The organism is Streptacidiphilus fuscans (genome assembly GCF_015690355.1).
GTDB lineage: Bacteria > Actinomycetota > Actinomycetes > Streptomycetales > Streptomycetaceae > Streptacidiphilus > Streptacidiphilus fuscans.
Window position 1 is genome coordinate 1 of sequence record NZ_JADPRT010000002.1, and the last position, 56,866, is coordinate 56,866.

The 56,866-nt window shown below is 72.1% G+C and carries 50 protein-coding genes and 1 pseudogene (1 of these 51 cut by a window edge); 20 read left to right on the forward strand and 31 right to left on the reverse strand.

From position 1 onward, the window contains the following. The first annotated feature begins 227 nt into the window (after positions 1-227). Both I2501_RS03620 and I2501_RS03625 read left to right on the forward strand, forming a co-directional pair. Complete coding sequence (locus I2501_RS03620; protein WP_196192350.1) at positions 228-857, forward strand: DUF3887 domain-containing protein; 630 nt, start codon at positions 228-230, stop codon at positions 855-857. Between the two features lie 49 nt (positions 858-906). Beyond that, entirely contained in the window at positions 907-1,245 is a 339-nt protein-coding gene (locus I2501_RS03625) for a PH domain-containing protein (RefSeq protein ID WP_196192351.1), read from the forward strand. Positions 1,246-1,282: 37 nt separating this feature from the next. On the opposite strand, the gene I2501_RS40480 is transcribed toward I2501_RS03625, so the two are convergent. Further along, the gene (locus tag I2501_RS40480; RefSeq protein ID WP_196192352.1) at positions 1,283-2,182 is read right to left on the reverse strand and encodes an ArsR/SmtB family transcription factor; all 900 of its coding nucleotides are present in this window, start codon (positions 2,180-2,182) and stop codon (positions 1,283-1,285) included. A gap of 389 nt (positions 2,183-2,571) precedes the next feature. Here I2501_RS40480 and I2501_RS03635 point away from each other — a divergent pair, with 389 nt between their 5' ends. Together I2501_RS03635 and I2501_RS03640 are read left to right on the forward strand one after the other, a co-directional pair. Further along, positions 2,572-3,813: a serine hydrolase domain-containing protein gene (locus tag I2501_RS03635; RefSeq protein WP_196192353.1), complete on the forward strand. Its 1,242-nt coding sequence runs from the start codon at positions 2,572-2,574 to the stop codon at positions 3,811-3,813. A 164-nt stretch (positions 3,814-3,977) separates the two neighbouring features. Beyond that, a complete protein-coding gene (locus I2501_RS03640; RefSeq protein ID WP_328806181.1) occupies positions 3,978-4,694 on the forward strand; it encodes a class I SAM-dependent methyltransferase in 717 nt (238 codons plus the stop codon). On the opposite strand, the gene I2501_RS03645 is transcribed toward I2501_RS03640, so the two are convergent. Next, entirely contained in the window at positions 4,639-5,835 is a 1,197-nt protein-coding gene (locus I2501_RS03645; protein ID WP_196192354.1) for an oxidoreductase, read from the reverse strand. The genes I2501_RS03640 and I2501_RS03645 overlap by 56 nt on opposite strands. A 125-nt stretch (positions 5,836-5,960) precedes the next feature. Here I2501_RS03645 and I2501_RS03650 point away from each other — a divergent pair, with 125 nt between their 5' ends. The 4 genes from I2501_RS03650 (at position 5,961) to I2501_RS03665 (ending at position 11,438) form a co-directional block, all read left to right on the forward strand. After that, positions 5,961-6,338: a MerR family transcriptional regulator gene (locus I2501_RS03650; protein ID WP_196192355.1), complete on the forward strand. Its 378-nt coding sequence runs from the start codon at positions 5,961-5,963 to the stop codon at positions 6,336-6,338. Between the two features lie 136 nt (positions 6,339-6,474). After that, the gene (locus I2501_RS03655) at positions 6,475-7,062 is read left to right on the forward strand and encodes a hypothetical protein (protein WP_196192356.1); all 588 of its coding nucleotides are present in this window, start codon (positions 6,475-6,477) and stop codon (positions 7,060-7,062) included. A gap of 99 nt (positions 7,063-7,161) precedes the next feature. Then, on the forward strand, positions 7,162-8,793 hold the full coding sequence (locus I2501_RS03660) for an APC family permease (protein WP_196192357.1): 1,632 nt from the start codon (positions 7,162-7,164) through the stop codon (positions 8,791-8,793). 350 nt (positions 8,794-9,143) lie between these two features. Next, entirely contained in the window at positions 9,144-11,438 is a 2,295-nt protein-coding gene (locus I2501_RS03665; RefSeq protein WP_196192358.1) for a putative Ig domain-containing protein, read from the forward strand. Between the two features lie 58 nt (positions 11,439-11,496). Here I2501_RS03665 and I2501_RS03670 read toward each other — a convergent pair whose 3' ends face one another. From I2501_RS03670 to I2501_RS03685, 4 genes are all read right to left on the reverse strand, one after another. Beyond that, entirely contained in the window at positions 11,497-13,116 is a 1,620-nt protein-coding gene (locus I2501_RS03670; protein WP_408022701.1) for an MFS transporter, read from the reverse strand. A gap of 249 nt (positions 13,117-13,365) precedes the next feature. Continuing rightward, the gene (locus I2501_RS03675; RefSeq protein WP_196192360.1) at positions 13,366-13,932 is read right to left on the reverse strand and encodes a dihydrofolate reductase family protein; all 567 of its coding nucleotides are present in this window, start codon (positions 13,930-13,932) and stop codon (positions 13,366-13,368) included. 142 nt (positions 13,933-14,074) lie between these two features. Further along, positions 14,075-14,989 carry an RNA polymerase subunit sigma-70 gene (locus tag I2501_RS03680; protein ID WP_196192361.1) on the reverse strand — a complete coding sequence of 305 codons (915 nt, stop codon included), beginning with the start codon at positions 14,987-14,989 and terminating at the stop codon, positions 14,075-14,077. 32 nt (positions 14,990-15,021) lie between these two features. Then, positions 15,022-16,008, reverse strand: a complete 987-nt coding sequence (locus I2501_RS03685) for a serine hydrolase (protein ID WP_196192362.1) — start codon at positions 16,006-16,008, stop codon at positions 15,022-15,024. A gap of 378 nt (positions 16,009-16,386) precedes the next feature. Between I2501_RS03685 and I2501_RS03690 the strand changes: the two genes are divergently transcribed. Further along, positions 16,387-17,613, forward strand: coding sequence for a S53 family peptidase (locus I2501_RS03690; protein ID WP_196192363.1), 1,227 nt, complete (start codon positions 16,387-16,389; stop codon positions 17,611-17,613). Between the two features lie 303 nt (positions 17,614-17,916). Here I2501_RS03690 and I2501_RS03695 read toward each other — a convergent pair whose 3' ends face one another. From I2501_RS03695 to I2501_RS03705, 3 genes are all read right to left on the reverse strand, one after another. Next, entirely contained in the window at positions 17,917-18,564 is a 648-nt protein-coding gene (locus tag I2501_RS03695) for a carbonic anhydrase (protein WP_196192364.1), read from the reverse strand. A gap of 76 nt (positions 18,565-18,640) precedes the next feature. After that, positions 18,641-19,246, reverse strand: coding sequence for a response regulator transcription factor (locus I2501_RS03700; protein WP_196192365.1), 606 nt, complete (start codon positions 19,244-19,246; stop codon positions 18,641-18,643). A gap of 175 nt (positions 19,247-19,421) precedes the next feature. Then, the gene (locus tag I2501_RS03705; RefSeq protein WP_196192366.1) at positions 19,422-20,225 is read right to left on the reverse strand and encodes a hypothetical protein; all 804 of its coding nucleotides are present in this window, start codon (positions 20,223-20,225) and stop codon (positions 19,422-19,424) included. Between the two features lie 275 nt (positions 20,226-20,500). Here I2501_RS03705 and I2501_RS03710 point away from each other — a divergent pair, with 275 nt between their 5' ends. The 5 genes and pseudogenes from I2501_RS03710 to I2501_RS03730 all read left to right on the forward strand — a co-directional run bounded on the left by I2501_RS03710 (position 20,501) and on the right by I2501_RS03730 (position 23,439). Continuing rightward, on the forward strand, positions 20,501-20,860 hold the full coding sequence (locus I2501_RS03710; RefSeq protein WP_196192367.1) for a hypothetical protein: 360 nt from the start codon (positions 20,501-20,503) through the stop codon (positions 20,858-20,860). 288 nt (positions 20,861-21,148) lie between these two features. After that, positions 21,149-21,418 (forward strand): annotated as a pseudogene (locus I2501_RS03715) (aminoglycoside phosphotransferase family protein); the annotation flags it as partial. A gap of 53 nt (positions 21,419-21,471) precedes the next feature. Next, entirely contained in the window at positions 21,472-22,155 is a 684-nt protein-coding gene (locus tag I2501_RS03720) for a class I SAM-dependent methyltransferase (protein ID WP_196192368.1), read from the forward strand. A gap of 32 nt (positions 22,156-22,187) precedes the next feature. Then, positions 22,188-22,838 carry a Bax inhibitor-1/YccA family protein gene (locus tag I2501_RS03725; RefSeq protein WP_196192369.1) on the forward strand — a complete coding sequence of 217 codons (651 nt, stop codon included), beginning with the start codon at positions 22,188-22,190 and terminating at the stop codon, positions 22,836-22,838. Between the two features lie 43 nt (positions 22,839-22,881). Beyond that, positions 22,882-23,439, forward strand: a complete 558-nt coding sequence (locus tag I2501_RS03730; protein ID WP_215909262.1) for a TOPRIM nucleotidyl transferase/hydrolase domain-containing protein — start codon at positions 22,882-22,884, stop codon at positions 23,437-23,439. A gap of 25 nt (positions 23,440-23,464) precedes the next feature. On the opposite strand, the gene I2501_RS03735 is transcribed toward I2501_RS03730, so the two are convergent. Next, on the reverse strand, positions 23,465-24,013 hold the full coding sequence (locus I2501_RS03735) for a methyltransferase family protein (protein ID WP_196192371.1): 549 nt from the start codon (positions 24,011-24,013) through the stop codon (positions 23,465-23,467). A gap of 169 nt (positions 24,014-24,182) precedes the next feature. Continuing rightward, on the reverse strand, positions 24,183-25,145 hold the full coding sequence (locus tag I2501_RS03740; RefSeq protein ID WP_196192372.1) for an alpha/beta hydrolase: 963 nt from the start codon (positions 25,143-25,145) through the stop codon (positions 24,183-24,185). Positions 25,146-25,297: 152 nt separating this feature from the next. Here I2501_RS03740 and I2501_RS03745 point away from each other — a divergent pair, with 152 nt between their 5' ends. Further along, a complete protein-coding gene (locus I2501_RS03745; RefSeq protein ID WP_196192373.1) occupies positions 25,298-25,987 on the forward strand; it encodes a TetR/AcrR family transcriptional regulator in 690 nt (229 codons plus the stop codon). 63 nt (positions 25,988-26,050) lie between these two features. Here the strand turns inward: I2501_RS03745 and I2501_RS03750 are convergent, their stop codons facing one another. The 6 genes from I2501_RS03750 to I2501_RS03775 form a co-directional block, all read right to left on the reverse strand. After that, positions 26,051-28,705, reverse strand: a complete 2,655-nt coding sequence (locus I2501_RS03750) for an ABC transporter permease (RefSeq protein ID WP_196192374.1) — start codon at positions 28,703-28,705, stop codon at positions 26,051-26,053. Positions 28,706-28,780: 75 nt separating this feature from the next. Next, positions 28,781-29,566, reverse strand: a complete 786-nt coding sequence (locus I2501_RS03755) for an ABC transporter ATP-binding protein (protein WP_196192375.1) — start codon at positions 29,564-29,566, stop codon at positions 28,781-28,783. Between the two features lie 206 nt (positions 29,567-29,772). Then, a complete protein-coding gene (locus I2501_RS03760; RefSeq protein WP_196192376.1) occupies positions 29,773-31,020 on the reverse strand; it encodes a beta-ketoacyl-[acyl-carrier-protein] synthase family protein in 1,248 nt (415 codons plus the stop codon). After that, complete coding sequence (locus tag I2501_RS03765) at positions 31,017-31,256, reverse strand: acyl carrier protein (RefSeq protein ID WP_196192377.1); 240 nt, start codon at positions 31,254-31,256, stop codon at positions 31,017-31,019. Before I2501_RS03765 ends, I2501_RS03760 begins: the two co-directional genes overlap by 4 nt. Positions 31,257-31,293: 37 nt before the next feature. Next, positions 31,294-32,178 (reverse strand): alpha/beta fold hydrolase, encoded by an 885-nt coding sequence (locus I2501_RS03770; protein ID WP_196192378.1) that lies wholly within the window; start codon positions 32,176-32,178, stop codon positions 31,294-31,296. Between the two features lie 41 nt (positions 32,179-32,219). Continuing rightward, positions 32,220-33,500 carry a beta-ketoacyl-[acyl-carrier-protein] synthase family protein gene (locus I2501_RS03775; RefSeq protein WP_236045851.1) on the reverse strand — a complete coding sequence of 427 codons (1,281 nt, stop codon included), beginning with the start codon at positions 33,498-33,500 and terminating at the stop codon, positions 32,220-32,222. Between the two features lie 299 nt (positions 33,501-33,799). Between I2501_RS03775 and I2501_RS03780 the strand changes: the two genes are divergently transcribed. From I2501_RS03780 to I2501_RS03790, 3 genes are all read left to right on the forward strand, one after another. Continuing rightward, positions 33,800-34,480 (forward strand): response regulator, encoded by a 681-nt coding sequence (locus tag I2501_RS03780; protein WP_196192954.1) that lies wholly within the window; start codon positions 33,800-33,802, stop codon positions 34,478-34,480. Positions 34,481-34,592: 112 nt separating this feature from the next. Further along, complete coding sequence (locus tag I2501_RS03785) at positions 34,593-36,809, forward strand: sensor histidine kinase (RefSeq protein ID WP_196192379.1); 2,217 nt, start codon at positions 34,593-34,595, stop codon at positions 36,807-36,809. A 225-nt stretch (positions 36,810-37,034) separates the two neighbouring features. Next, positions 37,035-37,214 carry a hypothetical protein gene (locus I2501_RS03790; protein ID WP_196192380.1) on the forward strand — a complete coding sequence of 60 codons (180 nt, stop codon included), beginning with the start codon at positions 37,035-37,037 and terminating at the stop codon, positions 37,212-37,214. Between the two features lie 207 nt (positions 37,215-37,421). Here the strand turns inward: I2501_RS03790 and I2501_RS03795 are convergent, their stop codons facing one another. From I2501_RS03795 to I2501_RS03820, 6 genes are all read right to left on the reverse strand, one after another. Next, positions 37,422-39,248, reverse strand: a complete 1,827-nt coding sequence (locus I2501_RS03795; protein WP_196192381.1) for a multicopper oxidase family protein — start codon at positions 39,246-39,248, stop codon at positions 37,422-37,424. Continuing rightward, positions 39,245-40,552 (reverse strand): MFS transporter, encoded by a 1,308-nt coding sequence (locus I2501_RS03800; RefSeq protein WP_196192382.1) that lies wholly within the window; start codon positions 40,550-40,552, stop codon positions 39,245-39,247. Before I2501_RS03800 ends, I2501_RS03795 begins: the two co-directional genes overlap by 4 nt. Next, positions 40,549-41,991, reverse strand: a complete 1,443-nt coding sequence (locus I2501_RS03805) for a dihydroorotase (protein WP_196192383.1) — start codon at positions 41,989-41,991, stop codon at positions 40,549-40,551. Before I2501_RS03805 ends, I2501_RS03800 begins: the two co-directional genes overlap by 4 nt. Then, positions 41,984-43,015 carry a PrpF domain-containing protein gene (locus I2501_RS03810; protein ID WP_196192384.1) on the reverse strand — a complete coding sequence of 344 codons (1,032 nt, stop codon included), beginning with the start codon at positions 43,013-43,015 and terminating at the stop codon, positions 41,984-41,986. The genes I2501_RS03805 and I2501_RS03810 overlap by 8 nt, the downstream gene beginning before the upstream one ends. Next, positions 43,015-44,865, reverse strand: a complete 1,851-nt coding sequence (asnB, locus tag I2501_RS03815; protein ID WP_196192385.1) for an asparagine synthase (glutamine-hydrolyzing) — start codon at positions 44,863-44,865, stop codon at positions 43,015-43,017. Before asnB ends, I2501_RS03810 begins: the two co-directional genes overlap by 1 nt. 222 nt (positions 44,866-45,087) lie before the next feature. Then, entirely contained in the window at positions 45,088-45,786 is a 699-nt protein-coding gene (locus tag I2501_RS03820) for an SDR family oxidoreductase (protein WP_196192386.1), read from the reverse strand. Between the two features lie 318 nt (positions 45,787-46,104). Between I2501_RS03820 and I2501_RS03825 the strand changes: the two genes are divergently transcribed. Beyond that, positions 46,105-47,034, forward strand: a complete 930-nt coding sequence (locus tag I2501_RS03825; protein ID WP_196192387.1) for an SGNH/GDSL hydrolase family protein — start codon at positions 46,105-46,107, stop codon at positions 47,032-47,034. A gap of 28 nt (positions 47,035-47,062) precedes the next feature. On the opposite strand, the gene I2501_RS03830 is transcribed toward I2501_RS03825, so the two are convergent. After that, positions 47,063-47,686, reverse strand: a complete 624-nt coding sequence (locus I2501_RS03830; RefSeq protein ID WP_196192388.1) for an ankyrin repeat domain-containing protein — start codon at positions 47,684-47,686, stop codon at positions 47,063-47,065. Positions 47,687-47,889: 203 nt separating this feature from the next. Between I2501_RS03830 and I2501_RS03835 the strand changes: the two genes are divergently transcribed. Then, a complete protein-coding gene (locus I2501_RS03835) occupies positions 47,890-49,773 on the forward strand; it encodes a protein kinase domain-containing protein (RefSeq protein WP_196192389.1) in 1,884 nt (627 codons plus the stop codon). A 14-nt stretch (positions 49,774-49,787) separates the two neighbouring features. Here the strand turns inward: I2501_RS03835 and I2501_RS03840 are convergent, their stop codons facing one another. The 7 genes from I2501_RS03840 to I2501_RS03870 all read right to left on the reverse strand — a co-directional run. Continuing rightward, the gene (locus I2501_RS03840; protein WP_196192390.1) at positions 49,788-50,600 is read right to left on the reverse strand and encodes an SAM-dependent methyltransferase; all 813 of its coding nucleotides are present in this window, start codon (positions 50,598-50,600) and stop codon (positions 49,788-49,790) included. 43 nt (positions 50,601-50,643) lie between these two features. Next, on the reverse strand, positions 50,644-52,014 hold the full coding sequence (locus tag I2501_RS03845; protein ID WP_196192391.1) for a glucose-6-phosphate dehydrogenase: 1,371 nt from the start codon (positions 52,012-52,014) through the stop codon (positions 50,644-50,646). Beyond that, the gene (locus tag I2501_RS03850) at positions 52,011-53,948 is read right to left on the reverse strand and encodes a glycoside hydrolase family 15 protein (RefSeq protein WP_196192392.1); all 1,938 of its coding nucleotides are present in this window, start codon (positions 53,946-53,948) and stop codon (positions 52,011-52,013) included. Before I2501_RS03850 ends, I2501_RS03845 begins: the two co-directional genes overlap by 4 nt. Positions 53,949-54,014: 66 nt before the next feature. Then, complete coding sequence (locus tag I2501_RS03855) at positions 54,015-55,064, reverse strand: NAD(P)-dependent alcohol dehydrogenase (protein ID WP_196192393.1); 1,050 nt, start codon at positions 55,062-55,064, stop codon at positions 54,015-54,017. A gap of 82 nt (positions 55,065-55,146) precedes the next feature. Continuing rightward, on the reverse strand, positions 55,147-55,689 hold the full coding sequence (locus I2501_RS03860) for a gluconokinase (protein WP_196192394.1): 543 nt from the start codon (positions 55,687-55,689) through the stop codon (positions 55,147-55,149). 58 nt (positions 55,690-55,747) lie between these two features. Beyond that, a complete protein-coding gene (locus I2501_RS03865; protein ID WP_196192395.1) occupies positions 55,748-56,209 on the reverse strand; it encodes a universal stress protein in 462 nt (153 codons plus the stop codon). Between the two features lie 291 nt (positions 56,210-56,500). Next, positions 56,501-56,866: the final stretch of an FAD-dependent monooxygenase gene (locus I2501_RS03870; protein WP_196192396.1), read on the reverse strand. The gene runs 1,158 nt beyond the window's last position; 366 of the gene's 1,524 nt are visible here — the last part of the coding sequence; its start codon lies beyond the right edge, outside the window; it ends in the stop codon at positions 56,501-56,503.

The window sequence follows — 56,866 nt, forward strand, 5'->3', positions numbered from 1 at the left end:
ACGCATGCCGGACTGGACCGGCGCCGCCCTGGCCCGCTCGACCGGCTCGGGCGCGGAGGCGGCGTGGTCGGTGCGGCGGCCGTGGATCTCGCAGTACAGGACGCTGTGAGCGACGTTCAGCCAGGTCTCGACCAGCAGGTTGTCGGCCGCGCGCGGGGCGCGTCGGGCGAAGTAGTCTCTGTAAAGGAATCCTTGACAGCTCCTGGCTGTAAAGGCATCCTTTACGCATGGTCGAACCTCCGCGAACCCTTGCCGCCCTGAGCGCCCTGCTCGCCGAGCAGGCCTCGGCCCTGGCCCGGGCGGCCGGGAGCCCGTTGGCGTCGCCCGCCTACCTCGACCTGGTCCGATGCGCCCAGGGCGTCGACGGCCTCGCGGAGCAGGTGCTGAAGCTGTGCGTGCAGCAGAGCCGGGACGCCGGTCATACCTGGCAGGAGCTCGGAGACCTGCTCGGGGTCACCCGGCAGGCCGCGTTCCAGCGGTTCGGCAAACCGATCGACCCCCGGACGGGAGAACTCATGGACAAGACGGTGCACATGACGAACGCCGCAGAACGCGCCATCGCGATCGTCACGGCGGTCCTCGAAGGACGCATGGACGAGGCCCGGCAGTCGTTCAACACCCAGGTGCTGGAGGCGTTCACCGACGAGGTCCGCCTGAGCGGCCTGGCGACCGTCGCCGGCCTCGTCGGCGCGTTCGAGGGCTTCGGCGAGGGCGAGCCTTTCGTCCGCCGGATCGGCGACCACACGGTCGTCGACATTCCGCTGCGCTACGAGGCCGGGGACATGAAGGCCCGCGTCGCGTTCGACATGGACGAGAAGGTCGCCGGGATCGTCATCATCAATCCCGAGACCCCGTGAGAAACCCGCTCCACAGCCCCGAAACTGACTGAACACCAGGAGAAATGAGATGGGCGTGAACACGGCCGCCTACGACGACGGTCTGATCCTCTGCGACGACCAAGGCGTCACCATCCGTCGCTACTACCCGTGGGGATCCAAGCAGATCCCCTACGCCGCCATCAAAGGCGTCCAGACGCTCTCCCTGACCGGCCCGAACGCGATCCGCCGGTGGCGCATCTGGGGCTCGGGCGACTTCATCCACTGGTGGAACCTCGACCCGCGGCGTCCCAGCAAGGACACCGCACTCGTCCTCGACGCCGGAGGCCGGGTGCGACCGACCATCACGCCGGACGACCCTGCGGCTGTGGCCCGCATCCTCGCCGAAAGGATCAAGGGCAGGAGTTGACCACTCCCACGCCGGTGAACAGAGGCGGCTGCGCTGCTCACAACCGCTGGTAGAGAACGTGGCGGGAGCGGCGTGTTCGGGTGACGACCCCGGCGCGGTGGAGGATCTGCAGATGGTACGAGACGGTCGCCGGGCTCAGGTGGACGCGCTCCGCGATCTCCGTGGTCGAGCGGGGCTGGCTCAGTTCGGCCAGGATGGTCGCCCGCGCCGCGCCGATGAGTTCCCCTGACGGCACCTGACGGTCGTCAGGCCCCAGCGGATAGGCGAGGTGCGGGATCTGCCGGTCCGGTGCGTCCGGGAGGTCGGCCGTCTGCACCAGAGCCCGGGGAGTGAAGGCACTCGGCGTCAGGATCAGACCGTCCGCCTCGACGGTCTTGTCGAACTGCACGCCCGCGGGCAGGTGCACGATCAGCGTTCCGTCGCGCAATTCGAGGTTGTGGGCCAGGCGGCTCAGCATGTCCGCGAGTCCGTCGCGGGCGATCGCCATGGCCCGCGCCGCGACGTCGGCCTCCATCCGAGCGCGGAGTGCCGGCCAGTCAGGAGCCATGGCCGCGTGCCAGAAGCGTTCCATCTCCTCCGCGAGCCGATGGGCGAGATGGTCCTCGCCGCGCTCCAGGGTCTGCAGGAAGACACGCGGCGGCCGACGGGAGGACCTCTCGTCCCAGACCGAGGCGCCGAACGCCGCCGACAGGTCGTAGCGGACCCGGTCCGCCGGGGTGGTCGCGACCTGGTGCAACGCCGCCTCCAGACTCACCTGGGGGCCCTGCGACGCGGGCCGCAGGAAGTCCGTGCCGACCGCTCCGACCACGGCCAACAGGCCTAACCGGTGCTCGACCAGCGTCTCGGTGGCCTTGGCCCGCCAGCGTGCGGTCAGCCAGCCCGGGGCGTGGTCGCGCAGGAAGAGGAGCTGCCCCGCCGGATCCAGCACGGGAATCACGAACCTGACGGATCCCAGTCCGTGATGACCCAGAACGATGCGAATCACGAGCGGCCCCCTGGCGGTCTCGCAAGCTCATTAGAAACCCATCGAATCATTCGACCGGCCCAACTGCCGTGCCGTTCCATGGAATCCGTACGGGGGAGCCGACCGGGCCGCCGACCGAGGCGGCCCGGTCCTGCCGCTTCGCGCTCGACCGGTCCAAGCGGCATCCCGACGTCGGGGAACGGCTGATGCCGGGGACGTCCGACCGGTCCTGCCGCGCGAGGGAGGCGGAGAGGGCCGGACGGGTGGACTCGTGGCGTGGTGCACGTAGGCGTGAGGGGTGGGCGCGGGGTTGACGGTGATGATGCCTGGCAAGGTCACCTCCCCGGAAGACTGGAACCCCTATGCCCGCCGTGCGCCGCGCCTCCGCCCGCCGACTCGTTGCCGCCCTGGTCGCCCTCACCGCCGTCGGCTCCGCCGTCGTGGCCGCGCCGTCGGTCCAGGCCGCGCCGCGGCAGGCCGCCCATGCCGCCGCCTTCCGCACCACCGGCCTCCCCTTCGGCACCGCCCGGTCCGCGGACGACTGCCCGCTGGATCCGGCGCTGGTGGCCCGCCTCGACAAGGCGATCGAAGCGGTCCAGAAGGAGACCGGCACCCCCGGCGTGACCGTCGGCCTGTGGATGCCCGGACGTGGTGACTACGTGCGGTCGTTCGGGGTCGCCGACAAGGCGACCGGTGCGCCGATGCGGCCCGACCTCTACATGCGGATCGGCAGCGAGACCAAGACCTTCACGGCCACCGCGGTGCTCGAACTGGTCGACCAGGGCCTGGTCAAGCTGGACGCCCCGATCGCCGCCTACATCGGTGGTGTCCCGAACGGCCGTCACATCACCGTCCGTCAGCTGCTGGAGATGCGCAGCGGTCTGTTCCCGTACAGCGCGGACGCGGGCTTCCAGAAGGCGTTCTTCACCAACCCCTACCAGCCGTTCACCCCGCAGCAGCTGCTGGCGTACGGCTACCGTCACCCCAACCTCTTCGCCCCCGGGGCGAAGTTCCTGTACGACAACAGCAACTACATCCTGCTCGGCCTGCTGGTGGAGAAGTTCGGCAGGATGCCGCTCGCCGACTTCATCCGCGAGCGGGTGCTCAAGCCGTCCCACCTGGACCACACCCTCTTCCCCTTCGCCGCGGAGTTCCCGAGGCCGCACGCCCACGGGTACACCAACCAGACGCTGACCGGCGCGGTCGCCGACTCCACGCACTGGAACCCGAGTTGGGGCTGGGCGGCCGGAGCGATGATCTCCGACCTGCGGGACCTGCACGCCTGGGCCAAGGACGTGGCCACCGGCACGCTGCTCTCGCCTGCCACCCAGGCGCAGCGGCTGAACTTCGTCCCGGTGGCGGGCTTCGCCGACGGTGGCTACGGCCTCGGTCTCTTCGAGACGCACGGCTGGCGCGGCCACAACGGCTCGCTGCCCGGCTACGAGAGCGTGACGGTGTACCTGCCGCAGCAGGACGCCACGCTGGTGATCCTGCTCAACACCGACATCCTCTACAAGGGCACCGAGCCCAGCACGCTGTTCGCGCAGGCGGTCACGTCGATCGCGACCCCGGACAACGTGTACACGCTCCCGAACGAGGGCTGAGCGAACGCCTCGGAACCGCAGAGCCGGCGGTCGGCGTCCTCGGGGTGAACCTGGCACCACCCTCGGAACGGGTGCTGGCACCGACGACAACGGCGGTGCCGGACAGGGAGGGTGGAGCGACGGCCGCCGGGGACCCGGTGGCCACCACGCCTCCGAGGAGACCAGTGACCGCCCTGACCGTGCCGGACCCGTCCACCGCTCTCGCCTCCGGCGCCGCCCTCGCCGCTCAGGCTTCGCGCGCCTCGCCGGCCTCCCACTCCTCGCGGAGGAATCTGTGGCGCGGTGTCGCCTGCGCCTCGGCCGCGGCGGCGATGGCCGCCTGGTGGATGACCGACACGGCGCCCTACCCGTACTCCCAGCGCTGGCTGCTCGACCTGCCGCTCCCTTTCCTGTCGCTGCGGCGGCTCGACCGGATGCTGATGCCGTCCCCCGGGATGCGCGTACTCGAGATCGGCCCGGGGACCGGACTGCAGTCCCTGCACGTCGCGCCGCAGCTCGGCGAGCGGGGACGGCTGGACGTGGTCGACGTCCAGCAGCCGATGCTCGACCATGTCAGCGCCCGCGCGGCCAAGTTGGGGGTCGGGAACATCGTCCCCACCTTGGCCGACGCGCACAGCCTGCCGTTCGAGGACGAGACCTTCGACGCGGCCTATCTGGTGACCGCGATCGGCGAGATCCCGGAACCGGCCGTCACGCTGGGCGAGCTGCGCCGCGTGCTGAAGCCCGCCGGGAGGCTGGTGGTCGGTGAGTTCTTCGACCGGCACCAGATCCGCCCCGCCCGGCTGATCGCGCACGCGGACAGCGCCCGGCTCCATGTCACGCAGATCATCGGACCGCCGTTCGCGTACTACGCCGCACTGCGTCCGTGCGGCGCGGCGTAGGCAGGCCGGTCGGGAGGTCGGTCGAGAGGTCGGCCAGCGTCGGGTAGTCGGTGTAGCCGGTCTCGCCGCCGACGTACATGAAGTACTGGTCGCGCAGGGGGTTGAGCGGCGCCCCGATGCGCAGGCGCTCGACCAGGTCCGGGTTGGCCAGGAACGGACGGCCCAGCGAGATCAGGTCGGCCCCGGCGGCCAGCAGCCGCTCGGCGGCGGCTCGGCCGCCGTCGGCGGGGAGCGGTCCGCCCCAGCCCAGGACCGGGTTGGCGACGAGCGTGCCGCGCCAGGACCGGCGGATCCGCTGGAAGAGCGGCTGGTCGGGGTCGGCGAAGACGACGTGCAGGTACGCGAGTTCGGCACCGGGGCCGAGGTCGGCCAGGGCGTCGAGCAGGGCGGGGTAGACGGCGTCGGTGTCGCCCTCCTCGATGCCGTTGACGGTCACTCCGGGCGAGATCCGCAGCCCCACCCGCTCCGCGCCGACGGCTTCGACGACGGCGCGGACGACCTCGACGACGAACCGCACGCGGCCTGCGACGTCACCGCCGTAGGCGTCGGTCCGGTGGTTGGTCCCCTGCGCGAGGAACTGGTGGAGCAGGTAGCCGTTGGCCGCGTGCACCTCGACGCCGTCGAACCCGGCCTCGATCGCCATCCGTGCGGCGGCCGCGAAGTCGGCGACGGTGGAGCGGATCTCCTCGACCGTCAGCTCGCGCGGCACGACCGCGGGCTGCGAGCCGTCGGCGGTGTGGACGGTGTCCGGCAGCGGGACGGGCGAGGGCGCGACGGGGACCAGCCCGCTGTTGGCGGGGTGGCCCACCCGGCCGCCGTGCTGCAGCTGCAGGAACATCCGCCCACCCGCCGCGCGCACGGCGTCCGTGACCCGTCGCCATCCGGCGACGTGGGACGGCTCGTGGATACCCGGGATGTTGGGGTAGGTCCGGCCCACGGCGCTCGGCGTGGCCGCCTCGGCGACGATCAACCCGGCCGAGGCGCGCTGGGCGTAGTACGTCGCCATGACGGGTTCCGGCGTTCCGTCGGCCGCGGCACGGTTGCGGGTCATCGGCGCCATCACCAGGCGGTTGGGCAGGCGCAGCCGCTCGCCGAGGGTGTAGGGGTCGAAGAGCGTGGAAGGCGTGGTTGAGTTCGTCATGCAGGGACGGTAAAAGGTGACATCAGTGTGAGGTTCAAGTCCCTCGCGCGGCAGCACACGGCAGCACACGGCAGAACGCAGCAGCACAGCAGAACACGGCACGACACGGAAACGGGGGTGGGCCCATGCGCATCGGCGAACTGGCCCGGCGCAGCGGGGTGAGCGAGCGGTCGCTGCGGTACTACGAGACCCAGGACCTGCTGAGGTCCGTCCGCACGCCAGGCGGCCAGCGCGACTTCGGCGAGTGGGCCGTCGACCGCGTCATCCGGATCCAGGCCCTCTACGCGGCCGGGCTGAACAGCAAGAAGATCGCCCAGCTCCTGCCCTGCATGCGCGACGCGGACGGCGCTCCCAACGAGATCGCGACCCACCAGCTCGTCGACGAACTCGTGGCGGAGCGCGACCGCATCGACCGCATGATCAAGGAGCTGCACCGCTCGCGCGACATCCTCACCGAGGTCATCGACACGGCGTCGGACTCCCTCCCGGTCGACGGCAGCTGACCCCGTCCCGGCTCGCCGTTCCCCTGCCGGGTGGAACCGGCAGGGGCCGGATGGGCGTCTTACCAGGCAGGAAGTCAGCTGTATCGGTGCAGGTCAGGCCGGGTGGCTGAGCCGGCTGCGGGTCCGGGGGAGACGGATGAGCGCACGGCTGGGGGAGCGGTCCGGGAGCCTGGCGGGGAGCATCCTGGGGATGGGGCTCGCCGTCGTGGTGGCGGTGGTGATGTGGCACATGCTGGTGGTGACGTGGGAGGGGTTCGGCGCGGCGGCGGGGATCGGTGGGACGCAGGGGCACTACACCGCCACGTCGTGCGAGAGCATCGACATGGGCAGCGGGGACAACTCCTCGACGGCGTGGCGGTGTGTGGGAACCTTCCGGTCCGACGACGGGCGGGTCGTCCGCACGGGGGTGACGCTGCCCGACAGCGGCGCGCAGGTGGGGGTTCCGACCCGCATGATCGACACCAACGGCGAGTTCATCCTGCCCGGCCACACCAGCGTCTTCTGGCAGTTCCTGGAGATGGCGTTCTGGTGGGTGCTGGGCTTCGGGGTCCTGGCCGTCCTCTTCGGGTTCGGCATGTCGGGCATCGAGAACGCCGGTGGCGGCGCGCTGGTCGGGACGTGGTACGCCCTGTGCAGCGGGGCGTGCCGGGGGACGGCTGTTCTGGCCGTCGCGGGCCTGCTGCTGGCTCTGCCGGTGGGGTTCGTGGTCTCGATCGTGTTGTAGCTCGCCCCGAATAGCCAAGATGGTTCGTCAACAATCCCTGTGGGTAGGCCAGTTCGACAGGTCCTCGACAACCTCGACAGCCCAGGGGAGGCGGCAGTCATGGTCACCGAGCCGGTTCTGGCCAAGCCCGCACGGCAGGACGATCTGCTGCGCAAACGGTTGGGGTTCTGGTCGCTGCTCGCGGCCGGGCTCGGGAGTGTGGTCGGGTCCGGCTGGCTGCTGGCGTCGATGTACGCGGCGCAGGCTGCCGGGCCTTCGGCGTTGCTGGCATGGGTGATCGGCGGCGTCTGCATGCTGCTCGTCGGCCTGGTCTTCGCCGAACTCGGCATGGTGAAGCCGGAGTCGGGCGGGCTGGTGCGCTACCCGCTCTACAGCAACGGCAGGTTGGCGGCGGCGGTGGTCGGCTGGTCGATGTGGGTGGGCTACATCGGCAACCCGCCGACCGAGGCCGCCGGTGTGCTCCAGTACGCCAGCGCGTACCTCCCGGGGATGTACCACGGAAAGTCGCTGACCGGCCTCGGGATCCTGGCCGCCGGTGGGTTGATGCTGGTCTTCGTCCTGATCAACTACTTCGGCGTCGCGCTCTTCGCGCGCACCAACAACGTCGTGACCGCGATCAAGATCCTGGTTCCCACCACCACCGCGATCGTGCTCATCGCCACCGGCTTCCAGTCCGGCAACTTCGGTCACCAGCACGGCGGTCTGGCCCCCTACGGCTGGTCCACCGCCCTGTCGACGATCGCCACCGCCGGGATCGTGTTCGCGTACACGGGGTTCCGCAACGTCGTCGAACTCTCCGGTGAGGCCCGCAATCCGCGGCGCAACGTACCGGCCGCGCTGATCACCACGATCGTGGTGTGCATCGTGCTGTACCTGGCGCTGCAGACCGCGTTCCTCGGGGCGGTGCCGGGACACCTGCTGGGCAGCGGCTGGCACGGGGTCAACCTCAACTCGCCGTTCGCCAACCTGGCGATGCTGCTCAACCTGTCCTGGCTGTACTGGATCCTGATCGCCGACTCGATGGTCTCGCCGTCCGGTTCGGCGATCGTCTACACCGCCGCCAACGCCCGCAACAGCTTCGGCCTGGCCAAGAACGGGTTCTTCCCGGAGTGGGTGATGAAGGTCGACCCGCGCTGGCGCGTCCCGGTCCGGGCGCTGGCCATCAACTTCGTCGTGGGGTTGGCATTCCTGCTGCCGCTGCCGAGTTGGCACGCGATCATCGGGGTGACCGGCACGCTCGCCGTCTTCACGTTCGCGATCGGCTCGGTGTCGGTGATCGCCTTCCGTCGTTGCGAGGTCGGTGACGCGGGCACCCGGATCGGCGCGATGCAGTTCGTCGCGCCGGCCGCGTTCGTGGTCTCGTCGCTGGTGATCTTCTGGGCCTCGTGGCCGACGCTGCTGAAGACGATTCCGATCGTGGCGGTGGGCCTGGTGCTCTACGGGCTCAACTACTTCCGGAACCGCAGCAGCGTCGGCGACTTTCGCGCCGGGATCTGGCTGCCGGTGTACCTGGGCGCGATGTACGTGCTGTCCGTGCTGGGCAGCTTCGGCGGCCACCACGTGCTCCCGGCTCCGTGGGACAGCGTGACGGTGGGCGTCGTCGCGCTGGGGATCTACGTGTGGGCGGTGCGGAGCGCGGTCACGCACATGTCCGCGGACCCGGACCGTACCGCCGCGTTGCGCGCGGAGGCCGCGGCGGACCGCGCGCGGCAGGAGTCGGCGGCGGGGTAGCGCGGGAGGCGAAGCAGGAGGCAAAGCAGGAGGCAAAGCAGGAGGTAAAGCGGGACAATCCAGCACACTCGTCCGCCCCAGGGGTCGCGCGCCTGGGGCGGATTGGCGTGTGTGGGTGACAAGAGTTCATCAACTGGTTCTCTTCCGGGTGGACGCCGGTCTGGCGGAATCCGCCCGTGCACGCGACTCTTTCCGGCATTGGGCTAGCCCAATGGTCGAGGCCGACGGCTCGCATCGCGCGGCTCAAATCGCACAGCGCACAGCACAGCACGGCACCGCAAAGCGCACAGCGCACAGCAATGCACAGCACCGCTGACACCCCGTCACCCGCACGCCCCTCAGCTCCCCTCATGCCTGGAGGCACCCTGATGTTCGGCAGGCTCAGAACCCCACGACCCTGGCTCGGCCGGGTCGTCGTAGCGGCAGCGCTCGGCGCGGCCGTGACCGTCCCGGTCACGCTGGCCGGGCCGGCGGTCGCCGCGACCACCAGCGCGAACCTGATCCTCAACGGCGACGCCGAGACCGGCCAGTGCTCGCCGGGCGGGTGGGAGGAGACGACCGTCCCCGGTTGGCAGATCACCTCCGGCGACCCGGTCATCGACTGCTACAACTCGACGAACGTCGCCAACACCACCACGCCCGGCGCGCAGGGCACGTCGTACTTCCAGGGCGGCTCGCGCGGCTCCTCGGAGATGGTGCAGACGGTGGACGTGTCGTCCGCCGCCTCGGCGATCGACGCCGGGGGCGTGTCCTCGACGCTGTCCGGCTACCTCGGCGGCGTGGGCAGCTACGGCGACGCGGCGCAGGTGACCGCGACCTATCTGGACGCCAACGGCGCCTCCCTCGGCACCAGCGTGATCGGCCCGGTCACCCCGGCGATGCGCGGCAACACCACCGAGCTGCTGAACGAGACCGCGAACGGCGCGGTGCCCACGGGCACCCGTTCGATCAAGGTCGCCGTCGACTTCACCATGACGGGCACGCAGAACGACGGCCTGGCCGACAACCTCTCGCTCACGCTCGACACGGCGGTGACGGCTCCGACGCTGACCGTCCCGACCTCGACCGTGCCCGGGTACGACCACGTCTTCGTCGTGATGATGGAGAACAACAACTACTCGGCCAGCTCCAACACCGCCGACGGCGGCGCGGGGATCATCGGCAACTCCAGCGCGCCCTACATCAACAACACGCTGCTGCCGATGGGTTCGCTGCTGACGAACTACCACGGCAACACCCACAGCTCGGACCCGAACTACGAGGCCATCGCCTTCGGCAACTCCTACGGGCGCAGCAACCACAGCACGCCGGGCGCCGACTGCATCACCAACCCGGCCTGCGCGGCGACCAACCCGGGGCTGAACGACAACCTCGACGCGGCGGGCAAGAGCTGGAAGCAGTACGTCCAGAGCCAGACCAGCAACTGCGAGACCAGCAACAGCGGCAACTACGAGTCGGACGACGTCCCGTTCTACTACGACCCGAAGATGCAGAGCGAGAACGCCTACTGCCAGGCGCACTGGCAGCCGCTGCCGCAGCTGCTGAACACGGACCTGAAGTCGGCGTCGACCACCCCGGCGTTCGTCTGGGCGGACGCGGACTCCTGCAACGACATGGAAGGCTGCGGGATCGCGGCCGGTGACACCTGGCTGAGCCAGACCCTGCCGGACCTCTTCAACTCCCCGGCGTGGACCACGCAGAAGTCGCTGCTGGTGCTGACCTGGGACGAGGACGGGGCCAACTCGCCCGGCGGCTTCGGTCCGGGCCAGTCGAACCAGGTCGCCACCATCGTCATCGGCTCGCAGGGCACGGTGAAGGCGGGCTACCAGGACTCGAACCGGTACGACCACTACAGCACCGCGCGGGTGATCGAGGGCGCGCTCGGTCTGCCGTCGATGACCAACAACGACAAGTGGGCCACCCCGTACAACGAGGTCTTCACCGGCGGCGGTTCGAGCACCGGCGACACCGTGACGGTCACCGACCCGGGTGCGCAGACCGCGACTCCGGGCACGGCGATCAGCCCGCTGCAGATCCAGGCGTCCGACTCCGCGAGCGGGCAGACGCTCAGCTACGCCGCCACCGGCCTGCCCGCGGGCCTGTCGATCGACTCCGGCACCGGGCAGATCACCGGCACGCCGACCACCGCCGGCAGCAGCTCCGTCACCGTCACGGCGACGGACGGCACCGGCGCGTCGGGCAGCACCAGCTTCACCTGGACCGTCGGTTCCGGCACCACCAACCTGATCACCGGCGGTGACTTCGAGTCCGGCAACCTGCCCGGCTGGGCCGTGCACGACGCGAGCGTCGTCACCGACGCCAACGCGCACAGCCCCACGCACGACCTGCAGCTGAACGCGCCGAGCGGCGGCTACGCCACCATGGAGTACACGGTGAGCGGTCTCTCGCCGAACACCACCTACGTGTACTCGGGCTGGGTCCGCACCGGCGGTGCCAGCACCAGCCTCGGCGTGAAGAACTACGGCGGCTCCCAGGTCTCGGCGCACAGCACGGCCACGTCCTGGACCCAGCTGTCCGACACCTTCACCACCGGCGCGAGCAACACCAGCGCCACCGTCTTCTGCTATCTGCCGAAGGGCCAGGCCACGTCGAGCTGCGACGACCTGTCGCTCGTCGCGAGCTGACCATGTGAAAGCCGAGAGCGGCGCGGCCCTGCGAGGGGCCGCGCCGCTCACGCGTGTGTCACCCCTTGGCGACCAGGTGCGGCGCCGAACCCGGCTGCCCCGGGCGGGCGGTGAGGGCCGAGGCGACCGCCGCGACCAGGCAGGCGGCGAGGGCGAACCAGAAGGCGACCGCCAGGCCGTCCTGGAACGGGCCGGTGACCAGGTGCGGGAAGAAGTTCCGGCCGGTCAGGTAGTTCGCCTTGGTGGCGGGCAGGTGCTGGAGCACCTGCGGGCCGAGCAGCTGCCGGATCGGGTTGTACCCGAGGAAGGCGGCGAAGAGCACGGCCAGCGGCGGGAGTTGGGCGACCTTGGCGGCGACGGCCGGGGGCACGTCCTGGGCGACCAGGCCGTGGTCGAGCGCGCCGGGCAGACTCCCGGCCAGACCGAGGACGATCAGGCTGAAGAAGAGGCCGATCGACAGCACCATCGCCGCGTTCTGGAACGTCGCGGTCATGCCCGCGCCGACGCCGCGCTGCCGGGCGGGCACCGAGTTCATGATCTCGGCCCGGTTGGGTGAGGCGAACAGGCCCGCGCCCAGGCCGTTCAGCGCCAGGATCGACGCGAAGGCCCAGTAGGGGAAGTCGACCGGCAGCAGCATCAGCAGGCCGAAGCTGGCCGCGTTCAGCAGCGCGCCCGCGATGGTGAAGAACCGGGAGCCGAAGCGGTCCGACAGCAGACCGGAGATCGGCGCGGCCACCAGCAGCCCGACGGTCAGCGGGATCATGTAGATCCCGGCCCACAGCGGCGTCTGCTCGAAGCTGTAGCCGTGCAGCGGCAGCCAGATGCCCTGGAGCCAGATCACCAGGATGAACTGCAGCCCGCCGCGCCCGAGCGCGGTGAGCAGGCTGGCGAGGTTGCCCGCGGCGAAGGTCCGCACGCGGAACAGCGAGAGGTCGAAGAGCGGCTCGGCGACCCGCGCCTCGATCACGCAGAAGACGATCAGCAGCAGGATCCCGACGCCCATGGCGGTGAGCACCCACGGGTTGCCCCAGCCGGTGGTCGCGCCGTGGTACGGCTGGATGCCGTAGGTGATGCCGACCAGCACGGTGATCAGACCGGCGGCGAAGGTGAGGTTGCCCCACCAGTCGATCGCGGCCGGCTGCCGGTGGCCGGTGTCCTTGAGCTTGAGGTACGCCCAGACCGAGCCGAAGACGCCGACCGGCACCGACACCAGGAACACCCAGCGCCAGCCGACCGGACCGAGGATGCCGCCCAGCATCAGGCCGATGAACGCGCCGGATATGCCCGCGATGACGTTGATGCCCAGCGCGGTCCCGCGCTGCCGCGCGGGGAACGCGTCGGTGATGATGGCGGTCGAGTTGGCGAAGATCAGCGCACCGCCGACCCCCTGGACCACGCGCCAGCCGATCAGCCACAGCGCCGCCTGCGTCCCGCTGCCCCAGGTGAGGGAGAGCAGAATGGAGCAGCCGGTGAAGACGGCGAAGCCGAGGTTGTACATCCTGACCCGGCCGAACATGTCCCCGAGCCGCCCGAAGGACACCACCAGAACGGCGGTGACCACCATGAAGCCCATCATCATCCACAGCAGGTAGCTGGTGTTGTGCGGGTCGAGCGGGTCCAGGTGGATGCCGTCGAAGATGTTCGGCATGGCGATCAGCACGATGGACTGATTGATCATCACCATCAGCATGCCGAGGGTGGTGTTCGACAGAGCGACCCACTTGTACCGGGGTCCGTGCGGGTGGTCGGCGGCTTGCGACGCCTCCGCCGCCTCCGATGCCGCCGGCGCCTCGGATGGAGTTCTGCCCGGCGGAGAGTCCGCGGGTGAGTTGTGCATGGATGGCCCCCTTCGATTGATGCCCTGTGCAACTATTTCAGCTCGAAGGGGGCACTGTCATCCGGCGCTCGAAGCGGCGGTGTGCGCCGGTCAGCGCGCGGCGGTCCTGCGATAGCGGGTGCGGACCAGCGGACCGGCCAACTCGGCCTGCACGGCATCCAGTTCCTGATGCGGGCCGTCGGCGGGGAAGAGCCTGCGCCCGCCGCCCACCAGGATCGGGAAGGTGAGCAGCCGGTACTCGTCGACGAGGTCCGCTGCGGCGAGCTGGTCGACGATCCCGTAGCTGCCCGCGACGACGACGTCGCGCCGCTCGCCCTTGACCGACTCGACCAGATCGCCGTCCAGCAGACGGGAGTTGGACCAGACGCCCAGGTCCGCGTCGGTGAGCGTGCGGGAGGCGACGAGCTTCGGCGCGGCGTTCATCCGCGCGGCGAAGTCGTCGTCCCGAGCCGGCCACAGGGTGGCGAAGCGCTGCCAGGTCGTGCGGCCGAGCAGGAGCACCCCGTCCTCAAGGACGGGGCCGATCCCGAACTTGTCCCCGGTGATGGCCTCCGGGCCGTACCGGTAGAGCCAGCCGCCCTGCGGGGTTCCGGCGGACCCGTCCGGGTCCGTCACGCCGCCGTCCAGGGTGGTGAAGCTGACAACGATGACGCTCATGGCGGTGATCTCCTCTGTCTCGGTGCTGCGCCCGATCGGAGCTGTGCTCGATCGGTGCTGTGCTCACCGGTACATACCGGCGGCACCACCGGAACTCATCGCCGTCTGGCGGCGACGCGCGGAAACCCCTCCGCAGATTCCGCTACGGCAGGCCGAAGGAGTCCAGCACCCGGGCGTCGGTGAAGACGACGTTGTGGCGCAGCAGGCCGTCGGTGACCGAGAAGACCTGAACCGAGTGCAGCCGCCGTCCGCCGGTGGCCGGGTCGGGGAGGTAGGCCGCCAGGGCGGGCTGGCCGTTGGCGGTGGTCGTCCGCATCGTCCAGTTTGTCCCGCGCATCGCGAAGGCCCGCTCCGTGAATTGCCCGTAGTGGGCCGGTCCGAGCAGCCACAGCGGGAGCGGCGGCATCTCCAGGACGACGTCCTCGGCCAGCAGCCGCACCAGCTCGGGCACGTCGGCCGCCTCGAACGCCCGCGCGTAGCGCTGCACCACCGCCTGGACCTCGGGATCGTCCGGCTCGCGCAGCCCCGTCACGTCGCCGCCGCCCGGCACCTCCCTGAGCGCGGCGCGGGCGCGTTGCAGCGCGCTGTTGACCGAGGGGACCGTCGTGTCGAGCTGCTCGGCGACCTCGGCCGCGCTGAACTGCAGCACCTCGCGCAGCACCAGCACCGCCCGCTGCCGCGCGGAGAGGAACTGCACCGCCGCGACCCAGGCGAGCCGCAGGTCGGCCCGCGCCTCCACGTCGAACCGCGCGTCGGGGAACGGTTCCAGCCACGGCACGTCGAGCGCGGGCGTCAGCGGCGCCCCGGGATCGTCACCGGGCGCGCCGATCCCGGATGGCAGCGGACGGCGCCCGCGCCCCTCCAGTGCGGTCAGGCAGACGTTGGTCGCGATCCGGTAGAGCCAGGTGCGGACCGAAGCGCGCGCGGGGTCGTAGCGGTCCTGCGCCTTCCAGGCGCGCAGCAGCGTCTCCTGGGTCAGGTCCTCGGCCTCGTGGAAGGAGCCCAGCATCCGGTAGCAGAAGGCCAGCAGCTCGGCTCGGTACGGCTCGGCGTCCACCCGGCCATCATGCCCCACCCGATGGCTCCCGGTCAGGAGGCGCCCAGCGTGGTCGCGGCGTCGCGGGCCACCGTCTCGGTGAGCGCGATGCCCGCGTCCTCGGTCGGGTCGTCGTCGGTGAGGACGACGATCAGCAGGCCCTGTCCCGTCGCGCGGGTGACGCTGCCGATGCTGTTGACGACCCAGCTGCCGTCGGGTCGGGGCAGCCAGCCGTTCTTCAGCGCGGACTGGGTGCCGGGGACGGCGCTGACGCCCCAGGCCTGGTCGGCCTCCACCTGTCCCATCAGCTGCTGCATCAGCGTGCGCGAGGACCGGTCCAGCGCCGAGTCGCTGGTGAACACCTGCCGGAGCAGCCGCAGTTGGTCGGCGGCGGTGGTGCGGGTCAGCCCCCAGCTGGGCGCGTCGACGGTGGTGTCGGTCAGGCCGAACCGGGTGTTCGCCGAGGTCAGGCCCCACGCGCCGCCTGCCTGCCGGAACAGCGCGTCGGCGGCGTCGTTGTCGCTGTTCTCGATCATCTGCGTGGCCAGGGCGAGTTGACCGGACGTCAGCCCGGTGTGGCCGTCGTCCTGGCGGGCGAGCAGCAAGGTCGCCAGGATGTCGACCTTGCAGATGCTGGCCGTGACGAACCGGTGCGAGGTGTAGCCGCGCAGGAGCGTGGCGCCGTTGCCGAGGTCCAGCGCGGCGACGGCAAGGTGGCCGGGCACGTGCCCGAGTGCCTGGGTGAGCGCGAGGCCGGCCGAGGCGGCGTCCGACGACGGGGACCGTCGTGGGGTGGTGACGGCGGCGTGCCGGGCGGTGTGGGCGACGGTGCGCGTCGGTGCGTGGGCCGGGCGGGCCGAGGGAACGGCTGGGGCCGGGTGGGCGGACTGCTGCCAGGCCTGCACGGCGTTCGCTGCGGCCACGGGGTCGGGGGTCTGCCGCAGGAGCAGGGCCGCGAGCACGACGGCGGTCAGCGCCACGACGCCGACAGCCGAGCAGAACCAGAGTCTGCCGCGGCCGGACTGCGGTTGCATGATCATGAGGCCCCGCTTCCGGGCGACGTGCTGGTCCTCCCAGGTGATACACCGTCAGGGTGCAGTGGCCGTCGTGACACGCAGGGCGTTGGCGCACCGTCACACCGACGGAGCATGGGGCGGGGCGCGGCCTTCCGTTGCAGGTCGTCATCGCGGGTCGCCGTCGCGGATCACCGTTCCCACCGGGGGAGTTGGTGGAACACGGTCACTCTGTTGCCACGCCCTGGGCGGGTTGCTACCTTCTCGAATCGAGTCACCCCGCCAGAGGGTGACACTCTTTCGCACCCCAGGCGTCATGCCGCCCACCGGGACGCCTTCGCACACGCGGCACGCACTCGCACGCACCTGCACGCCCCCGATTCCCCCGATTCAGGAGGCCGTACGTTGCGCACCCCACAGTTCGCCGCCCCGCTCGGCCGAGCCGCCGTCCCGCTGCTCGGCTCCGCCGCTCTGGCCGTCTCCGGCCTGCTCGCCGCGATGCCCGCGAGCGCCGCAGGTCACCCCGTCAGCTGGGCCCGGTCCTGCGCCGTGGACCTGACGCCCGGTCATGCGTTCTGCAACGCCCTGCGGGTGACCGACACCGTCGAGCACGCCGGGGCCGACGGCATCACGCCCGCGACCCCGTCCGGATTCGGCCCCGCCGACCTGCGCTCCGCCTACAACCTCCCCACCAACGGCGGAGCCGGGCAGACCGTGGCGATCGTCGACGCCTACAACGACCCCAAGGCCGCCGCCGACATGGCCGTCTACCGCAAGCAGTACGGCCTCCCCGCCTGCACCAAGACCACCGGCTGCTTCAAGCAGGTCAGCCAGACCGGCACCACCACCCTCCCGGCCAACAACGCGGGCTGGTCCGGCGAGATCTCGCTCGACCTCGACATGGTCTCCGCGATCGCGCCGAACGCCCACATCATCCTGGTCGAGGCGAAGAGCGCGTCCATGGCCAACCTCGGCATCTCCGTGAACGAGGCCGCCAAGCTCGGCGCGACCGAGATCTCCAACAGCTACGGCGGCTCCGAGTCGAGCGCGGACACCGGCTACGACACGACCTACTTCAACCACCCGGGCATCGCCATCACCGTCTCCTCCGGTGACAGCGGCTACGGCGTGGAGTACCCGGCCGCCTCCCGGTACGTCACCGCCGTGGGCGGCACCTCGCTCGCGAAGTCGTCCGGCACCCGCGGCTGGACCGAGAGCGTCTGGTCGACGTCGTCGACCGAGGGGGCGGGCTCCGGCTGCTCCGCATACGACGCCAAGCCCACCTGGCAGACCGACAGCGGCTGCAGCAAGCGCACCGTCGCCGACGTCTCCGCCGTCGCCGACCCGGCCACCGGCGTCGCCGTGTACGAGACCTACGGCGCCAGCGGCTGGAACGTCTACGGCGGTACCAGCGTCGCCTCCCCGCTGATCGCGGGCGTCTACGCGGACGCCGGCGCGCACACCGCCGCCGTCCCGGCCTCGATCGCCTACGCCCACCCGTCGTCGCTGAACGACGTCACCTCCGGCTCCACCGCCACCTGCTCGCCGTCCTACCTCTGCACGGCCGGCCCCGGCTACGACGGCCCGACCGGCCTCGGCACGCCGAACGGCCTGACCGCCTTCACCGGCTGACGTACCGTTCGCCCTTCGCACTTCGTCACCCCGCGAAGTCGTCACCCGTGGTGCCCGGCCTGGAACCCAGGTCGGGCATCGTGCGGTCTGGGGGCGCGTTGCGGGCGCGGAGTGCAGGTCCGTGCGGTAGAGGATGCCGAGGTGGCAGCGCTCGGTTCCCGAAGTCGCCGCCGCTCCGGCACGCCTGGCGGCGCTGCCGGGCGTCGGCAGAGTCCGACGGCAGGACGGGACGGGCCCGCGTCCCTCGGAGGGACGCGGGCCCGTTGGTTCAGGGGTTGAGCGGGGTTGGAACGAGGCGCGGCGTCAGGCCGCCGTGTCGGCGGTGTCCGCCACGTCGAGGCCACGGGAGGTGACCAGGTGGGCGGTGCCGTCCGTGAGGCGGTAGGCCAGACCGACGACCGCGGTGCGGCCCGCCGCAACGGCGTCGCTGAGGGCACGGGACCGCTCGAGCAGCAGGTCCACCGAGATGCGGACGTGGTCCGCTATGAAGTCGGAGTCCCCGGTGTGCCCGGCGGCGCGCGAGGCCAGGATGCTCGGGGTCACCCGCTCGACGACGTCGCGGACGTACCCGTCGAAGGACGCGCCCTCGGTCACGGCGGCGCGGGCGGCGCCGACGGCCCCGCACGAGTCGTGGCCCAGCACCACCACGAGCGGGCAGTCGAGCAGGCTGACTCCGTACTCGATGCTGCCGAGCACCTCGGGCCCCATCACATGCCCTGCCGTGCGGACCACGAAGAGGTCGCCCAGGCCGCGGTCGAAGATGATCTCGGCTGCGAGCCGGGAGTCGGAGCAGCCGAACAGCACCGCGAACGGGCTCTGCCCGGGGACCACGTCGGCGCGGCGCGCCGCGTCCTGGTTCGGATGCTCGGTGGCACCGGCGACAAAGCGCTGGTTGCCTGCCATCAGCATCTCGAAGGCTTCGCGAGGCGTCGGCGTCATGGTGGCTGTCATGCCCGCAGACTACGTCCCCCACTCCCGGGGCGCATGATCGGGATCCCACTCATCTGCGGCTTCCTTTTGTCGGGGTTCACAGCCAGCCGGCTTCCTGGGCGATGCGGACGGCGTCGACGCGGTTGCGGGCGTTGAGTTTGGTGACGATGTTGGTGAGGTAGTTGCGGACGGTTCCGGAGGCCAGGTAGAGGCGGCTGGCGATCTCTTTGACGTCCTCGCCGTCGGCGGTGAGGCGGAGCACTTCGAAGTCGCGTGGGGTGAGCGGGCTGCTGCCGGCTTCGAGGGCGGCGAGGGCGAGTCTGGGTTCGATGGCGTGTCCGCCCTTGGCGACGGAGCGGATGGCGGTGGTCAGGACCGTCGGGTCGGAGTCGGTGAGCATGTAGCCGACGGCGTGGGCGGCCAGCGCGCGGCGCAGTCGGCCGGGTCCGCCGACCTCGGTGAGGATCATCGTCCGGCAGGAGGGCAGTTGGTCGTGCAGCTGCCGACAGGCGGTGATGCCGTCCATACCGGGCAGCTCGGCGTCGAGTACGGCGACGTCGGGTCTGAGTCGGAGCGCCAGGGGGAGCACCTCGTCCCCTCTGGCGGTCTCGGCCACGACCTCCAGGTCGTCCTCCAGGGTCAGCAGCGACGCCAGTGCCTTCCGCAGCAGGAGCATGTCCTCGGCGATCAGGATGCTGATCAACGTCCACCACCGTCTTTCTTGTCCACGGCCCCAAGCGCAGTGTGCATACGCCCTGTTGATCCCATATCAGCACACCGTAAAATCCGGTTTCTGACGGTGGATCGAACATCTGCCGACATCTCCGAACCGTCTTCGCCGCGCGTAGATCCACCCCTTGGCGGAGGGGTGTCTGCGCCTACTCGTACGGAGTCGTCGCCGAGGGCAGGTGCACCGCCTCCCGGCGGCGGGGACGCGCGGGCCGGCCCGGCCGGATCACCGCCACGGCAAGGGCGCTGAGGCACGCCGCCCCGGCGAAACCGCCCGCCAGGACGAGCGGCGTGACGGTGGCGACGACGCCCAGCGTCCCGAGCACGGCCCAGCCGACCGCAGCCAGGATCCAGCTGAACGGCCACAGGCGGGCGCGCAGGAGGGCGCTGCGGCGGGTGAACTCCGTCTGCGGGTCCGTCCCCCGGCGGGACGGAGCGGCGTAGCAGCAGGCGACGAGGAAGTAGGCGATGGCGTAGAGGCTGAGGACCAGCAGCACGTCGGCGGTACCGAAGTCCTTGGCGGCGTCGGTGGATTCGGACACCCCGTCGGCCGTCACGCGGGTGACCTGCCCCTTCCACAGCAGCAGCGCCACCCTGCCCCCGCGCGGGACGAGCCCGGGAAGCTGACTCCCGGTGTCGAGGCCGACGTCCAGGTCGCCCGACGCGGCGAGCGACGGGACCGGGAACGGTGCGGCGACATCGGTGAGGACGAGGTGCGGAGACGCGTACTTGCCCGTGCTGGTGTATGTGGTCCGCAGCGTGGCAGTCCCCGGCACCAGGCAGTCCGCGTCCACGGTCGGGCCCGCGGTGGACCGGCAGACCCCGGCGTCCAGGTACGCGTGGGTGCCCGCGTCGCTCGACGCGAAGCCGGCCCAGCAGGCGGCTGCGACGACGGCGAGCAGGACGGCGAGGACGCCCCCGCGCAGCGGGGCCCAGCGTGGGTGGTGGAGCACGGCTTCGTACGGGCTTCGGCGCCGGTTCCGGGGTGCTGCGGGGGTGGTCGGCGGTCCGGTCGGATCCGAGGTGTGCCGCATGGTGCCTCGCTGTTCTGGCAGGGTCCGATCGGGGGCGTCAGCATAGATCGCGACCCCGAAATGCTGACGGGGTGATGGGTGACAGGGTTGACCTGGACAAGGCACACTGGGCCGCGCCGGGTCCCGGCCGCGCAGCCAAGCGACGGGTGGGGCGTGGTGCACCGATGCGATCCGCAGTCTTAGGGGGAGTCCGCGTGTCCCGAACCATTTCCAGCCTGGCCGGCGGCCCCTTGTCGCAGCTCAACGCCGAGGTCACCGAGGCCGGGGCCGCCCTGGCCCCCACCGGCGACCCGAGCGCGGTCCGTGCCGCGACGGAGCGTGCCATGGGCGCGGCAGCGGCCATGGCCGTCCTCGACGACGCCGAGCTGCTCTGCGAGCCCGCTCACGACGGCCGGGCGTTGCTGCGCGCCCAGGAGGCGGTCCGCGCGGCCCGCACGTCCGCGCTGGCGCTCGGCGCGCCGACGGGCAGCGTCGAGGGCATCGACGCGGTGCTCCGCGTGATCGTCGAGGCGCTGGCCGCGACCCGCGCCTCCTCCGCGTCCGACCGGTCCTAGCCCCCTTCCAGGCCCGCCCCTGCCACTGCGGCCTCCGCCGCGCCGCCGGGCCGGGCCCGGGATATCGCTGGAGACCCGGCCGACCCGGCCCAGGTTGCACAGGGCGTTGGCCGGACCCTGCCGACTGCCGATCGACCGGTACAGCTCCAGCGCATGGCCGTGCAGGAGGGGGTCGTCCGGGAGCAGGAACGGCGGCCAGCGCCGATGTGAGGTCCGTCACTTCGACGTCGCGAGCGGTCCCGGTCGGCACGGCTCAGTCCGGCGTGGTCCCGGTCGGCGCGGCGAGGGCCGGTCCTGATCGACATCGAGGGCCTGATGGTCTTCGACGTCGAGTGGGAACACGTCTTCCTGCAGATCCGGTTCCACGAGCGCTACGCCGCCCTGGCCCGTCCCGGGCTGGACCGCGCACGGCTCGACCTCTACATGCTCGCGATGCGCCTCTCGCTGGTCGCCGGCCCGCTGCGCCTGCTCGACGGCGATTTCCCCGACCGCGCGTTCATGCGCGGCATCGCCGAACACAACCGTGCCTGTGCACCGGCCTTGCTCCACCAGGCGTAGGCGCAGACCGAAAACCGTTGGCGCAGCGCCCGGCCGTCTGGTCGGCTGTCGGCATGTCACATCGCCCTCGCTACGACGAGTTCGCCGACTGGTACGACGCCTACGTGCACAGCGGCGTGGGCCGCCCGTTCGCCGAAGCCGCCGACCGGTTGCTCGCGCGCGTGCTGGGCGAGGCGGACGGGGGAGCCTGCCTCGACCTCGGTTGTGGCGGCGGGGCGCATGTCCCGGCGCTGGCCGGGCTGGGATGGCGGGTCGTGGGGGCGGACATCTCCCCGCGTCAGGTCGAGATCGCGCGCAGCCGTGGGGTCGACGCCGTCGTGGCGGGTGCGGACGACCTGCCGTTCGGCGACGGGATCTTCGACGCCGTGGCGACCGTCATGACCACCACCGACTTCGACGACCTCCCCGGCGTCTTCCGGGAGGCCCACCGGGTGCTGCGTCCGGGCGGGCGCCTGGCGGTCGTCGCCGCCCACCCGTGCTTCGGCGGCGTCCATGTCGAGCGCGACGAGGCTGGCGCGTGCACCGTGCACCCCGGCTACCGGGTGCACGGCCGGGTGGAGCGCCACCCGCTGCTCGGCGACGGGATCCGCGCCCGGGTCGGAGTGGTGAACGTACCGCTGCCGGTGCTGCTGAACGCGGTCATCGACGCCGGATTCGCGCTGCTCGCGACCGCCGAGGACGACGGTCAGCAGCCCGTCCCCGACCTGCTCGGCATCGCCGCGTGCCGACCCCGTTGAGAATCCGGCCCGAAGGTGGGTACAGGTTGACCATGTACGACACGACAACCGCTCGCCGAAGCTACGGCGTCTCAACGAACACCCTGTTCGCGCGCACCATGACGTTCGTCGCGGCCACCGCCGCGCTGTTCGCTCTCGGTGCGTACGTCGGCCGGAACCTCGCCCACGGGGCGGGCTTCGTCGCCTTCATCGGCGCGTTCGCGTGCCTGATCGCGATGCGGTTCGCCGCAGGCAGGTCGCGGGAGGCGACGGTCGCGCTGCTGGGCGCGTTCGGGCTGCTCATGGGGGTCGCGATGGCCCCGACGCTGGTCTACTACGCGACCGCCGACCCGACCGCGCTGTGGCAGGCGGGTGGCGCGACCGCGCTGTTCATCGCGGCGCTGGGGTCGATCGGCTACGCCACCAACCGGGACCTGTCGGGCCTGGCCCGGATGTGCTTCTGGGCGCTGCTGGCCCTGCTGGTCTTCGGGGTCGTGGCGATCTTCGTGCGGATCCCGCACGGGTCGCTGATCTACAGCGTGGCCGGGCTGGTGATCTTCGCCGGGTTCACGCTCTTCGACTTCCAGCGGCTGCGACGGTCGCAGAACCTCGACTCGGCGCCGCTGCTGGCCGCGTCGATCTTCCTGGACATCCTCAACGTGTTCCTCTTCTTCCTGAACATCTTCAGCGGCAGGCGGGACTGAGGCGGGCGGGGCTGACCCTGTGGAGGGAAAACCAGAGGCTGTCGTGCTCGTCGAAGGGGTCAGTGACCGGGTCGCGCTGGAGGTGGTGGCGCGGCGGCGTGGGATCGACCTGGCCGGCGGCGGGGTGTCGGTCGTGGCGATGCAGGGGATCAACAACGTCGGCCGCTTCCTGGCGTACTACGGCGCGACGGCCCCCGGCGTCCGCGTGGCCGGGCTGTACGACGCGGCCGAGGAGCGGTTTGTCCGGCGCGGGCTGGACCTGGAACCGAGCGCCGCTTCGCAGTCGGGCTCGGACCTGGAGGCGCGCGGGTTCTACTGCTGCTCGGCCGACCTGGAGGACGAGCTGATCCGCGCGCTCGGGCCGGAGGCGGTGGTGGATCTGGTCGCGGCCGAGGGGGAGTTGCGTTCGTTCCGGACCCTGCAGAAGCAGCCCGCGCTCCGCGCCCGTAGCCTGCACGACCAGCTGCGCCGGATGATGAGCGGGCGCTCGGGCGGCAAGAAGCGCTACGCGGCGCTGATGGCCGAGGCGGTCGCCCCGGAGCAGGTGCCCAGGCCGCTGGCGCAGGTGTTGGCCTGTGCGCTCGGCGACCACCACGGGTGAGCGCGCGCCGAGGCGTGAGCGCGGGTCAGAAGACGAACGGGATCAGCATCTTGCTCGACCGCTGGTACGCCGGGTAGGTGTCGGGGAACCGCTCGGTCAGGTAGCGCTCCTCCTGCATGGCGCTGTAGACGAAGTACCCGCCGATGATCGCGACCGGGACCAGCCAGATCGGGCTCAGACCCACGGCCGTGCCGACCAACGCGAGGATGATGCCGGAGTAGATCGGGTGCCGCACCCACCGGTACGGACCGGACGTCACCAGTTCCGGGTCCGTCTTCTGCGACATCGGCGTGCCCCAGTTGCGGCCGATGTAGACCCGCGCCCAGACCGCGAACGCCAGCCCGGCGGCGAAGCAGACGAGCCCGACGCCCTGCAGCCAGGCGTTGTTGATCACCGTGTGTCCGCGCAGCGGTCCGAGTCGGACCAGGGCGACCATCACGACCACGATCGCCAGCCGCACCCGCAGCGCGCCGCCCCACCTCAGCTGTCCCGGCTTGGTCCACGCTGCCGCCGCCAGCCAGCCGATCCAGAACACGGCCCAGCCGACCAGGAAGACCAGTTCGATCGCTGTCATGTGGATCAGGCTCCCAAGCTGCTGCTTCCAGTGTCCCGCGACACTTAAGTGATATCACTTAAGTGGTGCCGAGTCCAGGGGGACGGCTGTGACTCGGCTCGATGGCTGGGGTTAACGGCTGGGTCAGCTGAGTGCTGGGCCGTCAGATGCAAGGGGGCATCGTCCCTCGTCACTTCGCCAAGGCGGCGCGCAGAAAGGCGAGAATCTCGGCCTGGGCGGCGGTGGCCTGCGGTTCCAGACCGGGCAGGGTGAGGAACGCATGCCTGGCGCCCGGGTACTCGGTGAGTTGTACGGGCGTCCCGCATGCGCGCAGCCGCTCCGCGAAGCGGCGGCCGTGGTCGGCCAGCGCGTCCTGGGTGGGTACCACCACGAGTGCCGGGGCCAGTCCGCCCAGGTTGCCCGCGTACAACGGCGAGACCGCGCTCGCGTCGCCGCCCGCTGGGACCGCGAGGCGCCGCATGAGTTGCAGCTGCGGCAGGGCCGGAGTCGGGCTGTACGCGTACTCGGCGATCGAGGGATGGTCGGACATCGCCTCGGTCACGTCGACCGCGGGGTTGACCAGCACCTGGGCTTTGAGATCCACGCCGGACTCCCTGGCTCGGACGGCGCTCAGCGCGCTGATCAGCGCGCCGCAGCTCTCGCCGAAGACGGCCGTGCGCGACGGGTCGACGCCCCACTCCTCGGCGTGCCGCACCAGGTGGTCGAGTACGTCCCATCCGTCGTCGGCGGCGTCGGCCAGTGGGGTGTCCGGGGCGAGCAGGCGGTGCTCGACCGAGACGACGAGCGCGGGCAGGCGGGCGGCGAGGTGGCTGTTGGTCCAGTCGCACTGCGCCGCCGTGCCCACGAAACCGCCGCCGTGGACGTGGACCACGAGCGGCAGGCCGGTTCGGGGGGCGGAGCCGCCGTCTCCGGTCAGGCTCGGCCGGTAGGCGCGGACCGGGAGGTCGCGGCCAGGTAGCGCCACCTCGTGCCAGGCGATCACGGCGCCGGGGTCCGGCTCTCCGAGGATCGCCCGCGCCGCGTCGGAGGCGCGGAAGGCGTTCTCCGCATCCCGATAGGCCCGGAGTTCCTCCGCCGTGATCGCTGAGAAGTCCGGCTCCGGCGGCCGCGGCGCGGTGGTGGTCTCGCTCATGTGTCCTTCTTTCCTCCCGTTCGGATGCCGAGTGCCGGCCGCCGGACGTCAGGAGTCTCGTCGTGGTCGGACAATGCGGTTGTCCTCATTATGCGCGCACTGCGTGCATCAGCAAGTGCATCAGTTAGGCTGAGTCCGACGAGAGGGGCGAGATGACTGGCCGCAGGCGATGGTCCACCGAGGAGATCCTGGACGCGGCGGTGGCACTGTTGCGCACGAGCGACGCAGAGTCGTTCAGCGTGCGCAAGCTCGCAGCCGCGTTGGGGACCGACTCCTCCAGCCTCTACCGGCACTTCCGCAACAAGACGGAACTGCTGCGCGCGGTTGCCGACCAGGTCCTGCTGGCCGCCATGGACGGCTACCGCCCGGAGGGCGACTGGAAGCAGAGCATCATCGCCCTGGGGATGCGACTGCGCGAGGCCTTCGGCGAGCAGCCGCAACTCGCCGCGATCTGGGGACGCCACGGGTCCGGCGGCACCGGATCCCGGTTGGTGATGGAGGAGGTATTGCAGGCGCTGCGCGCGTCCGGCCTGCCCGACCAGGAGATCCCGGCGCGCTATCACCGCGTCGTGGTCCTCATCGCCGCGCTGATCTCCTCCGAGGCCGGTATCAGCACGGTCAGCCCCGAGGAGTACGAACAGGGGATGGAGCAGTTCCGCGTCGCCGTGCTCGGCGCGGACCCCGAACGCTTCCCCGCGCTGTCGCACTTCGCTCGCGATGTCCACCCCCTCGGCGCGGACCGGGGCGCCGCGTTCGAAGAGATCCTCGCCGCCCAACTCGCCCAGATCGAGGGCCAGATCGCGGCCCGGATCGAGGCCTCTGCCGAGTCGGCGAACCCGTGACACGTCGAAGGCCCCCGCGGGGACGGGGGCCTTCGTCTCACGCCTGACGGTCGTGCGCGACGGTCAGTCCGTCTTGATCGCCTCCAGGGCGTTCAGCCGGGCCGCGCGGCGTGCCGGCCAGATGGCCGCCAGGACGCCGACGATCAGCGCCGCCGCGGCGAAGGCGCCGTACTGCGACCAGGGGATCTGCATCGAGTACGCGGAGAAGTGCGGCGCGATCAGGCGGCTCGCGGCCCAGGCCAGCAGGGTGCCCGCGCCCAGGCCGAGGATGGCGCCGAAGACCGAGATCATCAGCGACTCCAGCCGGACCATCCGCTTGACCTGACGGCGGTTCAGGCCGATCGCGCGCAGCATGCCGATCTCACGCGCCCGCTCGAAGACGGACATCGCCATGGTGTTGACCACGCCGATGACGGCGACGATCACGGACATCCCGAGCAGCCCGTAGACCATGTACAGGATGCGGTTGATCATCGCGTCGGCCTGCGCCAGCAGGTCCTGCTTGGTCTCGACCTGGAGGATCGGGCTGTTGCCGAGCGCCGACTTGATCGAGGCCTGCAGCGCCGAACCCGCCTGGCCGGGGGCGGCCTTGATGTAGACGGTCTCCAGGGTGTCGCTGTAGACGTGGCCCTTGGGCAGGGCCAGGTCCACCGTCAGGGCCGGGGACATCATCGTGTGCTGGTAGATGCCGGCCACCGTGACCTGCTTCTTCTTGCCGTCCGGCAGCGTCACCGTCAGCGACTGGCCCTGCTTCCAGCCGTTGGTGGTGGCGTCCTGCTGGTCGACCGCGACGCCGTTCGCGCCGAGGTTGTCGACGGTGCCGCTGACCATGGTGAAGTTGCGCACCTGCGAGATGGCCGTGGTGTCCACCGCGTCGGTGTCCTCGGTGACGCCGTTCACCGTCAGGGACAGCGCCTGCTGGCCGCTGACCGCGGCGACGCCGGGCACGGACTTCACCGAGGCGACGACCGAGGGGTCGAGCGCGCGGCCGTTGGCGTTGGCCAGCAGGTAGTCCGCGCTGACGCCCTTGGTGGCGACGGAGGCGAGGCCGTTCTGGAGCGAGTGGGTCAGCACGCCCATCGCGCTCATCAGGGTGAGGCCGATCATCAGCGCCGTGGCGGTCGCCGCCGTCCGGCGCGGGTTGCGCAGCGAGTTGCGGCGGGCCAGGCGGCCGGTCACGCCGAAGAGCGCGAGCAGCGGGGTGAACAGCGCGATGACCGGGCGGGACAGCAGCGGGGTCAGCACGATGATGCCGATCAGCAGCAGTGCCGCGCCGCCGCCCATGACGCCGGACCGGCTGCCGGTGCTGCTGCCGGTCGCCTGGATGCCCAGGTAGATCAGCGCGCCACCGGCGGCGGCGAAGAGCAGGCCCAGGGTGTTACGGACGATCAGACTGCGCTGCTTCGGCGGCGCGTCGACGCTGCTCATGGCGGCGACCGGCGGGATCTTGGCCGCGCGACGGGCGGGCAGCCAGGCCGCCACCACCGTGATCAGGACACCGATCAGCACCGAGACCAGCACCGAGGACGGGGTGATCACCAGCGAGTTGGTCGGCAGCGCGCCACCGGACTTGGCGATCAGGCCACGCATCCCGATCGCCAGCCCGAGGCCGACGACGTAGCCGACGACCGACGAGAGCACGCCGACCAGCACCGCCTCGATCAGCACCGACCGCGTCACCTGACGGCGGCTCGCACCGACCGCGCGAAGCAGCGCCAGCTCACGGGTGCGCTGGGCGACCAGCATGGTGAAGGTGTTGGCGATCAGGAAGACGCCGACGAAGAGCGCCACGGCCGCGAAGGAGAGGAAGATCGTGTTCAGCGTCGAGGTGTCCGAGGCGACGGCCGTGGTCTGGTCGTCGATCAGGGTCTGGCCGGTCTCCGCCGTCAGGCCGGTCTGGCCCTGGATCGTCTGCTGCACCTCGGTCATCAGCTGCGCCTGGCTGGTGCCGGGCGTCGCGCTGAGGTCCACCTCCTGGTAGAGGCCGGGGTTGTAGAGGAGCTGCTGCGCGGTCGCGTTGTCGAACAGCGTCAACGTGCCACCGGCCTGGACCGCGCGGTCCGTGGTGGTGAAGATGCCGGTCAGCTTCTCCTTCAGCACCGGGCCGTCGATCGAGATGTCGACGGTGTCACCGATGTGGAAGCCGCCCTTGGCCGCGGTCCCGGAGTCCAGGGCGATCTCGCCGCTGGTGGTCGGGCCGGTGCCGGAGGTGAAGGTGTAGCGGGAGTCCTGGCCGTTCGCGCCCGGGGCGAAGTTGCCGCCGAGCGTCGAGAAGCCCTTGCCGATCAGGTTGTGCTGGGCGTCGGCGACACCGGTGAAGCCGGAGACGATCGGCTGGGCGGCGGAGACGCCGGGCAGGCCGGACAGCTTCGCGAAGGTCGCGTCGTCGATGCCGACGGGCTTCGCTGACGCGGCCGGACCGTGGCCGCCGCGCCCGAGCCCAGCGCCCTTCCCGCCGCCACCGCCACCGCCGCCGGGGCCGCCACCGCCCGGGCCGCCGCCACCGCCCGCGCCGCCGTGCGCGTTGGTGCCGTCGGCGTGCACGGCCACGGCGAGGTCGGAGTAGTTCTTGGTGAGCAGGTCCTTCATGCCCTGGTTGAGCGTCGCGGTGAAGACCAGGGTGCCGGCCACGAAGGCGACGCCGAGGAGCACCGCCAGCATGGTCATCAGGAGGCGCAGCTTGTGCGCCAGTACGTTGCGCAAGGCTGTGCGGAACATCGTGGGATTCCTTCTGCGGATGGAACGTTCGGGACTGAGGGCGGGCGGGTCGGTGACCCGCTCAGTGACGAGGCGTCAGCTGGTCCGGCCCTTGCCGTCGAAGCGCTTCATCCGCTCCAGCACGCTGTCCGCGGTGGGGTCGGCGAGCTCGTCCACGATCTTGCCGTCGGCGAGGAAGAGGACGCGGTCGGCGTAGGAGGCGGCCGTGGCGTCGTGGGTGACCATCACCACGGTCTGCTCGAACTCGCGGGCGCAGCGGCGCAGGAAGCCCAGGATCTCGGCGCCGGAGCGGGAGTCGAGGTTGCCGGTGGGCTCGTCCGCGAAGATGATCTCCGGACGCGAGGCCAGGGCGCGGGCGCAGGCCACGCGCTGCTGCTGGCCGCCGGAGAGCTGGCCGGGGCGGTGCGAGAGGCGGCCGGAGAGGCCGACGGTGTCGATGATCTGGTCCAGCCAGGCCTTGTCGGGCTTGCGGCCGGCGATGTCCAGGGTCAGCGTGATGTTCTCCAGCGCGGTCAGCGTCGGCACCAGGTTGAACGCCTGGAAGACGAAGCCGATCTTGTCGCGGCGCAGCTGGGTGAGCTTCTTGTCCTTGAGCTTGCTGAGCTCCACGTCCGCGATGGTGGCGGAGCCGCCGGATATGGTGTCGAGACCGGCCATGCAGTGCATCAGCGTGGACTTGCCGGAGCCCGACGGGCCCATGATCGCGGTGTACTCGCTGCGGCGGAACTCGACCGACACCCCGTCCAGCGCGACGACGCGGGTCTCACCCTCGCCGTAGATCTTGGTCAGGCCGGACGCGCGGGCTGCGACCGCACCAGCCCTGGTCGCTCCATCGTTGGCCGGGGCCTGGGTCGTCGTCACTGGGCACTCCTGTGCAAATCGGGTCACTGCGACGGTTCACCATCCTCACTGCTGGTGAGCGGCGAACCGTGGACCCCGGGGCCCATTCAGGGGGTGACCACGGATGTATCGGTGAGGTGATCTCCTCCTCCTCAGGTATGACAGCGGCCCTGTGGTGATCACCGATAATCCGTTCGCGCCGACAGCCTCTGAGGGTCAGGCGCGGGTCAGGCGCGGGTGAACACCAGGGCGGCGTTGTGCCCGCCGAAGCCGAGTGAGGTCTTGACGGCGCAGTCGAACCGGGCCGGACGCGCCTGCTTCGCCACGATCTCGACCGGCACCTGCGGGTCCAGGGACGAGAGGTTCGCCGTCGGCGGGACCAGGCCGTGTTCCAACGCCAGGACGGTGAGGGCCGCCTCGATGCCTCCGGCCGCGCCCAGGGTGTGGCCGGTCATGGCCTTGGTGGAGGTGACCAGCGGGTGCTCGCCCAGGACGCGGCGGAGCACGGTGCTCTCGACGACGTCGTTGAGCACGGTCGAGGTGCCGTGCGCGTTGACGTGACCCACGTCGGCCGCGCCGAGACCCGCGTCGGCGAGCGCCGTGCGCAGCGCGCGTTCGATGCCCGCGCCGTCCGGGTCCGGCGCGACCGGGGCGTACGCGTCGTTGCTCGCGCCGTATCCGACCAGGTGCCCGCGGATGCGCGCGCCCCGGGCGCGTGCGTGCTCGGGGCGCTCCAGCACCAGCAGGCCCGCGCCCTCCCCGATGACGAAGCCGTCCCGGTCGGCGTCGAATGGACGGCAGGCCGAGGCCGGGTCGTCGCGGCGGGTGGAGACCGCCCGCAGCCGGCAGGCGCTGGCCACCAACAGCCGGGAGCAGACGGACTCGGCGCCCCCGGCGATGGCCACGTCGCACAGCCCCGCGCGCAGCAGCGCCCGCGCGGTGCCGATCGCGTCCGTGCCCGAGGCGCAGGCCGTGGTCACGGCGAGGCTGGGACCACGCGCGGGCAGGTCGCGGCAGACGCTCCCGGCGGCGCCGTTGACCGCTGCCAGCGGGGCCAGCGTGGGCGACACCCGTCGCGCGCCCTTCTCGGCCATGACGGCGGCCTGCGCGTCGTAGGAAGGCAGGCCGCCGTGGGCGGAGCCGATGACCACCGCGACCCGGTCGCCGTCCCAGGACTGCGGGTCAAGCCCGGCGTCGGCGACGGCCTCGCGGGCCGCCAGCACGGCCAGGTGGGCGAAACGGTCCATCAGGCGCGCGCCCGCGACGCCGATCTCGGCCTGCGGGTCGAGGCCGTCGACCGTGTAGAAGAAGTCGCAGGACAGGTCGCGCAGCTCCTCGCGGAAGCGGATGCCGCGCGGCGCGTCGGCGGTGGTGACCTCCCGCCAGGTAGCGTCCGCGCCGACACCGGCCGCCGTGATCAGGCCGAGGCCGGTGACGGCGGCGGCGTAGCCGTCGCTCCCGTCGTCCGCCGTCATGCGCGCGCCCCCGTCTTGCTGTGCACGGCCTGTACCAGTTGGCCGACGGTGTCCCGCGAGGTGATCTGCACGTCGTCGAGGTCGATGTCCAGGCTGTCCTCGATGATCAGCCGGAGCTCCTCCAACGCCAGGGAGTCCAGGCCCAGTTGCCGCAGCGGCACCTCGTCGCTGATCGCGTCGGGGGCCACCCCGAACTTGCGGGTCAGCGCGGTGGCGATGTGCTCGGTGACGTCCATGGTGCTGTTCCTTCCGGGGGATACGACGGCGGGGTGTTCAGACGAGTGCGGGCGCGCAGGTGGCGAGGTAGTCGACGTCGTGCAGCGGCTGGTCGGTGAAGAACCTGACGACCAGGTCGACGCACTCGGCGGGACGCTCCAGCGTCGCCCAGTGGTCGGCCTCGGCGATGGTGACGAAGCTGCTGTCCTCGATGGTGGCCGCGAACTCCCGCTGGCGGCGGGCGTCGGAGACGGTGTCGTGCTCGCCGCAGAAGACCAGCGTCGGCACGCCGACCAGGCCGCCCGAGGTGTCCAGCCACTCGTCCGAGGAGCGGTTCAGCACGGCCAGGCCGTAGGGGAGCAGGGTGACGGCGTGGTGCACGATCCGCCGGACGTAACGGTGCGCCAGACGGCGGTTGCGGATCACGCGGCTCTCGTCCTGGCAGAGCCAGAAGCCCATGGTGAAGTCCACGAACTCCTGCTCGTGTCCGGCCGCGCCGCGCTCCGCGGCCGTCCGCCACTCCGTGCACTCCGCCTCGGTCAGGTTGGCGGGCGTCCCGCCGAGCATCAGGCGGGCGACGCGGCGGGGGTGACGCCGGGCGAAGGTGAAGGCGATCACCGAACCGAAGGAGTAGCCGAAGAGGTTGACCCGGTCGACCCCGGCGTCGTCGAGCACCGCCTCGACCACCTGGCACATCACGTCCATGCCCTGCCCCGGGCGGAGCTGGTCGGACGCGCCCGCGCCGGGCATGTCGACGGTGATCAGGTCCGCGACCGCGCCGACGCCCTCGTCGAAGGTGCCCCAGCCGTCCTTGTGCTGCAGGGCTCCGCCGAGCAGCAGCACCGGCTCGGTGGCCGGTCCCTCCTGCCGGGAGTTGACGATGCGTCGGTAGTGGCAGGTCAGACCCGCCACGGTGATCGTCCTGACCGTTTCGCCGTTCATGGTTCTCCTTCGCTCACGCGCGTGCTGCTCATCTGCGTTACTCATGCGCGTGCGAACACCAGGGCAGCGTTGTGGCCGCCGAATCCGAGAGAGGTCTTCACCGCGTGGTCGAACCGTGCGGGCCGTGCTTCCTTCGCCACCACGTCGACGGGGATGTCCGGGTCGAGCGAGTCGAGGTTGGCGGTCGGGGGCACCAGTTGGTGCTCCAGGGCGAGCACGGTGAAGACCGACTCGATCCCGCCCGCCGCGCCGAGGGTGTGGCCGGTCATCGCCTTGGTCGAGGTGACCAGCGCCTGCTCGCCCAACACCCTTCGCAGCATGGCGGCTTCCACCTGGTCGTTCATCACGGTGGCGGTGCCGTGGGCGTTGACGTGGCCGATGTCCGCGCCGGTGACGCCCGCCTCGGCCAGCGCGCCGCGCAGGGCCTGCTCGGCGCCCAGGCCGTCGGGATGGGCGGCCACCGGCGCGTACGCGTCGTTGCTGGAGCCGTAGCCGACGAGCCGGGCCCGGACGCGAGCGCCGCGCGCCCGCGCGTGCTCCGGCCGCTCCAGGACGAGCAGTCCGGCGCCCTCGCCGACCACGAAACCGTCCCGCCCGGCGTCGAACGGGCGGCAGGCGGCGGCAGGATCCTGACGGTGCGTCGACAGCGCCCGCGTCTTGCACAGGCCCGCCATCAGCATCCGCGAGCAGGCCGACTCGGCGCCCCCGGCGATCGCGATGTCGCACATCCCGGCCCGCAGCAGCTGCCGGGCCAGGCCGATCGCGTCCGCGCCGGACGCGCAGGTGGACGTCACCGCCATGCTCGGCCCGCGCGCGCCCAGGTCCCGACAGACGGCGGCCGCAGCGCAGTTGCTGTTGAAGAGCGCGGGAAGCATCGGGGAGACGCGGCGGTGGCCGCGCTCCAGCAGCGTGGCGTGCTGGGCGTCGTAGAGCGGAAGCGCGCCGTTGGCGTTGCCGATCAGCACGGCCACCCGCTGCCCGTCCCACTGCGTCGGGTCAGCCGGGTCCAACCCCGCGTCGGCGACGGCCTCGCGGGCGGCCAGCACCGCCAACTGCGCGAAGCGCTCGGTCAGTCGGCGTTCGGCGACGTCCAGGGCCTGCGCGGGGTCGTCGTCGACCAGGTACATGAAGTCGGTGGGCAGGCCCGCCAGCACCTCGGGCCGGCGGACGCCGGTAGGTCGCGTCCGCCGGGTGACCGCAGACCAGCTCTCCGCCACGCCGACCCCGGCCGCGCTGATCAGGCCGAGCCCCGTCACGGCCACGGCATACGGCGGTGCCTGCAAGTGGTCCGCTTGCGGGACGGGCTGGTCGTGCTGAGGCAACGCGGCGTGCTCCTGGTGCTGTGGGGAAAGCCGTGGCGGCTAGGGGGCCGAGGGCGACGTGAAGCCGCCGCGTCTGGCCCCTCGGAGGTTTTCGGCCCTCAGGAGCGCGGGGGTGACGCCCGGAGCCAGGGCTGTTCCGTGAAAGGCCACATTCGACTAACGACCGCCCGCCCCAAAGGACACGGGCCGACGCCGGACGGCCGCAAGACGTCGTTCGTGGCCGAGGGTGATCGTGTACGGACTGTGAGTAACATGTGCGCGTGGAGATCGACGGGGAAGACGGGGGCCGCAGCGGGGCCATGGGCGGGGTGCGCGTGGTGGTCGTGGACGACCATCCGCTGTTCCGCGAGGGGCTGCGGGCGGCGCTGGAGAGCACACCGGACGTCCGGGTGGTCGCCGAGGCGGAGACGACGGCCGCCGCCCTGGAGGTGGTGGCCGCCCAGCGGCCCGACGTGGTGGTGATGGACCTGTCGCTGCCCGACGCCTCGGGGATCGAGGCGACCAAACAGTTGGCGCAACTGCACCCCGGGCTGCCGGTGTTGGTGCTGACCACCTCCGACGACGACGGCAGCCTGCTCGGCGCGCTCCAGGCGGGCGCGCGCGGCTACCTGGTCAAGGGCGCGGGCCGGGACGAGGTGCTGCACGCGGTCCGCACGGCCGCGCACGGCGGCGCGGTCTTCAGCGGGGACGTCGCCGCGCGCATCTCCGCACTGCTCACCGGCGGCGCGCGGCGCGGGGCTGAGCAGGCCTTCCCCACGCTGACCTCGCGTGAGGTCGAGGTGCTCGACCTGGTCGCCAGGGGCCTGGACAACCGCCGGATCGCGCGTGAGCTCTTCCTCGCCGAGAAGACGGTCCGCAATCACATCTCGCACATCTTCGACAAGTTGAACGTCGCCTCCCGCACCGAGGCCGCCGCCCGGGCCCGCGACGCGGGCCTCGGGGAGCCGCAGCGCCCGGCCGGTCCGGGCGCTGCGGGGTGACCGATGCGGGACCGCTGCCTCACGCGCCCGGGACAACGCCCGGCGGAGGATGGAGATTCGCCACGGCGGACGGGGGAGACGGGGGAGGGAGCAGAAAGGGCCGGGGAGTGCGATGGCCGATCTGACCGCGAGCGGTTCCGCGAGCAACTCCGGAGGCAACTCCACGAGCGACTCCGCGGGCAGGCCCCCGACCACCTCCGCGGGAAGGCCCGCGGGCAGCGCCTTGACGTCACCCAGGCACGGCGGACGCCGCCTGGGGCGTGCCGTCGTCGCGTGCGCGGTGTCGCTCGGGGCCTGCTTCGTCTGGCTCTCCCTCGCCTTCACCGATCTGGGCGGATCGCGCCTGGACGGCCTGGACTTCGGCCCGTTCGGCTCGCGGATGCTGTTCATGCTGGTCTGCGCGCTGGCGGGCACGTTCACCTTCGTCCATCCCTCCGGCGGCGCGGTCGGACGGCTGCTGCTGGTGGCCGCGACGGGGGAGTTGGTCGGGCACGCCGCCTCCATCGCGGGTGCGGCCCTCGGCGCCGGTCACGCCGTGCGCACCGTCGTCGTCCTGGCGGGGCTCGTCGGTGACGCCCTGTATGTCTTCATGCTCTACGCCCTGCCGTTCTGGCTGCCCGACGGCACACTGCCTGGGCGGCGCTGGGGGCGCGCGGTGGTGGGCGCGATCGGGGTGTGGACCTTCGGCGAGGTCTGGCTCGACACCGCGACCAGGGACGAGTGGTACGGCATGAGCAACCCCCTTGCCACCGACCGGCCGTGGACCTCGGTCACGCACGCGCTGCAACCGGTGCTGAGCACGCCGATCGGCTTCGTCCCGGTGGCGGTCTCCGCGCTGGGGTTCGTCGTCCTCGCGGTCCGCGCCTGGCTGCTGACCCGACGGGGCACGGGACGTCAGGCCATGCCCGGGAGCGTACTGCTGGTGATGACGGTCCCGTTCCTGCTGCTGATGGCGGGCAGTTACGCGGACTACTTCTTCCCGGTCCAGGGCGACGCCGCGCTCGTGCTCTTCTACGGTCCGCTCGCGCTGTGGCCGCTCGGGTTGATCGTCCTCTTCGCCCGCGACCGGTCCGCGCATCTCGACCGTGCCACGCGCCGGGTGCTGGCCGCGCTCGTCGTCCTGGCCGTGCTGGTGGTCGGCTACTTCGCGCTGGCGATCGGGCTCTCCGACGTGCTGCCCGGCACCCGTACGCCCGGCGCGCTGGTGCTGGCCGTCGGCTCGCTGACGATCGGTCTGCTGCTGCGCGCCACCGGCGGCTGGGCCGTCCGCGGCGTCGACCGCTCCTACTACGGCGACCGGGCGCGGCCCTACCACGTCGTCCGGGAGCTGGCCGGGCGGCTGAGCCGGACGGTGACGCCGGGCGAGGCGCCACGGCTGCTCTGTGCGAGCGTGGTCGAGACGCTGCGGTTCCCGGCCGCGCGGGTCCTGGTCCGCACCAGCGGCGGCAACCGGGAGACCGCCGCGCTCGGCGAGGCGGTCGGGCCGGTCTGGCACCGCTTCGAGCTGGTCTTCGAGGGCGACGCCGTCGGTGAACTGGAGGTCGCCGCACGCGAGTCGGAGCCCGACCTCGACCAGCAGGACCACGACGTGCTGCGCCTGCTCGCCGACCAGTCCGCTCCCGCCATCGCCTCCCTCGGCCTCTACGAGGAGCTCCAGGCCAGCCGCGAGCGGATCGTGCTGGCCCGCGAGGAGGCACGGCGGCGGCTGCGCCGGGACCTGCACGACGGCCTCGCCCCGACGCTCTCCGGGCTGCGGCTCCAGGTCGACACCGCCCGCGCGGGCCTGCCCGACGAGGACGCGGCGGGACGGCGTCTCGGCGGCGTGTCGGAGGGCATCGCCGACGCCATCGTCGAACTGCGGCGGATCACCGCCGGGCTCTCGCCGGTCGCGCTGGACCGGGAGGGTCTGGGGGCGGGACTGCGGCAGCTCGCGACCGGGCTGGCGGGGCGGCAGCTGCTGATCGAGGTGGAGCTGCGGCCGGACCCGCTGCCAGAGCTACCGGCGGCGGTCGAGGTGGCGCTGTACCGGATCGCGGCGGAGGCCCTGCACAACGTGGTCCGCCATGCGGATGCCGCCCGTGCCTGGTTGCGGCTCTGCGTCGCCGACGGCGCGGCCCGGCTGGAGGTCGGCGACGACGGCACCGGCATGGACCCCGTCCCCGCCGGTCGTGCCGGGACCTCGCGGCACGGCGGCGGCGTGGGGCTGCGGTCGATGGCGGAGCGGGCCGAGGAGCTGGGCGGCTCGCTACGGGTGGGCGCGCCGGAGGCGGACGCCGGCGCGACGGGGGTGGTGGTGCGTGCGGAGATCCCGCTCCGGTCGGCGTGTTGACCCGGCTGTCGTTGACCGCGCGGTGGTTGACCGGGCTGTTGTTGAACTCTCTCTTGTTGAACCTGCGACGGACCGGTGTCCGGATGCCCGTTCGGGACCGCTTTGGGACGCTGGTCCCATGCGCCCGGGACAGCCGGAGGCGGACATTCGAGGTCGGAGGCCACCCGAGCCTCCGACACCCAGGGGGACGCTCCTCCACGAGGGGCAGAAAGTCAGGAGCAACCGATGACCGTCAACCCTGCGATCGAGAGCGACGAGGCCGTCACCGACCAGCCGGGGTGCGAGCACCCGCCGTGCCCGCCGCTGCCGGTGCCGGTGCCGGACCCGGAACCGGTGGCCGAGCCCGACGGCTGTCACCACGAGCCGTGCGCGCCCGAGGCGCAACCGCCGGACACGGCGGGCTGAGCGCGCCGGAGCCGTATTCCTCACACCGCCGCGGGGGGGGGGGGCCGGGGGGGGGGGGGGGGCCCGCGGGGGGGGGGGGGGGGGGGGGGGCGGGGGGGGGGCGGTATTTTTACCCCCCCCCCGCCCCCCCCCCCCCCCCGGGCCCCCCCCCCCGCGGCACTTTCGTGCGTCGGGTTCGTGCGGCGCTCTCGTCCGTCGGGCGCGCTGCTACACCGCCCCCATGCCGCCCATCGGGCCCATGCCGCCGACGTCCATGACGGCACCGGGCATCACCGAGAACTCACGCATCATCCCGGCGTCCTCGTGTTCGAGGATGTGGCAGTGGTACATGTACCGCCCGGACGCGCCGCGGAACTGGCCCGCCACGGTGACCATCGTTCCCGGAGGCACCCGCATCACGTCCTTCCACCCGGTCAGCGACGGGTCGATCGGCAGCGACTCCAGATGCGCGACCGGCGCGCCGGGGGCCGTGCCGCCCTTCGCGGGCAGGAACGCGGCCGTGTCGTAGCCGTCGATCGACAGCGGCTGGAAGCGCGTCAGGTGGATGTGGATCGGGTGCAGGATCCCGCTCAGGTTCAGGATCCGCCACACCTCCCACCCGTCCTGCCGCGCACGCCAGTTGAGCTGGTCGTCGAAGTGACGGGCCAGGCGCTGGTAGGTGGTGGTCACCCCGTTCTGGTCGGTGACCTGGATGATGCCGTCCTTCGGCGCCGTCGTGGGCCCCTCCGAGGCCGGAACCTCGCCCAGCTCCCACAGCCCGAGCGTGCCGTCCGGGTCGGCGGCGAGCCCGAGCATCCGGTGCATGTGGTCGGGCGGGAGCCGGTCGTGGGTGAGCCGGTAGTACGACGGGGAGAGTGTCGCCGGCAGCCGGAAGGTGTCGGACAGCGGCGCGTCGGCGACGCGGAACTGCAACACGTCCGGCTCCGGCAGCCGGTCGGCAGGCAACGGGTCGCCGGGCTTGACCCCGGCGGGCAGCGGGTCGCCGCGGAAGGGCGCCTGCGCGGAGTTGACCAGCCGCAGTGACTGGCCACGGAACGCACCGAAGTCCACCAGCACGTCCGCCCGTTCGGCCGGGGCCAGGGTCAGCCCCCCGTCGCCGATCGGCAGCGGCGCGCCCAGCAGTCCGCTGTCCGTCCCGATCTGCCAGGCGGATCCGGTCACCACCGCGCCCGCCTCGTCCAGCAGGTGCAGCCGGTAGGTGCGCGAGTTGGACGCGTTGAGGACGCGGAAGCGGTACCAGCCGGGCCGCACCTCGAGGAACGGCCAGATGGTGCCGTTGACCAGGGTGTAGGGCCCGACGAAGGGCAGCGTGCCGGTGGTCTTGTGGAGCAGTCGGCCGGTGAACCGTCCGGCGGCGTCCGTCTCCAGGTTGCGGTCGCAGACGATCAGCGGGATCTCCCGGTCGCCGCCGGGGAGTTCGAGCGCGTCCTCCTCGTCGTCACGCAGCAGGTACATCCCGACCAGCCCGGCGAAGACGTTCAGCCGGGTGATGTTCATGGCGTGGTCGTGGTACCAGAGCGTCATCGCGGGCTGGTCGTCCGGGTATTCGGACAGTTGTGAGTCGCCGTGCAGGACGGCGTTCTCCATCCAGCCGTCGTTGTTGCCGCCGGTCACGGCCCCGTGCAGGTGGGTGACCTGCCAGGCGGGCAGCGAGGCCACGCCCTTGACGGGCTGGGCCTGCCCGATGCCCGGGTCGTTCATCGCCAGCGACGGGTTGCCCGGCGTGTCGGCCAGAAAGGCGGCCACGGCGGGGTAGGGCGTCGTGGTGCCGTTCTCCCACGCCACGTGGAGCCGCTGCCCTCGGTGCACGTCGAACACCGGGCCGGGGAACTCGCCGTCGTACGTCCACATGGGCGTCGGCGGCAGCTGCGAGTGCAGCCGCAGGTCGACGCCGACGGTGCGGAGGGTGAACCGCGCTTCGCGCTCCGCGCGGTCCACACGCAGCCGTCGCGGGATCCGCAGCGGATCGACGAACTTGGTGAGGACGGTGGCGGCGCGGGTCTGAGTGTCGTTCGGGGTGCCGGTCGTGGTCATGATGCCTCCTCGGAGCCGGTGGCGGGGGCGGGCCGTGGCCGCAGCGCGGCGACGACCTGGGGGATCAGGGGCAGCGCGGCGAACGCCGCCCCCAACAGGCACACGCCGGACCATCCGGCGCGCGCCCAGACGGCGGCGGACAGCGCGGAGCCGCACGCGCCGCCGACGAAGTAGCTGGTCATGTAGGCGGTGGTCACCCGGCTGTGCGCGGAGGCGGGCAGCAGGGTGTAGATCTGCTGCTGGTTGGCGGTCTGTACCCCGCGCAGCCCCAGGTCCAGCAGGACGGCCCCGACACCCAGCAGCACCAGGTTCCCCCGGCCGAGAGCGAGCGGGACGAACGCCACGACCATCAAGGCGCTGAAACCGAAGCGCGCGGGGCGCACGTGTCCGTGGTCGCACAACCTGCCTGCCGGCTGGGCGAGCAGGACACCGGCTACGCCGGTCAGGCCGAACAGACCGATGGCGGCCTCGCCGAGGTGGAACGGCGAGCCGGAGAGGAGGAACGCCGTGGGCGTCCAGAAGACGGAGAAGGCGGCGAAGATTGAGAAGCCGGAGGCACAGCGAGCAAGCAGCAGGTGTTCCCGCGCGAGGAGTTGCAGCACGCTAGGGGCGCGGGGCGCTGCCGATGTGCGGCTCCGCCGCGTGGGCGCGAGCACCCTGTGCGGATGGCCCCGCTGGTTGGGGGAAGCACCTCCTGGGGTGGCTTGTCGCGCAGTTCCCCGCGCCCCTTGATAGTGCAACCACCTGCGGGAGCGAACAGTCATTGCGCTCAGCACCACGGCGGCAGCCGAGAGCAACACCGCCGCTGCCAGGTATACCGCCCGCCAGCCCCACAGCGAAGCGACCTGCCCCGACACCACCCGCGCGAGCAGGATCCCCGCCGTCAGACCGCCCATCACCGTGCCCACGGCGCGGCCCCGCCGCTCCGCGCCCGCCGCCGACGCCGTCCGGGCGACCAGCACCTGCGCGGCGCAGCCGAAGAGGCCCAGCCCCGCCGCTGCGACGCACAGCACGGGCAGGGTCGGGGCGAAGGCAGCAAGTAGCGCAGCCGGGACTGCCAACCACAGCAAGGTCCTGGCCAAGCGGCCCCGAGCCACGCGGTCGCCCAGCGGGACGAGGAGCAGCAGGCCTGTCGCATAGCCGAGTTGACCCGCCGATACCACCGCTGCCGCGCTCGCCCGCCGGGCGTGGAACGCCGAGGCGAGTGCGGGCAGCAACGGTTGGGCGTAGTACATCCCGGCCACGCCGACGCCGCAGGCGAACGCCGACACCGCCAGCTCACCTCGCCCTGGCGACCCGCTCATCGGGGTTCCACGTCCGTAGGACGCCGCGCGTCCAGCCAGCGCCCGTCGGGTTCGCCGAACTCGGCCTGGTCGCCCTCGCAGCGGTAGACGGTCTCGCCGCAGCGGACGGTGTGCAGGACGCGGCCGGTCATCGTCCAGCCCTCGTACGCGGACCATCCGCACTTGGAGTGGATCGCGCTGGAGCCAGGGCCGGAGCCGGGCCCGGGGCCCAGCATCCACCGCTCGTCCGCGTCGAAGAGGACGAAGTCGGCGTCCAGGCCCGGCCGCAGCCCGCCCTTGCGTTCGTCGAGGCCGAACAGCTCAGCCGGGCGCTCGGCCAGCAGCCGGACGAGCAGGGAGAGTTGGGCGTCCGGCGGTTCGAAGGGAGCGCGGCGGCGCAGGCCGGTGTGGACGGCCGTCAGCATCTCCTGCACGCCCGGCAGGCCGGGCGGGGCCTGGGCGGGGGTGCGCAGCTTCTCCTCGCGGGTGTGCGGGGCGTGGTCGCTGCCGAGGGTGGCGACCTGGCCGGTGCGGACCGCGCGCCACAGCCGCTCCTGGTCCGCCTGCTGGCGCAGCGCGGGGCTGAGCCGGGCGCGTGCGCCGACCCGGCAGGTCTCGGCGGCGGTGAAGGACAGGTGATGCGGCGTCACCTCGAAGGTGACCGGAAGGCCCGCGTGCGCGGCGGCCGTGAGCAGGTCCGCCTCCTCGGCGGTCGACGCGTGCAGGACGTGCACGGTGGTGCCGTGGCGGCGAACCAGCTCCAGGACCCGTGCCACCGCGACGATCGCGCCGCTACGCGGCCGGTGCCGCTCGTACTCGGCGTAGCCCGACGGCTCGCCGCGCCACTCGTCCAGCAGCCCGAACACCCCGTCGTCCTCGGCGTGCAGCAGCAGCCGCAGGCCCGACTCGGCGGCGGTGCGGAACACCTTCTCCAACTGGGCTGGGTCCCGCACGACGTCGGGCGCGGTGTGGTGACCGGCGAGGAAGACCTTGACGCTGGTCGCCTCGCGCGGCCCGACAGCGCGCAGCGGCGAGGGGTCCTCGCCGGACACGCCGAGGTGGAAGCGGTAGTCCACCAGCGAAGTGCCGGTGAGGAGTTCGGCCTTGCGGTGGGCCTCTTCGCCGGTGCGCAGCGGCGGGACGGTGTTGGGCATGTCGATCACCGTGGTGACGCCGCCCGCGACGGCGGCGCGGCTCGCGTGCGCCCAGTCCTCCTTGTGGGTCAACCCCGGTGTGCGGAAGTGCACATGGGAGTCGATCAGGCCGGGCAGCAGGTGACGTCCGCCGCCGTCGAGCGTCCGCCGCGCGGGCGGACGCTCGTTCGGCCCCAGCAGGCAGGCGATCCGGCCGCCCGACACGGCCAGCCCGCCCGTCACCACCCCGTCCCCGCTCACCAGGCGGACGCCGGTGACCACCAGGTCGTACGGCTGCTCCTCGTGCCGCGTCGACAGCTCACTCATCGCCGACCCCCACCGCGACCGTGCCCAGCGCCCGGGTCTCCTTGCCGCCGACGCTGACCCACTCCAGCTCGTCGTCCGGTCCGTCGCCGGTGGCCGCGTAGGACGCGACGACCTGACGCGCGGGTGTGTCGATGACCAGCCGTCCGGGGGCGCTTTCGCCGTCACCGGCCGCCGTCAGCAGCCGGTTCGGGACCGTGCCGCGCAGCGCGGAGGCCGCGGCGAGGCAGACCGCGCCGGTCAGCGCCAGCTCCGGGTGCCAGCCGCCGACTGTCAGCGCCCGCACGGCGAGGTGGCCGGGTGCGACCGGCACGACCGCGGCGACCTTGGGGAACGCGCCGTCCTGCGGCCAGCCCAGCCGGGCCGCCTGCTGCCGACGCAGCCGCTCCAACGTCGCGTAGACGTCCGGCTGTTCGCCCCGGAACAGCGCCTCGCGATCCCGCACGCCCAGATGGGCGGCGTCGACGAAGAGATAGGGGTTGCCCATGGCGACCACCCGGCCGCCGTCGCGCAGCAGCGAGCCGAGCGCGGTGCCCGGCGGGGCGATGAAGTGCGCGGTGAAGACCGCGCGCCGCTCGGACGCGTGGTCCACCTGGCACACCACGTGGTCGCCGTTGTTCAGCACCCGCGCCCGGACCCGGTCTCCGGCGCTGAGCGCGGGCAGCCGGCCGGCCTGTGCGGCGGCGGTCACCGCGGCGAGCAGCGAGTGGCCGCAGTTGCCGTTCAGGTCGAAGTGGTCGGGCGCGTCCGGCATCGCCTGGACGAAGCGGTAGTCCACGTCGAAGAGCGGGTGCGCCGAGGGCCGGATCAGCGCCCACTTGAGCACCTCCGGTTCACCGTCCCGCCTCGGCAGCTGCCGCCGGATCCGGGTCAGGGAGGCCATGAGTTCGGCGTCGTCGTGCGGGAGCGCGTCGGCGTCCAGGACCAGCGTCGGGCCGGGCGCGCCCACGGCTCGGACGAGGGCGGCGAAGCCCAGGTTCGTCGTCGGGATGCTGAACGTGGGTGCGGTCATGGTCGTGGCGGTCATCACGCCACCTCCGTCAGTTCTCGTTCCTGGGACGGGCGGTGGGCGGAGGCGGTGCGGCGCACCGCGAACTCCTCGCGCCACAGCTCGAACATCAGCAGCGACCAGGTCGCCAGGGCCAGGCAGTCGGCCGGGCGGGTCTGCTGAGCCCGCAGCAGCCGGTCGACGGCCGTCGGGTCCAGCAGTCCGCCGGTGCGCAGTCGGGCGGGGGAGAGCACCTCGCGCGTGTACGCCCACAGCGGCGTCCCGGGCGCGAGCATGGCCGTGATCGGCAGCGTGAACGGCTGCTTGGGCCGCTCCAGCACGCTGCGCGGCAGCAGTCCGTCCGCGGCGGCGTAGAGCGCCACCTTGCCGCTGGGGTCTCGGCCGCTCTCGGTACGGAGCCGCTGGTCCGGCGGCAGCGCGCGGGCGAGGTCGCGCACCGACCGCTGGCAGAACGGCAGTCGGACCTCGACGGCGTGCGCCATGCTGAGGTGGTCGACCCGGCGCAGGTGGTAGGCGGGAAGCCGGACCTGGGTCTCGAAGTCGGTCAGCACGTCCAGCCGCGACCGGTGCACGGCCTCCTCCCGCAGCCGGTCGGTGATCGCGTCCGAGGCGCTGCCGTGCTCGCGGACGAACGCGGCGTACTCGGCGCTGTACAGGCGCGGCCGGTACTCGGCCGGGATCGCCGCGAGCGCGTCGACGTAGCCGGGCAGCCAGGTGCCGCGCGTGGTGACGGCGGAGTGGATGCGGCCGTACCCGGCGAAGATCTCGTCGGCGGCGTCGCCGGTCAGCGCGACCCGGAACCCGGCCCGGTGCACGGCCTCGAACAGGCCGTAGGTGCTCAGGGTGATCGGGTCCGCGTTCGGCTGGCCCAGGTGCCAGGCCACGGCGGGCAGCAGCTCGGGGAAGCGGGCGGCGTCCAGCTCGACCTGGTGGTGCACGGTACCGGCGCGGTCTGCGACCTCGCGGGCGAAGTGCCGTTCGTCGTGCGGCCATTCACCCCGGTAGGCGATGTTGAACGAGTGCACGGAGCCGCTGCGCGAGTCCGCCGCGTCGGCGGCCATCATGGCGGTGACCAGGCTGGAGTCCAGCCCGCCACTGGTGATCGCGCAGACGTTCACGTCCGCGACCGAGAGCCGGCCCACCTCGCGGGCCAGCGTCGCGCGCACCTGCTCGCCCGCCTCACGACCACCGACGGCCGTGCGCTCGGTCTCGGCGCGGCGGTGCAGCCGCAGTCCGCGCGAGCGCGAGCAGACGGCGGTGGTCCCGGGCGGCAGCACCTGCACCCCGTCGACGAGGGTGTGCTCGCCGAACGGCGTCTTGGTCGCCAGGTAGCTCTCCAGCCCCGGCTCCCACAGGCCGGGACGCTCCCGTCCCAGCGCGAGCAGCGCGGGCAGCTCGGAGGCGAAGTGGAGCCGGTGGCCGTCCCACCGGTAGTAGATCGGCTTCATCCCGGCGTCGTCGGTCGCCAGCACGAGCGTCGGCTCGGCGCGCAGGTCGACGAGCGCGAGGGCGAACATGCCGTCCAGACGCTCGACGAAGGCCGTCCCGTGCTCCTGGAAGAGGCCGGGCAGCACCGCGCCGTCGCAGCGGTCGGCGAAGCGGTGGCCGCGTGCCCGCAGGCGGGCGCGCAGTTCGTCGTGGTTGTAGATCTCGCCGTTGAAGACGGCCTTGATCCGGCCGTCCGCGCCGTCGTAGGGCTGCTGCCCGCCCGCCGGATCGGTGATCGCCAGCCGGTTGCTGCCCAGCGCCCATCCGGCGCCGTACGCCAGCCGGGCCTCGTCAGGGCCGCCGTGCCGTTGCAGTGCGCTTGCCGCGCGCATGTCGTGCGGCGAGAGGTCGGCGTCGAAGTGGCCGTGGATCCTGCACATGATGGCCGTGCCTTCCACTGGGGGTGCTCGGGGTTTTCCCGATGCCCCCAACCTCTCCGGCCCACTGTCCCGCCCGCCTGAGCCCACGGTCCCGACTGCGCCCGACCGCACCCGACGTCGCCCGGCCCTGCCGGGCCGCGTCCGGCGGTGGGCCGGGAGACGACTGTGGACGGCCCCGCCGCCGGGGCCGTCCACAGGGTGTCGCCGCTGGCTGACGCCGGGTCAGTTCACCTGGCCGACGGGCCGCAGCTGCAGGTGGTTGACGGCCATGCCCTCGGGCTGGTTCAGGGCGAACACGATGCAGTCCGCGACCTGGGCGGCGGTCATGGACGGGGCGTCGGGGTTGAGGCCGCGGACCTCCCAGAACGGGGTGTCGACCACGCTGGGGGCGATCAGGGTGACCCCGATGCCGTCCGGGGCGGCCATCTGCCGGGTGTTCTCCGCCAGGGCGTGCACGGCCCACTTGGTGACCGAGTACAGGTTGCCCGGCGTGTTCCGCACCCCGGCGACGGAGCCGAGGAGCACCAGACGCCCCTTGGACTCCTTCAGCCGTGGCAGCACGGCCTGGACGACGAGCGCAGGCCCCAGCACGTTGGTGAGGACCATCGCCCGCATGTCCTCCGGAGCGTGGTCGGCGAGCGTCCCTGGCAGGGAGAACCCGGCGTTGACGACGACGTTGTCGAGTCGGCCCCAGGCGGCGACTGTCAGGTCGACGGCCTGCCGCACGTGCTCCGGGTCGCTGGTGTCCCCCGGGACGGTCAGCAGGTGGTCGCCGTCGGCGCCCGTGCTCTCGGCGAACTCGGCGAGGCGGTCGGCCCGGCGCGCGGTGACGGTCACGCGGTGCCCCTGCTTGAGCAGCAGCCGCGCGGTCTCGGCTCCGATGCCGGTCGATCCGCCGGTGATCAGCGTGACAGGTGCCATGGTGGGTCTCCAGAACGTCAGGAAGTCGGGTCGGCGCGCGAGTTCGACGAGGGACGGCGAACCGGCCGTGCCCGGGTGCCGTCGCGGAGGAGCCGCCGTCGACCCGCGCACGCCAGGTGACCCTAAACGATCAGCGGCAGGCCGTGCGGATCTTTATGCATGTCGTCGCGGGGGACGAGGCTCACGACCCGCACCGCAGCCGCGACCCGTTCGGGTGGAGTGTGCGCCCGTCGTCGGGGTAACCGCGTGGCGTCGCTCACGGGCGGATGCTGACGCAGCGTAACCTGCGGCGGGTACCCCTTCACCGAAGGAGATGCGATGAGCGCCACAGTCCGTGCGGTGAGCAGGGGTCTTCGACGGTCGGGGACGGCGGCCCTGGGCGCGCTGCTCGCCGCGGCAGCGATCTCGGCCGCTCCGGCCGTCGCGGACACCGCGTCGCCCGCGGGGGCCGCGGGGCCCGAGTACGTCGCCCTGGGCGACTCCTTCGCGGCCGGGCCGACGCTGCTGCCGCAGGACAGCTACCACACCGACCCCTGCCTGCAGTCGGGCGTGGACTACGCCCACCTGGTGGCACGGGAGTTGGGCATCACCGCCTTCCGCGACGTCAGCTGCAGCGGCGCGACCAGCGCGAACATCCTGACGACCCCGCAGCCTGCGGACCTGCCCGGCGGGTCGAGCGTCCCGACGCAGATCGACGCGGTGTCGCGGTCCACGGCGCTGGTCACCATCTCGGTCGGCGCCAACGACATTGACCTGGCGCAGTTCGCCACGCGCTGCGTCAACCTGCTGCCGCCGCCGCTGGGCACCTCGTGCGCGGCGACCGAGACCGCGGGCGGCGTCGACAAGGGTGCGGAGCTGGTGGACGCGGAGGCCCCGCGGCTGGCTGCCGTCCTCGACGCGGTGCATCTGCGCGCGCCGCAGGCCAGGATTCTGATCACGAGTTACGCCGACTACTTCGGCACGGAGGGGTGCTTCCCGCGTCAGCCGTTCTGGCCGCAGGACGCCGCGTACCTCCAGGGGCTGGTGGACCGGCTCGGCCAGGTGACCGAGGCCGTCGCCGCGCACCACCACGCCGAGTACGTCGACTTCATCGGTCCCGGCGCCGGGCACGACGGCTGCCAGGCCACCGGGAACTGGGTCAACCTGCTCGTGCCCGGCCACACCGGCGGCGCGATGCCGCTGCACCCGACCGCGCTGGGTGAGCAGAACTTCGCCAGGATCATCGTCGAGCACCTCACCGGGAGCTGACGGTCAGTCACGATCCATCGGGCGGCCGTCAGCGGGAGGCTTCCGCCGCGCGCAGGGTGTCGGCCATGGCCAGGAAGCCGCGGCGCTCCGCGTGGACGCGGGCGGTCAGGCCGTCGTGGTCGCGGATGGCGGGGTCGGCACCGGCCGCGAGCAGGATCTCGACGACCTGCTGGTGGACGGGTCCGCCGTCGCCCAGGATCACCGCCTCCAGCAGGGCCGTCCAGCCCAGGCGGTTGACGTGGTCCACGTCGGTCGCGGTCTCGGCGAGCACCGCGCGCACGTAGGCGACGTGGCCGCGCTCGCTGGCCGGGATGACCGAGATGCCGCCGAAGCGATTGGTCAGCGTCAGGTCCGGTCCGGCGGGCAGCAGCGTGCGCATCATCTCCACACTGCCGGTGACCCCGGTGACCAGCCAGGCCGAGTCGTCGCGGTCGTCCTGCGCGTTGACGTCCGCCCCGGCCGCGACGAGCACCTCGGCCACGGCGACGTGATCCGCGAGCGCGGCGAGCAGCAGGGGCGTCCGGCGTGAGTCGTCCCGGACCTCCGTGTCGGCTCCCGCGTCCAACGCCGCGCGCACGGCTTCGACGTCGCCGCGCGCCGCGGCGTCCAGCAGGGACGCGGAGGCGGAGGTGGGGGTGGGCTTGTCGGTCATGACCGACCTCCGTACGTGGTGAGATGACGGTTCGCTCGATTCCATGATCCCCCGCCGCCCTCGGCAGGACGTCGACGCCTGGGCCGACGGCGTGCCACCGCACCGGCCGACGAGAGCGTCGAGCGTGCGGAGAGCCGTCCCGTACTGGTGAGTTACTGACCGCGACATGACGACCCCGGTCGGAATTGGCTAGCCTGCTCCGCATGACGACGCACGGGGGAGACAGTGCCGACGGCTTGGACCTGCCTGGATTGGGGGCCGCGCCGTTGGCGGACACAGACCCCCGGCGGATCGGCCCCTTCACGCTGACGGGCCGGCTCGGCTCCGGCGGGATGGGGCGGGTCTTCCTCGGAGTCGCCGACGGGCGCTTCGCCGCGGTCAAGCAGGTCCACCCGCACCTGACCGAGGACAAGGAGTTCGTCCAGCGCTTCGGCCACGAGCTGGACAACCTCGCCCGGCTGCCCGCCGGGGTCAGCGCCGACCTGCTGGCCAGCGACCGTGAGGCGCAACCGCCCTGGCTGGCGGCCGGGTACGTCCCCGGCATCACCCTGGATGAGGCGCTGGAGCTGAACGGCGGACCGCTGCCCGTGCCGGACGTCTGGCTGCTGCTGCGGGAGGCCGCCGCAGGGCTGGCCGCCGTGCACGAGATCGGCATCGTGCACCGGGATCTGAAGCCGTCGAATGTGATGCTGCGTCAGGACGGCGTCACGCTCATCGACTTCGGCGTGGCCCGCGCTCTGGAGCAGAGCAGGCTGACCCAGTCGGGCATGGTGATCGGCACCCCGTCGTACATGTCGCCCGAACAGGCTTCCAGCGACCACGAGGTGACCGAGGCGACGGACGTGTTCGCGCTCGGCTGCCTGCTGGGGTACGCGGCGACCGGGACGCCGCCGTACGGCGAGGGCAGTGGCGTGCAGATGCTGTACCGCATCGTCCACGAGCAGCCCGACCTCGAACCCCTGCACGCGGTCGACGAGGAGCTCGCCGCCCTGGTCGCGCAGTGCCTGGCGCACGCTCCGCAGGACCGGCCCACCAGTGCCGAGTTGGTGGCGCGGGCCACACGGCACGTGGGACTGGGTGCGATGCCGTGGCCGTCCGGGGTCCGCGAGCGTCTGGCGGTGCGCGTCCAGGCCGTGCAGCGCGTTCCTGACGTGGCGACGATGGTGATGACGCTCGTGCCGGACGAAACGGGCGCCCAGCCCCCGGCGGTCGAACCGGTCGTGGCCGGAGGCGGTGAACCGGAGAAGCCCAGGCGGCGGCGGATCCGGGGCCTGCTGATCCCGGTGCTGGTGGCGGCCAGTGCGGGCACGGTTGCGCTCGTTCCGTACCTGATGAACCAGCACGGGGGCGGTACACCGTCTGCCTCCGGCAGTGGGACGACGAGCGCGGTCGCCACGGTCGGCACGCCGTCGAGTTCCACCTCGGCCTCTGCCTCCGCGTCGCACAGTGCTTCCGCGTCGGCGTCTCCGTCCGCGGCCAAGCCGGGCGCGTCCTCCTCGGCCCACGCCGACGGCGGTGCCACGGGCGGGCCTTCGGGTGCCACCGGCTCCGGAAACGGTGACACGGGGACGTCGGCCGGTGTCAACGGCGGCACGCACGGGACAAACGGCTCGACCACGGCCGGCACCCCGGGCGCCACCTCCGTCGGCACGACGTCCGGATCCACGGGAACGCCGCGCGGCTCCGGCGGGGGCGTCACCGCGAGCGGGACACACCGCCTCCGGTCCGCCCAGGACGGAACCTGCCTGGCTCAGAGCCCGAACCACAGCACCTCCGCCTACCTCGCCCCCTGCGCTTCGGGGGACCCCTTCGAGTGGACCTACACGGCAGTATCCGGCGGCTCGTTCGAGCTGCTGAACCCGGGCACGGGCGAGTGTCTGGCCGGGAGTGGGGGCAACTTCACCTACATGGTCACCTGCGGCAGCACCGACGCCGACGTGTGGTCGTTCGGCACGTCGACGTCCTCCGGCGCGACGCTGGAGAACCCCGCCGCCGGGCAGTGCCTGCTCAACGACACCGTTGTGGGCGGTTACGCGACGCTCTCAGGCTGCACCGGATCTGCCGACGAGGTGTGGTCCAACTACTGACTATTGACGGACCGTCAGGGCCGATTCTTGCGGGCCACCGCCGCCAGGCCGTGCTGCCGGACGGCGGGGTGGACGGAGCCGCCCGGCTCGGGGCGCCAGTCGGGAGCGGGGACGAGGCCGGGGGCCGCAGGATCCCAGCCGTCCAGGAAGGCCGCGATCTCGGTGCGGGTGCGGAAGTGGATCCGGGCGACATCGTTCGAGTAGACCTGCGCGGCCCGGAACGTGCCGGGCGCCTGCTCGGCGTTCTCGGCGTGGGTGAGCGCGAGGAAGCTTCCCGGCGCGAGGGCGTCACGGTAGCGCGCGACCACGTCGGCGGGCTGGTCCTCGTCGGGGACGAAGTGCAGCACCGCGACCATCAGGACCGCGATCGGCTCGCCGAAGTCGAACAGCTGCGTCGCCTGCAGTGAGCCCAGCACACCGGTGGTGTCGCGCACGTCGGCGGTGAGGACGGCGCAGGAGTGTTCCGGCGCGATCGCGCTGTTGTGGGCGGTCACGACCGGATCGTTGTCGACGTACAGGACCCGGGCGTCCACCCCCGCCTCCCGGACGACCTCGTGGACGGAGCCCGCGGTGGCCAGTCCCGAGCCGAGGTCGAGGAACTGACGGATCCCGGCCTCGACCAGGAAGCGCACCGCGCGGACGGCGAAGGCCCGGTTGGCACGCAGGACGGCCGGCAGGTCCGGCATGGCCTCCGTGATCCGGCCCGCGACGAGTCGGTCCGCCTCGGAGTTGAGGCTTCCGCCGAGGAGGTAGTCGTACACGCGGGCGATGCTCGGCCTGGTGAGGTCGAGGGCGGGGTCGAGGTCGACGGCGGACTCGTCGTCCATGGGTGCTGTCCTCCACAGGGATTGACGGGGTGTCAGAGGAAGCCTAAGGCCCGTCGGATCCGGCCGGGTACTCCTGGAGCGGGACCAGGTCCTGCGACCAGGCGGTCAGGACCGGGGTGAGGATCCGCCACGACTCCTCGGCCTCGTCACCGCGGATGGACAGGGCGGGGTTGCCGGTCAGGACGTCGAGCAGCAGGCGGCCGTAGGCGGGGAGCAACGGCGGCTCCATCCGGGCGGTGAGGATCAGCGGGGCCAGGGTGCGGGCGCGGGTGCCCGTGCCGGTCAGGTGGAGGGTCAGCTCCTCGGGGTCGAGGCCGAAGCGCAGCAGGTTGGGCTGTGCCTGCTCGTCCTCGGCGAGCGGCAGGTGCGGGACGGGCCGGAAGTGGACGGCGACCTCCTTGCGGTCGTTGCCGAGCGCCTTGCCGCTGCGGAGCCTGAAGACCGTGCCGGACCAGCGCCAGCTGTCCAGCTCCAGTTCGACCTCGGCGAAGGTCTCGGTCCGCCGGGCGGGGTCCACGCCGTCCTCGGCGGTGTAGCTGGGGATGTCCCGGCCCTCGATCCGCCCGGCCGTGTAGTGCGCACGGCGGGTCCGGTGCAGCACGTCGTCCTCGGTGAGCGGCCGGACCGAGCGCAGCACGTCGACCTTGCGGTTGCGCAGGTCGCGCTCGTCTAGGCTGACCGGGGGCTCCATGGCGACCAGGCACAGGAGTTGCAGCAGGTGGTTCTGCAGCATGTCCTTGAGCGCGCCGACGCCGTCGTAGTAGCCCGCGCGGCCCTCCAGGGCGAGGGTCTCGTCCCAGACGATCTCGATCTCGGCGATCTGGGTGCTGTTCCAGATCGGCTCCAGGACGCGGTTGGCGAGCCTGCTGCCGAGCAGGTTCTGCACCGTGCTCATGGCGAGGAAGTGGTCGACCCGGAACACCGCCTCCTCCGGGACGAGTTCGGACAGCAGCCGGTTCAACTCCAGCGCGCCGTCCAGGTCTTCGCCGAAGGGCTTCTCCAGCACGATGCGGCTGCCCGGCGGCAGGCCCGCACGGTGCAGCGAGGTGACGGCCGCCGGGAAGAGCATCGGCGGCAGAGCGAGGTAGACCGCGACGGGCTGTTGCTCATCGACTGGGCTCTCCCCGGCGATCGCTGACGCCACGTCAGCGGGGTCGGTGACATCGGCGCGCCGGTACTCGGCCCGGTCGACGACGGCCTTCCGCGCCTCGGCGGGCACATCGAAGGCGTGGCGGTCGAGCTGGTCGGCGGCCCAGCCGCGGAACCAGGCGGTGTCCGCCTCGCCCCGGTCGGCGCCGACGAGCCGGAACCGGTCGCCGAGGTGCCCGGCCGCCTGGAGCGCGGCGAGACCCGGCAGCAGGTAGCGGGCGCTGAGGTCCGCGGTGGCGCCGAAGACGACGAGTCGGTCGATCATGCCGTCCTCCCCGCGGTCGAGCCCGCCGAGTCCGCCGAGTCTGCTGCGGCAGCCGCGCGGGTCAGGTTCACCCCGCTGGCGATGACGCCGATATGGCTGAACGCCTGAGGGAAGTTGCCCATGAACACTCCCGTGAGAGGGTCGATCTGCTCCGGCAGCAGGCCCAGCGGGCTGGCCCGGTCGCACAGCGACGCGTACAACTGCCCGGCCTCGTCGAGGCGGCCCTGCCCGATCAGGTTGTCGACGAGCCAGAAGCTGCACAGCACGAACGCTCCCTCGTCGCCGGGCAGGCCGTCGGGGGACTGGTCGTGCAGGTAGCGGTAGAGCAGGCCGTCGCCTGCGGAGAGACGGTCGGCAATGGCAGCGGTCGTCGCCACCATGCGCGGGTGGTCGGCCGCGACGACGTGGCGCAGCGGCAGCGCCAGCAGGCTGGCGTCCAGCGCGCCGCCGCCGTCGAGGTGCTCGCTGAGGGTCTGCGCCTTCTCGTCCCAGGACTCCGTGAGGATCCGCTGGCGCAGCCGCTCGGCCGCGTCCCGCCAGCCCGCGACCCGCTCGCGCAGGCCGTCCCGATCGGGCAGGGGGAGCTGTTCGGTCGAGGCCAGTAGTCCGGCCGAGGCCGGCAGTCCGGCCGACGTCAGACGCTCGCCGATGTGCGCGGCCCGGTCCAGGGCCACCTGGCACATCGCGGCCGAGTACGTGAAGACGCGGCCCTCGCTGCGCACCTCCCAGATGCCCTGGTCGGGTTCGAGCCAGGCCGTCTGCGCGGTGTCCGCGAGCCGGGCCAGGCCCGCCCAGAGCGCGGGTTCCAGCTCTCCGCCCGCCCGGAGCCACTGGTCGGCGCAGTCCAACACCTCGCCGTAGACGTCGTGTTGGCGCTGGTCGGCCGCGCCGTTGCCCCAACGTACCGGGGCCGAGCGCCGGTAGCCTTCCAACTCGGCGTCCTCGACCTCGTCGGGCACGGGGCGGCCGTCCAGGTCGTACATGATCCGCGGTGTGCCACTGTGCTCGAACGCGTCGAGGACCCAGCCCAGAAAGGCGTCCGCCTCCCCGCCGAAACCGATCCGGCGCAGGGCGAAGACCGCGTAGGCGGCGTCGCGGATCCAGGTGTAGCGGTAGTCCCAGTTGCGCACGCCGCCGATCGGCGCGGGCAGCGACGAGGTCGGGGCGGCGACCAGCGAGCCGTTGGCCCAGTCGTCGCACAGCTTCAACGTGATTGCGGACCGCCGCACGAGCTGCTCCTGCGGCCCCTGGTAGCCGCAGCCCGCCAGCCACCGGCGCCAGGCGAACGCGGTTTGGTGCAGCGTGGCCTCCGCATCCAGCCGGTGGTGGCGGTGGATACGGCCCCACGCCAGCGCGAGGTCGAGCCGGTCGCCCTGGACGAGGTCGTGGGTGCTGTGGAGGGAGTCCAGGGGACGCGTGCAGCGCAGGTGCAGTTGCAGGTCCGGCCGTCGGGGGCACTCGACGGCCAGCCCGCTGAACCGCGCCCGGGCGGTGGCACCGCCGCGCGGCTCCAGGTCCACCCGGAGGCGGACCTCGCCCTCCAGCACCACCACCGAGCGAACCAGCTCGCCCCGGCTCTGCGGCGCGTCGTCGGCCAGGTCGGCGCCGGAGCGCAGGGCCAGCGCGTCGGTGACCCGGACGACGCCGGTGGTGCTGCGCATCTCGGTGACCAGCACCGCGGTGTCGGGCTCGTAGCGCTGCCGGGCCTCGACCAGGCCCTCCGGCGCCACGGTGAAGTGGCCGCCGCGCGCGTGGTCGAGCAGGCCGCAGAAGAGCGGGTCGGAGCCGAAGCGCGGCAGACACATCCAGGGGATGGAGCCGTCGAGCCCGACCAGCGCCGTCGTCGTGCCGTCGCCGATCAACCCGAGGTCCTCCAGCGGCAGGTACCCATCGTGCCTCCGCACCTGCCGGAACGGTGGATCGAGATCAAGCATGGCTGTCCTCCGGTCACCCTGGGGGCCTTGAGTTCGGACAACGACGGTCGGAAGCAGAAGCAGCGGTCAGAAGACGATCAGCGGTTTGACGACGTCCTCGAGCTTCTTGTCCATCACCTCGAAGGCCCGCTCGATCTCGTCGAAGGGGAACTCGTGACTCGTCATGTGCGTGGGGTCGATGCGCCTGGCCTCCAGCAGCCGCAGCAGCCGCTCCATGCGCACCCGCCCGCCGGGGCAGAGCCCGGTAGCGATGGTCTTGTCGGCCATCCCGACGCCCCACTCGACGCGCGGGATCCGCACGAACTCGCCCTCGCCGAAGTAGCCGGTGATCGAGATCGTGCCGCCGGGCTTGGTGATCTTGACGCAGGTCTGGAACGTCGCGTCGGCGCCCAGCGCCTCGATCGCGGTGTCGACGCCCGCGCCGTCGGTCAGCTCCAGGATCCGCTCGACCACGTCCTCCTTGGTGAAGTCGACGATCTCGTCCGCGCCGTACCGCTGCGCCAGCTTCTGCCTGCTGGGCACCGACTCGACGCCGATGACCATGCCCGCGCCGCGCAGCCGCGCCCCGGCCGTGCCCATCAGTCCTACGGGGCCCTGGGCGAGCACCGCGACCGTCCCGCCGATCGGGATGTTGCCGTGCTCGGCGCCCATGAACCCGGTCGACAGCATGTCGGCGCAGTAGACGGCCGCGTCGTCGGAGACGTCGTCCGGGATCTTCGCCATGTTGGCGTCGGCCTCGTTGACATGGAAGTACTCCGCGAAGACGCCGTCCTTGACGTTGGCGAACTTCCAGCCGCCCAGCGGGCCGCCGGACTGCGAGGGGTGGCCGTTCTGCGAGGCCGGATCGCCCCAGTCCGGGGTGATCGCGCCGACCAGCACCCGGTCACCCGGGCGGAAGTGTCTGACCTCGCTGCCGACCTCGTGGACGACGCCCACCGCCTCGTGCCCGAGGGTCAGGTCCTCCCGGGGCCCGATCCCGCCCGACACGGTGTGCGAGTCGGAGGTGCAGATCAGCGCCCGGGTCGTACGCACCACGGCGTCGCCCGGTCCGGGCCGGGGCACGGGCTTGTCCATGACGCCCACGCGGCCGATCTCCTTCATCACGAACGCCTTCATCGCGTGCCAGACCTTTCGTTCTCCGTGCGCCGGTTGCTGGTCATGCGTCGTCGTACATGGGCAATCCTTCAAGCGCTTTCGTTCATGGGCTCTCGCGATCCCCGACGGGTGGCCGGGCCAGCAGACGGGCGGCGGTGCGGGCGGTCTGCTCCGGTGGCGACGAGGTGTCGAGCGTGATGCCGTGCTCGTCCGGCCCGAGCGGTTCGAGTGCGGCGAGCTGCGAGTCGAGCAGCGACGCCGGCATGAAGTGCTCGTGGCGGTGTCCGAGCCGGTCGGCCAGCAGCTCGGGGCTCGCGGTCAGGTGCAGGAAGACGACCCCGGGACAGGCGGCGCGCAGAATGTCCCGGTGGCTGCGCTTGAGGGCCGAGCAGGCGATGACGCTCCCGTCGTCCGCACGCTCGTGCAGCCAGGCGCCGATCGCCTCCAGCCACGGGCGACGGTCGGCGTCGTCGAGCGGGATCCCCGCCGACATCTTGGCGATGTTGGCGGCCGGGTGCAGGTTGTCCGCGTCGCCGAGCTCCACGCCCAGCCGCTCCGCGAGCAGCCGGGCGACGGTGGACTTGCCCACCCCGGAGACGCCCATCACCACGACGGACGGCGGGCGCGGTGAACCGGCGGCGACCATCAGGGCTCAACCATCGGGGATCTCGGTCATCGCAGCCTCAACCATCCGGCGTCGCGGATCAGGAGCTCTTCGGCGGCCGGACCACCACGACGGGGCAGGTGGCCTGCTGGGTGACGTGCTGGCTGACCGAACCCAGCACGGCGCGGGCGAACCCACCGTGCCCGCGGTTGCCGACGACCAGCAGGTCCGCGCCCTCGGCGATGTCCAACAGCGCCGCGGCGGCATTGCCCTGCACCACGACGGGGCGGATCTTGACCGCGGCGAACGCGGGGTCGGACGCGACGACCTCCTCCAGCGTCTCGTTGAGGATCTTGGAGGCGGTATCCCGCCAGTCGAACACGTCGCCCGCCGACGGGGTCCAGCCGGCCCAAAGCGCCGGGTACTCCCACGAGATCACCGCATCGACCACGGCGCCGGTCAGCTGCGCCTGCCGCACGGCCCAGCGAACGGCCTCCTTCGCGGGGTCGGACCCGTCGGTCCCGACCACGATCCGCGGGACGGATTCCGTCTCGTCGCTCATCGCACTCCACCTCACACGTGCAGCGACCACCGCAGGAGGCTTCCCGCCGCCCTGTCCGCAGTCGTCTCGGTGACCTGGATCGGCTCCGCCCTTCCAGCTTCGGCCTCGGACGCCACGCCCGCATCCGGGCCATGGTGAGGGACGCCGCCCGGAGATGGGCGAGCGACCCCGGCCGAGGACGACGAATCGCCGCCCGGTGTGATCCTCCGGGCAGCGATCCCGGTGGGCTGCGAAAGTAGTCCGTCCTGGGAGCATGGGCGCGGGTGCCTGCGGACTGCCAGTGGGCGCGGGTTACTCGACGGCCGGGGGGCCGAACCAGCACGCGAGCGACTCCCACAGCTCATGTGCCGTGGTGTCTGCGGATGCTGACGAGACGTCAATCCATGCTGCGTGCCCGTCCGGTCGGACGAGGATCGCGTGCGCACCCCCCAGGGCGTCCGGTTGGACAGGGGCGACGGTGACCCGGTCCGTCCATGGGCGGGCGGTCGCTGCGAGGGTGTGCGAGTCAGCCGTGGCGTCGACCAGCAGCACGCCGCCTGCGGTCCGGGTCAGTAGAGCCGTGACGCTGTCCTCGCCGTCCGGGCCCACGGGAAGGTCGGGCACCAGGCGGCCCGCCCACGTGTGTCCGAGGTCTCCGGAGGCGGGGTAGCGGGTGCC

Excerpts from the sequence above, each read along its gene's own strand:
- I2501_RS03620 (WP_196192350.1), top strand. The coding sequence starts at position 228 with ATGGTCGAACCTCCGCGAACCCTTGCCGCCCTGAGCGCCCTGCTCGCC.
- I2501_RS03625 (WP_196192351.1), top strand. The coding sequence starts at position 907 with ATGGGCGTGAACACGGCCGCCTACGACGACGGTCTGATCCTCTGCGAC.
- I2501_RS03635 (WP_196192353.1), top strand. The coding sequence starts at position 2,572 with ATGCCCGCCGTGCGCCGCGCCTCCGCCCGCCGACTCGTTGCCGCCCTG.
- I2501_RS03645 (WP_196192354.1), bottom strand. The coding sequence starts at position 5,835 with ATGACGAACTCAACCACGCCTTCCACGCTCTTCGACCCCTACACCCTC.
- I2501_RS03650 (WP_196192355.1), top strand. The coding sequence starts at position 5,961 with ATGCGCATCGGCGAACTGGCCCGGCGCAGCGGGGTGAGCGAGCGGTCG.
- I2501_RS03655 (WP_196192356.1), top strand. The coding sequence starts at position 6,475 with ATGAGCGCACGGCTGGGGGAGCGGTCCGGGAGCCTGGCGGGGAGCATC.
- I2501_RS03660 (WP_196192357.1), top strand. The coding sequence starts at position 7,162 with ATGGTCACCGAGCCGGTTCTGGCCAAGCCCGCACGGCAGGACGATCTG.
- I2501_RS03665 (WP_196192358.1), top strand. The coding sequence starts at position 9,144 with ATGCCTGGAGGCACCCTGATGTTCGGCAGGCTCAGAACCCCACGACCC.
- I2501_RS03670 (WP_408022701.1), bottom strand. The coding sequence starts at position 13,116 with ATGATCAATCAGTCCATCGTGCTGATCGCCATGCCGAACATCTTCGAC.
- I2501_RS03675 (WP_196192360.1), bottom strand. The coding sequence starts at position 13,932 with ATGAGCGTCATCGTTGTCAGCTTCACCACCCTGGACGGCGGCGTGACG.
- I2501_RS03685 (WP_196192362.1), bottom strand. The coding sequence starts at position 16,008 with ATGATCATGCAACCGCAGTCCGGCCGCGGCAGACTCTGGTTCTGCTCG.
- I2501_RS03695 (WP_196192364.1), bottom strand. The coding sequence starts at position 18,564 with ATGACAGCCACCATGACGCCGACGCCTCGCGAAGCCTTCGAGATGCTG.
- I2501_RS03720 (WP_196192368.1), top strand. The coding sequence starts at position 21,472 with ATGTCACATCGCCCTCGCTACGACGAGTTCGCCGACTGGTACGACGCC.
- I2501_RS03725 (WP_196192369.1), top strand. The coding sequence starts at position 22,188 with ATGTACGACACGACAACCGCTCGCCGAAGCTACGGCGTCTCAACGAAC.
- I2501_RS03735 (WP_196192371.1), bottom strand. The coding sequence starts at position 24,013 with ATGACAGCGATCGAACTGGTCTTCCTGGTCGGCTGGGCCGTGTTCTGG.
- I2501_RS03740 (WP_196192372.1), bottom strand. The coding sequence starts at position 25,145 with ATGAGCGAGACCACCACCGCGCCGCGGCCGCCGGAGCCGGACTTCTCA.
- I2501_RS03745 (WP_196192373.1), top strand. The coding sequence starts at position 25,298 with ATGACTGGCCGCAGGCGATGGTCCACCGAGGAGATCCTGGACGCGGCG.
- I2501_RS03750 (WP_196192374.1), bottom strand. The coding sequence starts at position 28,705 with ATGTTCCGCACAGCCTTGCGCAACGTACTGGCGCACAAGCTGCGCCTC.
- I2501_RS03760 (WP_196192376.1), bottom strand. The coding sequence starts at position 31,020 with ATGACGGCGGACGACGGGAGCGACGGCTACGCCGCCGCCGTCACCGGC.
- I2501_RS03765 (WP_196192377.1), bottom strand. The coding sequence starts at position 31,256 with ATGGACGTCACCGAGCACATCGCCACCGCGCTGACCCGCAAGTTCGGG.
- I2501_RS03770 (WP_196192378.1), bottom strand. The coding sequence starts at position 32,178 with ATGAACGGCGAAACGGTCAGGACGATCACCGTGGCGGGTCTGACCTGC.
- I2501_RS03780 (WP_196192954.1), top strand. The coding sequence starts at position 33,800 with ATGGGCGGGGTGCGCGTGGTGGTCGTGGACGACCATCCGCTGTTCCGC.
- I2501_RS03785 (WP_196192379.1), top strand. The coding sequence starts at position 34,593 with ATGGCCGATCTGACCGCGAGCGGTTCCGCGAGCAACTCCGGAGGCAAC.
- I2501_RS03790 (WP_196192380.1), top strand. The coding sequence starts at position 37,035 with ATGACCGTCAACCCTGCGATCGAGAGCGACGAGGCCGTCACCGACCAG.
- I2501_RS03795 (WP_196192381.1), bottom strand. The coding sequence starts at position 39,248 with ATGACCACGACCGGCACCCCGAACGACACTCAGACCCGCGCCGCCACC.
- I2501_RS03800 (WP_196192382.1), bottom strand. The coding sequence starts at position 40,552 with ATGAGCGGGTCGCCAGGGCGAGGTGAGCTGGCGGTGTCGGCGTTCGCC.
- I2501_RS03805 (WP_196192383.1), bottom strand. The coding sequence starts at position 41,991 with ATGAGTGAGCTGTCGACGCGGCACGAGGAGCAGCCGTACGACCTGGTG.
- I2501_RS03810 (WP_196192384.1), bottom strand. The coding sequence starts at position 43,015 with ATGACCGCCACGACCATGACCGCACCCACGTTCAGCATCCCGACGACG.
- asnB (WP_196192385.1), bottom strand. The coding sequence starts at position 44,865 with ATGTGCAGGATCCACGGCCACTTCGACGCCGACCTCTCGCCGCACGAC.
- I2501_RS03820 (WP_196192386.1), bottom strand. The coding sequence starts at position 45,786 with ATGGCACCTGTCACGCTGATCACCGGCGGATCGACCGGCATCGGAGCC.
- I2501_RS03825 (WP_196192387.1), top strand. The coding sequence starts at position 46,105 with ATGAGCGCCACAGTCCGTGCGGTGAGCAGGGGTCTTCGACGGTCGGGG.
- I2501_RS03830 (WP_196192388.1), bottom strand. The coding sequence starts at position 47,686 with ATGACCGACAAGCCCACCCCCACCTCCGCCTCCGCGTCCCTGCTGGAC.
- I2501_RS03835 (WP_196192389.1), top strand. The coding sequence starts at position 47,890 with ATGACGACGCACGGGGGAGACAGTGCCGACGGCTTGGACCTGCCTGGA.
- I2501_RS03840 (WP_196192390.1), bottom strand. The coding sequence starts at position 50,600 with ATGGACGACGAGTCCGCCGTCGACCTCGACCCCGCCCTCGACCTCACC.
- I2501_RS03845 (WP_196192391.1), bottom strand. The coding sequence starts at position 52,014 with ATGATCGACCGACTCGTCGTCTTCGGCGCCACCGCGGACCTCAGCGCC.
- I2501_RS03850 (WP_196192392.1), bottom strand. The coding sequence starts at position 53,948 with ATGCTTGATCTCGATCCACCGTTCCGGCAGGTGCGGAGGCACGATGGG.
- I2501_RS03855 (WP_196192393.1), bottom strand. The coding sequence starts at position 55,064 with ATGAAGGCGTTCGTGATGAAGGAGATCGGCCGCGTGGGCGTCATGGAC.
- I2501_RS03860 (WP_196192394.1), bottom strand. The coding sequence starts at position 55,689 with ATGGTCGCCGCCGGTTCACCGCGCCCGCCGTCCGTCGTGGTGATGGGC.
- I2501_RS03865 (WP_196192395.1), bottom strand. The coding sequence starts at position 56,209 with ATGAGCGACGAGACGGAATCCGTCCCGCGGATCGTGGTCGGGACCGAC.